This window comes from Desulfosporosinus paludis (assembly GCF_045689965.1).
GTDB classification, from domain to species: domain Bacteria; phylum Bacillota; class Desulfitobacteriia; order Desulfitobacteriales; family Desulfitobacteriaceae; genus Desulfosporosinus; species Desulfosporosinus paludis.
In genome coordinates this window covers 4,432,501-4,490,171 of record NZ_CP144211.1, presented here as the reverse complement: position 1 = coordinate 4,490,171, position 57,671 = coordinate 4,432,501, and the positions used below count along the sequence as shown (strand labels likewise).

Annotated in this window: 56 protein-coding genes, 2 rRNA genes and 2 pseudogenes (2 of these 60 only partly in view); 2 read left to right on the top strand and 58 right to left on the bottom strand. The window is 43.7% G+C overall.

Features of this window, described 5'->3' with window-relative positions:
• From VZF35_RS22285 to pstS, 13 genes are all read right to left on the bottom strand, one after another.
• On the bottom strand, positions 1-114 hold the 5' end (the start) of the coding sequence (locus VZF35_RS22285; RefSeq protein ID WP_407308578.1) for a regulatory protein RecX. The gene continues 432 nt to the left of window position 1, outside the view; 114 of the gene's 546 nt are visible here — the first part of the coding sequence; it begins with the start codon at positions 112-114; its stop codon lies off the left edge, out of view.
• Positions 92-1,129, bottom strand: a complete 1,038-nt coding sequence (gene recA, locus VZF35_RS22280) for a recombinase RecA (RefSeq protein WP_407308577.1) — start codon at positions 1,127-1,129, stop codon at positions 92-94. Before recA ends, VZF35_RS22285 begins: the two co-directional genes overlap by 23 nt.
• A 221-nt stretch (positions 1,130-1,350) precedes the next feature.
• Positions 1,351-2,970 carry a DEAD/DEAH box helicase gene (locus VZF35_RS22275; RefSeq protein ID WP_407308576.1) on the bottom strand — a complete coding sequence of 540 codons (1,620 nt, stop codon included), beginning with the start codon at positions 2,968-2,970 and terminating at the stop codon, positions 1,351-1,353.
• Positions 2,960-4,234, bottom strand: coding sequence for a competence/damage-inducible protein A (locus tag VZF35_RS22270; protein WP_407308575.1), 1,275 nt, complete (start codon positions 4,232-4,234; stop codon positions 2,960-2,962). Before VZF35_RS22270 ends, VZF35_RS22275 begins: the two co-directional genes overlap by 11 nt.
• Before the next feature lie 133 nt (positions 4,235-4,367).
• A complete protein-coding gene (locus VZF35_RS22265) occupies positions 4,368-5,837 on the bottom strand; it encodes an AAA family ATPase (RefSeq protein ID WP_407308574.1) in 1,470 nt (489 codons plus the stop codon).
• A 58-nt stretch (positions 5,838-5,895) separates the two neighbouring features.
• Positions 5,896-6,414: a hypothetical protein gene (locus VZF35_RS22260; RefSeq protein WP_407308573.1), complete on the bottom strand. Its 519-nt coding sequence runs from the start codon at positions 6,412-6,414 to the stop codon at positions 5,896-5,898.
• Positions 6,415-6,619: 205 nt separating this feature from the next.
• Positions 6,620-7,177, bottom strand: coding sequence for a CDP-diacylglycerol--glycerol-3-phosphate 3-phosphatidyltransferase (gene pgsA, locus VZF35_RS22255; protein WP_407308572.1), 558 nt, complete (start codon positions 7,175-7,177; stop codon positions 6,620-6,622).
• Positions 7,174-8,511: a 30S ribosomal protein S12 methylthiotransferase RimO gene (rimO, locus tag VZF35_RS22250; protein ID WP_407308571.1), complete on the bottom strand. Its 1,338-nt coding sequence runs from the start codon at positions 8,509-8,511 to the stop codon at positions 7,174-7,176. The genes pgsA and rimO overlap by 4 nt, the downstream gene beginning before the upstream one ends.
• 137 nt (positions 8,512-8,648) lie before the next feature.
• A complete protein-coding gene (phoU, locus tag VZF35_RS22245; protein WP_407308570.1) occupies positions 8,649-9,299 on the bottom strand; it encodes a phosphate signaling complex protein PhoU in 651 nt (216 codons plus the stop codon).
• Between the two features lie 17 nt (positions 9,300-9,316).
• Positions 9,317-10,069, bottom strand: a complete 753-nt coding sequence (gene pstB / locus VZF35_RS22240) for a phosphate ABC transporter ATP-binding protein PstB (protein WP_407308569.1) — start codon at positions 10,067-10,069, stop codon at positions 9,317-9,319.
• A 20-nt stretch (positions 10,070-10,089) separates the two neighbouring features.
• Positions 10,090-10,926: a phosphate ABC transporter permease PstA gene (gene pstA, locus VZF35_RS22235; protein ID WP_407308567.1), complete on the bottom strand. Its 837-nt coding sequence runs from the start codon at positions 10,924-10,926 to the stop codon at positions 10,090-10,092.
• Positions 10,923-11,867, bottom strand: coding sequence for a phosphate ABC transporter permease subunit PstC (gene pstC / locus VZF35_RS22230; protein WP_407308566.1), 945 nt, complete (start codon positions 11,865-11,867; stop codon positions 10,923-10,925). The genes pstA and pstC overlap by 4 nt, the downstream gene beginning before the upstream one ends.
• 111 nt (positions 11,868-11,978) lie before the next feature.
• Complete coding sequence (pstS, locus tag VZF35_RS22225) at positions 11,979-13,085, bottom strand: phosphate ABC transporter substrate-binding protein PstS (protein WP_407308565.1); 1,107 nt, start codon at positions 13,083-13,085, stop codon at positions 11,979-11,981.
• Between the two features lie 184 nt (positions 13,086-13,269).
• Between pstS and VZF35_RS22220 the strand changes: the two genes are divergently transcribed.
• Positions 13,270-13,884: a hypothetical protein gene (locus tag VZF35_RS22220; RefSeq protein ID WP_407308564.1), complete on the top strand. Its 615-nt coding sequence runs from the start codon at positions 13,270-13,272 to the stop codon at positions 13,882-13,884.
• A gap of 93 nt (positions 13,885-13,977) precedes the next feature.
• Here the strand turns inward: VZF35_RS22220 and ltrA are convergent, their stop codons facing one another.
• The 43 genes and pseudogenes from ltrA to VZF35_RS22005 form a co-directional block, all read right to left on the bottom strand.
• The gene (gene ltrA / locus VZF35_RS22215) at positions 13,978-15,387 is read right to left on the bottom strand and encodes a group II intron reverse transcriptase/maturase (RefSeq protein WP_407305724.1); all 1,410 of its coding nucleotides are present in this window, start codon (positions 15,385-15,387) and stop codon (positions 13,978-13,980) included.
• A 179-nt stretch (positions 15,388-15,566) separates the two neighbouring features.
• Complete coding sequence (locus VZF35_RS22210; protein WP_407305726.1) at positions 15,567-15,698, bottom strand: hypothetical protein; 132 nt, start codon at positions 15,696-15,698, stop codon at positions 15,567-15,569.
• A 208-nt stretch (positions 15,699-15,906) separates the two neighbouring features.
• The gene (locus VZF35_RS22205) at positions 15,907-17,850 is read right to left on the bottom strand and encodes a YgiQ family radical SAM protein (protein ID WP_407308563.1); all 1,944 of its coding nucleotides are present in this window, start codon (positions 17,848-17,850) and stop codon (positions 15,907-15,909) included.
• A 247-nt stretch (positions 17,851-18,097) separates the two neighbouring features.
• Positions 18,098-18,589 (bottom strand): YajQ family cyclic di-GMP-binding protein, encoded by a 492-nt coding sequence (locus VZF35_RS22200; RefSeq protein ID WP_407308561.1) that lies wholly within the window; start codon positions 18,587-18,589, stop codon positions 18,098-18,100.
• Positions 18,590-18,611: 22 nt separating this feature from the next.
• Positions 18,612-19,388 carry a helix-turn-helix domain-containing protein gene (locus VZF35_RS22195; RefSeq protein ID WP_407308560.1) on the bottom strand — a complete coding sequence of 259 codons (777 nt, stop codon included), beginning with the start codon at positions 19,386-19,388 and terminating at the stop codon, positions 18,612-18,614.
• Between the two features lie 23 nt (positions 19,389-19,411).
• Positions 19,412-20,194 (bottom strand): DUF3388 domain-containing protein, encoded by a 783-nt coding sequence (locus VZF35_RS22190; protein WP_407308559.1) that lies wholly within the window; start codon positions 20,192-20,194, stop codon positions 19,412-19,414.
• Positions 20,133-21,212, bottom strand: a complete 1,080-nt coding sequence (gene mnmH, locus VZF35_RS22185; RefSeq protein WP_407308558.1) for a tRNA 2-selenouridine(34) synthase MnmH — start codon at positions 21,210-21,212, stop codon at positions 20,133-20,135. The genes VZF35_RS22190 and mnmH overlap by 62 nt, the downstream gene beginning before the upstream one ends.
• A 64-nt stretch (positions 21,213-21,276) precedes the next feature.
• Positions 21,277-23,652 (bottom strand): DNA translocase FtsK 4TM domain-containing protein, encoded by a 2,376-nt coding sequence (locus tag VZF35_RS22180; protein ID WP_407308557.1) that lies wholly within the window; start codon positions 23,650-23,652, stop codon positions 21,277-21,279.
• 132 nt (positions 23,653-23,784) lie between these two features.
• Entirely contained in the window at positions 23,785-24,471 is a 687-nt protein-coding gene (locus VZF35_RS22175; protein WP_407308556.1) for a ClpP family protease, read from the bottom strand.
• A gap of 380 nt (positions 24,472-24,851) precedes the next feature.
• Positions 24,852-26,165: an MFS transporter gene (locus tag VZF35_RS22170; protein ID WP_407308554.1), complete on the bottom strand. Its 1,314-nt coding sequence runs from the start codon at positions 26,163-26,165 to the stop codon at positions 24,852-24,854.
• A gap of 253 nt (positions 26,166-26,418) precedes the next feature.
• The gene (locus VZF35_RS22165; protein WP_407308552.1) at positions 26,419-27,216 is read right to left on the bottom strand and encodes a methyltetrahydrofolate cobalamin methyltransferase; all 798 of its coding nucleotides are present in this window, start codon (positions 27,214-27,216) and stop codon (positions 26,419-26,421) included.
• Between the two features lie 39 nt (positions 27,217-27,255).
• Positions 27,256-27,893, bottom strand: a pseudogene (locus VZF35_RS22160) (B12-binding domain-containing protein).
• A 41-nt stretch (positions 27,894-27,934) separates the two neighbouring features.
• A complete protein-coding gene (locus VZF35_RS22155) occupies positions 27,935-29,353 on the bottom strand; it encodes a trimethylamine methyltransferase family protein (protein ID WP_407308551.1) in 1,419 nt (472 codons plus the stop codon).
• A 34-nt stretch (positions 29,354-29,387) separates the two neighbouring features.
• Positions 29,388-30,041, bottom strand: a complete 654-nt coding sequence (locus tag VZF35_RS22150) for a corrinoid protein (RefSeq protein WP_407308550.1) — start codon at positions 30,039-30,041, stop codon at positions 29,388-29,390.
• Positions 30,042-30,076: 35 nt separating this feature from the next.
• Positions 30,077-31,528, bottom strand: a pseudogene (gene mttB / locus VZF35_RS22145) ([trimethylamine--corrinoid protein] Co-methyltransferase).
• 323 nt (positions 31,529-31,851) lie between these two features.
• Complete coding sequence (locus tag VZF35_RS22140; protein ID WP_407308549.1) at positions 31,852-33,591, bottom strand: sigma-54 interaction domain-containing protein; 1,740 nt, start codon at positions 33,589-33,591, stop codon at positions 31,852-31,854.
• Between the two features lie 367 nt (positions 33,592-33,958).
• On the bottom strand, positions 33,959-34,192 hold the full coding sequence (locus VZF35_RS22135) for a hypothetical protein (protein WP_407308548.1): 234 nt from the start codon (positions 34,190-34,192) through the stop codon (positions 33,959-33,961).
• Positions 34,189-35,436, bottom strand: coding sequence for a trimethylamine methyltransferase family protein (locus tag VZF35_RS22130; RefSeq protein ID WP_407314781.1), 1,248 nt, complete (start codon positions 35,434-35,436; stop codon positions 34,189-34,191). Before VZF35_RS22130 ends, VZF35_RS22135 begins: the two co-directional genes overlap by 4 nt.
• A 19-nt stretch (positions 35,437-35,455) precedes the next feature.
• Complete coding sequence (gene caiT / locus VZF35_RS22125) at positions 35,456-37,072, bottom strand: L-carnitine/gamma-butyrobetaine antiporter (RefSeq protein WP_407308547.1); 1,617 nt, start codon at positions 37,070-37,072, stop codon at positions 35,456-35,458.
• 630 nt (positions 37,073-37,702) lie between these two features.
• On the bottom strand, positions 37,703-38,134 hold the full coding sequence (locus VZF35_RS22120; RefSeq protein ID WP_407308546.1) for a GNAT family N-acetyltransferase: 432 nt from the start codon (positions 38,132-38,134) through the stop codon (positions 37,703-37,705).
• Between the two features lie 48 nt (positions 38,135-38,182).
• A complete protein-coding gene (locus tag VZF35_RS22115; protein WP_407308545.1) occupies positions 38,183-38,440 on the bottom strand; it encodes a hypothetical protein in 258 nt (85 codons plus the stop codon).
• 1,140 nt (positions 38,441-39,580) lie between these two features.
• Positions 39,581-40,012, bottom strand: a complete 432-nt coding sequence (locus VZF35_RS22110) for a hypothetical protein (RefSeq protein ID WP_407308544.1) — start codon at positions 40,010-40,012, stop codon at positions 39,581-39,583.
• Positions 40,013-40,048: 36 nt separating this feature from the next.
• On the bottom strand, positions 40,049-40,882 hold the full coding sequence (locus tag VZF35_RS22105) for an N-acetylmuramoyl-L-alanine amidase (RefSeq protein ID WP_407308543.1): 834 nt from the start codon (positions 40,880-40,882) through the stop codon (positions 40,049-40,051).
• Positions 40,883-40,895: 13 nt separating this feature from the next.
• On the bottom strand, positions 40,896-41,261 hold the full coding sequence (locus tag VZF35_RS22100) for a hypothetical protein (RefSeq protein WP_407308542.1): 366 nt from the start codon (positions 41,259-41,261) through the stop codon (positions 40,896-40,898).
• 288 nt (positions 41,262-41,549) lie between these two features.
• Positions 41,550-41,891 (bottom strand): hypothetical protein, encoded by a 342-nt coding sequence (locus VZF35_RS22095; RefSeq protein WP_407308541.1) that lies wholly within the window; start codon positions 41,889-41,891, stop codon positions 41,550-41,552.
• Between the two features lie 17 nt (positions 41,892-41,908).
• On the bottom strand, positions 41,909-43,402 hold the full coding sequence (locus VZF35_RS22090) for a hypothetical protein (RefSeq protein WP_407308540.1): 1,494 nt from the start codon (positions 43,400-43,402) through the stop codon (positions 41,909-41,911).
• The gene (locus VZF35_RS22085) at positions 43,403-43,939 is read right to left on the bottom strand and encodes a YmfQ family protein (protein WP_407308539.1); all 537 of its coding nucleotides are present in this window, start codon (positions 43,937-43,939) and stop codon (positions 43,403-43,405) included. It lies immediately after the preceding gene.
• On the bottom strand, positions 43,929-44,990 hold the full coding sequence (locus tag VZF35_RS22080; RefSeq protein ID WP_407308538.1) for a baseplate J/gp47 family protein: 1,062 nt from the start codon (positions 44,988-44,990) through the stop codon (positions 43,929-43,931). The genes VZF35_RS22085 and VZF35_RS22080 overlap by 11 nt, the downstream gene beginning before the upstream one ends.
• Positions 44,983-45,420 (bottom strand): DUF2634 domain-containing protein, encoded by a 438-nt coding sequence (locus VZF35_RS22075; protein ID WP_407308536.1) that lies wholly within the window; start codon positions 45,418-45,420, stop codon positions 44,983-44,985. Before VZF35_RS22075 ends, VZF35_RS22080 begins: the two co-directional genes overlap by 8 nt.
• Positions 45,417-45,782 (bottom strand): DUF2577 domain-containing protein, encoded by a 366-nt coding sequence (locus tag VZF35_RS22070; protein ID WP_407308535.1) that lies wholly within the window; start codon positions 45,780-45,782, stop codon positions 45,417-45,419. The genes VZF35_RS22075 and VZF35_RS22070 overlap by 4 nt, the downstream gene beginning before the upstream one ends.
• A gap of 3 nt (positions 45,783-45,785) precedes the next feature.
• On the bottom strand, positions 45,786-46,775 hold the full coding sequence (locus tag VZF35_RS22065; protein WP_407308534.1) for a terminase: 990 nt from the start codon (positions 46,773-46,775) through the stop codon (positions 45,786-45,788).
• A gap of 21 nt (positions 46,776-46,796) precedes the next feature.
• On the bottom strand, positions 46,797-47,201 hold the full coding sequence (locus VZF35_RS22060) for a hypothetical protein (RefSeq protein WP_407308533.1): 405 nt from the start codon (positions 47,199-47,201) through the stop codon (positions 46,797-46,799).
• A 17-nt stretch (positions 47,202-47,218) separates the two neighbouring features.
• Positions 47,219-49,279 carry a hypothetical protein gene (locus tag VZF35_RS22055; RefSeq protein ID WP_407308532.1) on the bottom strand — a complete coding sequence of 687 codons (2,061 nt, stop codon included), beginning with the start codon at positions 49,277-49,279 and terminating at the stop codon, positions 47,219-47,221.
• A gap of 25 nt (positions 49,280-49,304) precedes the next feature.
• Positions 49,305-49,445, bottom strand: a complete 141-nt coding sequence (locus VZF35_RS22050; RefSeq protein WP_407308531.1) for a hypothetical protein — start codon at positions 49,443-49,445, stop codon at positions 49,305-49,307.
• Positions 49,446-49,483: 38 nt separating this feature from the next.
• Entirely contained in the window at positions 49,484-49,861 is a 378-nt protein-coding gene (locus VZF35_RS22045) for a phage tail assembly chaperone (protein WP_407308529.1), read from the bottom strand.
• 20 nt (positions 49,862-49,881) lie between these two features.
• Positions 49,882-50,325: a phage tail tube protein gene (locus VZF35_RS22040; protein ID WP_407308528.1), complete on the bottom strand. Its 444-nt coding sequence runs from the start codon at positions 50,323-50,325 to the stop codon at positions 49,882-49,884.
• 12 nt (positions 50,326-50,337) lie between these two features.
• Complete coding sequence (locus VZF35_RS22035; RefSeq protein ID WP_407308526.1) at positions 50,338-51,402, bottom strand: phage tail sheath C-terminal domain-containing protein; 1,065 nt, start codon at positions 51,400-51,402, stop codon at positions 50,338-50,340.
• A gap of 5 nt (positions 51,403-51,407) precedes the next feature.
• Positions 51,408-51,887 (bottom strand): DUF6838 family protein, encoded by a 480-nt coding sequence (locus VZF35_RS22030; RefSeq protein ID WP_407308524.1) that lies wholly within the window; start codon positions 51,885-51,887, stop codon positions 51,408-51,410.
• Positions 51,884-52,291, bottom strand: a complete 408-nt coding sequence (locus tag VZF35_RS22025; RefSeq protein WP_407308523.1) for a hypothetical protein — start codon at positions 52,289-52,291, stop codon at positions 51,884-51,886. The genes VZF35_RS22030 and VZF35_RS22025 overlap by 4 nt, the downstream gene beginning before the upstream one ends.
• A complete protein-coding gene (locus tag VZF35_RS22020) occupies positions 52,284-52,625 on the bottom strand; it encodes a phage head closure protein (RefSeq protein WP_407308522.1) in 342 nt (113 codons plus the stop codon). The genes VZF35_RS22025 and VZF35_RS22020 overlap by 8 nt, the downstream gene beginning before the upstream one ends.
• Positions 52,622-53,191 (bottom strand): head-tail connector protein, encoded by a 570-nt coding sequence (locus VZF35_RS22015; RefSeq protein WP_407308521.1) that lies wholly within the window; start codon positions 53,189-53,191, stop codon positions 52,622-52,624. Before VZF35_RS22015 ends, VZF35_RS22020 begins: the two co-directional genes overlap by 4 nt.
• A gap of 620 nt (positions 53,192-53,811) precedes the next feature.
• A complete protein-coding gene (locus tag VZF35_RS22010; protein ID WP_407308520.1) occupies positions 53,812-53,940 on the bottom strand; it encodes a hypothetical protein in 129 nt (42 codons plus the stop codon).
• Positions 53,941-54,679: 739 nt separating this feature from the next.
• Positions 54,680-55,222 (bottom strand): hypothetical protein, encoded by a 543-nt coding sequence (locus VZF35_RS22005; protein WP_407308519.1) that lies wholly within the window; start codon positions 55,220-55,222, stop codon positions 54,680-54,682.
• Between the two features lie 733 nt (positions 55,223-55,955).
• Here VZF35_RS22005 and VZF35_RS22000 point away from each other — a divergent pair.
• Positions 55,956-56,588, top strand: a complete 633-nt coding sequence (locus VZF35_RS22000) for a S24 family peptidase (RefSeq protein WP_407308518.1) — start codon at positions 55,956-55,958, stop codon at positions 56,586-56,588.
• Between the two features lie 486 nt (positions 56,589-57,074).
• Here VZF35_RS22000 and rrf read toward each other — a convergent pair.
• Both rrf and VZF35_RS21990 read right to left on the bottom strand, forming a co-directional pair.
• Positions 57,075-57,191 (bottom strand): 5S ribosomal RNA (rrf, locus tag VZF35_RS21995).
• A 123-nt stretch (positions 57,192-57,314) separates the two neighbouring features.
• Positions 57,315-57,671 (bottom strand): 23S ribosomal RNA (locus tag VZF35_RS21990) (it continues 2,555 nt past the right edge of the window).

Below are 57,671 nucleotides of genomic sequence, written 5' to 3'. Positions count from 1 at the left end.
TTTATCACTGAGACGGGTCTCCAGTTCGTGATTCGTCAATGCCCTTCTCGATAAACAATCCAAAGCGGTGTCCCAAGCACTTTTCTGAAGTTTATAATTCGTCAAGCGAACCATCTTCTGCCGTAGTGGATGTGACAGAGGCGTTCATATTAGAACGGATCAACGTTTCAAGGGTAAGGGCAATATCTGGATGCTGCTTGAGATATTCCTTGACATTTTCCCGGCCTTGCCCTAAACGTTCACCATTAAATGAGTACCAGGCACCTGATTTGGATATTATCTCCATTTCCGTGCCGATATCTACAATACTTCCTTCCTTAGAAATCCCTTCACCATACATTATGTCAAAATCAGCAGATTTAAAAGGAGGAGCAACTTTATTCTTCACTACTTTAATCCGAGTTTTATTGCCGATAATGTCTTGCCCTTGCTTGAGTGCTTCTTGGCGACGAATGTCAATTCGGATCGTGGCATAAAATTTCAAGGCCCGCCCCCCTGTTGTGGTTTCTGGACTGCCAAACATTACGCCAATCTTTTCACGAATTTGATTAATAAACACAACGCAGGTGTTACTCTTACTGATTGACCCGGTTAGCTTGCGCAGGGCCTGAGACATAAGGCGGGCATGCAAACCGACATGGTTATCGCCCATTTCTCCCTCTATTTCCGCCCGAGGTACTAAAGCCGCCACCGAATCAAGAACAATAACATCAACGGCAGCACTTCGTACCAACGCTTCGCAAATTTCCAACCCTTGCTCGCCAGTATCTGGCTGTGAAACTAACAGTTCCTCAATATTAACTCCCAGAGCTTTAGCGTATACAGGGTCAAGGGCATGTTCTGCATCGATAAAAGCAGCCACTCCACCCAGTTTTTGGGCCTCAGCAATAATATGTAAGGCGACCGTTGTTTTGCCGGAAGACTCAGGTCCAAATATTTCTATGACTCGACCACGCGGCACTCCACCGACCCCTAATGCCAGATCTAAGGCCAGAGAACCCGTAGGTATAACATCTATCGCCATTCCAGTTGAAGATTCTCCTAGTTTCATAATGGAACCTTTGCCAAACTGCTTTTCAATCTGTGCTAACGCAACATCCAGCGCCTTTAGCTTATTTGTTTCAGCCATTTGCCGTCCTCCTCAACTTAATTAAAACGCGTTTTCGCGCTTGCAAAACATCTGTTCGATTATCATTATAGAGGTTAGCCTCGATACTTGTCAATTTGTTTATCATTCTATTCGACAGTAAGGCTAGGCTATTATTCTAATCAAAAATCCATAACCCTGACAATAATAGAAAAAGCTAAGTCTTAACAGACTAGCTTTTTCCTTCGATGTTTTCGTCAGGCCTAATATTCAGTGTTTTCACGAGCTTTAGCCGGTTCAACGCTAACTCTTCGCCCTTTAATCATCGCTTGATGCATACAGCTTAACACCCTTGAAGCATATTCTTCAGGAACCTCTACAAAGGTAAATTTATCATAGATATTGATCATCCCAATAATCTTTCCTGGAATCCCACTTTCTTCAGCAATCCAGCGAATAATATCCTGCGGGCGAATTTGTTGAACTCTGCCGATATTCATGAAGAACCGAACCATACCTGGTGCAGCTCCAGTATTTCCGAAAGAATTAATATCCTGATCATTGTCGTCAATTCGTTCTTCAGCATTGGCTCCCTCGACCGCAAATTTTAAGGCAGCCGCAGCAACATCGGTAGAATCATATTCTTCGAGCAGATCTCCAACAATCGCACGATAGTTTCCTAAGCGATTGTTTTGAATAAATTTAACGAGTTGGTTCTTCAGACTCTCTGCTTGGCGCTCACTAATATCGGCTAACGAAGGAAGCTCTTGGCGTCGTATTCGTGTCTTGATTAAGTTTTCGATCAAACGGAGCTGACGGTATTCCTTTGGGGAAATCAAGGTTATCGCTTGTCCACGTCGGCCAACACGTCCCGTACGCCCAATTCTATGCACATACGAAACAGGGTCCTGAGGTATATCAAAGTTTATGACATGCGTCAAATTATTAATATCCAACCCCCGAGCTGCAACATCCGTGGCGACAAGCAGTTCCGTCTTTCCATCTCTGAAACGTTTCATAACACGGTCCCGCTGTTGCTGGCTTAAGTCTCCATGCAAAGCATCTGCCACATATCCGCGGGCTTCAAGAGCTACAACAAGCTCATCCACGCCTCGTTTCGTTCGACAAAATGTAATCCCCTGCCCAATATCCTCCATGTCAATGATTCGACAGAGAGCGTCAACTTTAATGCTCTCTCTTGTCTCATAAAATACTTGGTCAATGAGCGGAACCGTTAATTCATCTCTGCTTACAGTCACGGAACGGGGATCTTTCATATAAGTCTGGGCTAACTTGCGAATCGCCTGGGGCATCGTCGCGGAAAAAAGCATAACCTGGCGGCCTTCTTCAGGAACTGCCTTTAAAAGGCTCTCGATATCTTCAACAAATCCCATATCCAGCATTTCATCTGCTTCATCTAAAACGACCATCTTGACATGCTGCAATCGTAATGTACCTCTATTTAGGTGATCTAACAACCTTCCCGGGGTTCCAACGACAACTTGGTACCCCATCCGCAAGGCACGTATTTGCCGATCAATTGGTTGTCCACCATAGATTGGCAAAGGTTTTACATGCTTGTACTTTCCGATTTTAGCAATTTCCTCTGCGACTTGTATGGCAAGTTCGCGAGTAGGCGTGACAATGAGGGCTTGTACAGCTTGAAACTTTGAATTCACCTTTTCCGTTATTGGAATTCCAAAAGCAGCTGTTTTACCTGTACCAGTCTGAGCTTGACCGATAACGTCGACATTTTCGAGGGCAACAGGAATTGCCTGTTGCTGAATTGGGGAAGGCTCCTCAAATCCCATTTCCGACAAAGCCTGTACGATATGCTTACTTAACTGAATATCTCCAAACGATTGTAAACGTTCAACCATCACCTAATAATAATCCCCTTTCCTTGTTCAACATGTACTGCCTTATCCCATTCAGGGCGGCTTGAACGGTTAATTGACGCACAGACTCCCGTTCTCCATAAAACTGAAACTTTTGCGCATAAACTCCCTCCGGTGAAGCAATCCCAATATAAACCAACCCCACCGGTTTTAAGTCACTGCCTCCACCCGGACCAGCAATACCTGTCGTTGAGATAGCGAGATCTGATCCCGATTTAAGCCGAATACCCTCAGCCATTTCTCTCGCCACCTCTTCGCTTACGGCACCAAACTGATTAAGGGTCTTTTCTTGGACCCCTAGAAGTTGTTGTTTTAAAGAATTCGAATAACTTACAACCCCTCCAAGATAAAACTCTGAACTGCCCGATTCTTGAGTTAGGGTCGCACCAAGTAAGCCTCCAGTGCAAGACTCGGCTGTAGCAATCGTCCAATGATTCTTTTTAAGAGTTTGCCCTACAATGCCCAGCATTGTCTCCTGGTCACGGCCAAAAACTTTGTCTCCAAGACGTTGTCGGATTTCATCCTCCGCATGATTTAAAGAATCCTCTGCAATTCTCGATGTCGTTTCCGTCCCTCTCGCCACTAAACGAATATGCATTTCCGCTCGTTTCGCTAATAATGCAATTGATACATCTGGAAGATGCATGAGGTCATCCAGTACTTCCTCAATAGCAGATTCTCCGATACCAAAAACCTTTACGACGCGTTCATTCATGCGTTCAGAATCTGGCCCAATCATTCGTTGCAACTCGGACCAGACATAATCATCGAACATCGGTTTCATTTCAAATGGAGGACCTGGCAATATAATAGCTGTCTTACCATTCTTTTCAATGATTGCGCCAGGTGCTGTACCAATAGGATTGGGCAATATCTTAGAGCCTTTGGGGAAATAGGCTTGTTTCTCATTACTAGAAGGCATTGGAGCTTTCCGTCGACCAAAGAACTGAACAATCTGTTGCAAACTGGCTTGGTCTAACTCCATTTGCAAATCCAAAACCTTAGCAACAAGTTCCTTCGTCAGATCATCTGCCGTCGGTCCCAACCCTCCGGTTGTAATTAAAAGGTCTGAACGATCTATCGCTTGGCGTAAAACTTGCTCTAAGCGTTCTGAATTATCTCCAACTGTAGTATGATAGTCTACCTCGATGCCTAAAGAGGAAAGTTTTCCAGTTAAGTAGTGAGCACTTGTATTAAGTGTTTCTCCAAGTAACAACTCCGTCCCAGTAGCTACAATTTCAGCTTTCATTTTATTCTATCACTCTCCTAGTATCAACGCAAATATATCCACGTTAGTTATGCTTGCTTAGTTATTTCTCACCTCTTATTAAGTTATCCTTCAAAAAGAAAAAAAAAGAACCTCAAAATGAGATTCTAAACCATTAGGCAGCATTTTGTAAATAAATTCGCAAAGTATCCCCGCTTAAACTTTCCTCTTCTTGCAAAATCCCGGTAATCCGCAGCAAGGTATCCCTGTTCTGCTGTATAATAAACATTGTACGTTTTTCCAGTTCAGCTAAGATATCTTTTGTTACGGGTTGACGTTGTTCAGCACTTAATAGAGAGACATCGGTTACTCCTAAAGAAGACATGCCCGCTAGAAGCATTTTTTCTACCAGATTTAGAGCTTGCTCATAATCTCCTGCTGCACCTGTACTCCGAGTTCCTAGAATTTCCTCTTCCGCTAAAGCTCCCGCTAGGGCAACCATGATCTGTTCTTCTAACATGGCTTGGGTATAGAGATATAGATCATCTTTCGGGTAATGACGGACATACCCTAAAGCGTTTCCCCTTGAACGTATCGAAACTTGAGAAACTGAGTTTGGTCTTACTGTTTCCGCAAGCATGGCATGTCCACTTTCGTGAATGGCAATACGACGTAATTCCTCTGCAGTCGGTTTTCGATCAAGTTTCTCTCCGAGCATTACCTTTTCAACGGCCTCATGTAAATGACGTCCTGTAATCTCATTGACTTGATCTCTCAAAGCAAAAATGGCCGCTTCATTCGTAACGCTCTCCAAATGTGCACCTGAAAAACCGAACGTTTCATGGGCAATTGCTTCTAAGTCCACATCAGAAGCTAAGGGTTTGTTTTTAGTATGAATTTTCAAGATAGCTACTCTTCCCTCTTTATCGGGAAGATCAACTTTAACTTGACGATCAAAACGTCCTGGGCGAAGTATCGCAGGATCCAGCGCTTCCGGGCGGTTTGTTGCAGCCATTACCAAAATATGAGGGCCTTGATCGGTTTTAAGACCATCCATTTCAATCAACAACTGATTAAGGGTCTGGTCGTATTCGTGATGGGAAACATTGCTGCCACGCTTTGCCCCCAGAATATCCATTTCATCGATGAAGATAATGGCACTTGATTTTTTTTCTCTCTTGACCATTTCCCGTGCTCTTCTGAATAAACTTCGTACCCGCTCAGCGCCAACACCTGCGTACATTTCCACAAACTCACTTCCCGAAACTGACAAGAACGAAGAATCGGTATATTTAGCAGCTGCTTTAGCTAACAATGTTTTTCCCGTTCCCGTAGGCCCCGATAATAAAATCCCTTTCAAAGGACGAATTCCTAACGCCTTCATCCGATCAGAGTAACGCAGAAAATCCAAGGCCTCCTGAAGTTCCTTTTTGGCAATACTTTGTCCGCCAATATCCTCGAAATTAACCATTGTCGATGTGATAGCCACGCCTTGGCCATTTTTAATGACTTGACGTGAAATCCCAAAAGTCCATAGAAAATATCCTCCGAAACCCAACAACACGATAGGTAAAACATTATAGCCGATGACTAGCATAAAGGCCAATATACCTATACCTAAACCGATAAGGATGTCTCGTCTCACATAGTCTCCTCCTCACAGCATACTAATTGGTTTGCTAACTTACACAAACAACTTAAGTTTATTCTTTTTTACTTTCCAGAAACTGCCCTTGACCATGACGTTCGACGACTTCGATCAATTGAGCATTTCCTTGATTCAGCAAAATATAAATTGCGTCACTATCCATTTCCAATTCAAGCTGGACACCTGACTTTTCCGCCATTGTTTGAATGCTTTGAGCCATTTCAGTAAAATTTCCGCGAGAAATTCCTTCTTGGATAGCGAACTGCATTTGTTCAAATAATGTACTGAGGGAATCATTTCTCTGATCCAAATATCGTATAGGTTCTTTGCCAGCAATTGTCTCTAAGTCCAAACTTACTTGACGTAAATTAACGATATGTTGGGTAGTAACGTCCATCTCATCTTGACCATTGACTTGGATTGTTTTAGCCGAGACTACTCCAGTAATTTTTTGACTTCGAGTTAAAATGGATGAATCGACCCATTTTTTCTGATAAAGAAGCTTTCCTCCTAATAATAAGCCGAATATGATTAGTCCAACAAAGCTAATGACTAATATTCGCTGTTTTGTCATACGCATTTTCCTCCGTCTGCAATACTTTATGCTATATCAACATTATAGCACGCAGTATATCGTATAGAAATTTAAGATTTATCCTTGAAAGGTAATTTATGCTAAATCTATGAAATTGTTTAAGGGAGAGCTTTCTGCCGGAAAGCTCTCCCTTATTTCTAAAGTTTTCAATGTAAAAAAGAAGCATTTAGAAGTTTAAAAACCTTTATTTATGTAATAATTTTCGGGATTTGAGCAAATAATCGAGGCCTGAAATTACAGTAAAGAATAAAGCCAAATACAAAAGTGGTTGTCCTATGTGCAGACCAACGAGGGAAAAAGGCCAATCATGGAGCAAAATGGCGGAAATAGCAGTGACCTGGGTAATGGTTTTGATTTTACCAAGTTTACTTGCGCTAATTACGACCCGGTCTACTGCAGCTATGGCCCGAAGTCCTGTCACAGCAAACTCTCTTGCTAAAACTATCCAAGCCACCCAAGCATTTACTTCCCCCAGTTCGACAAGGGAAATCAAAGCAGCAGAAACTAAAAGTTTATCTGCTAACGGATCCATAAATTTACCGAGATTTGTAACTTGATGACGCTTACGGGCGATATAGCCGTCTAATCCATCGGTGGCGGAAGCTAAAATAAAAATGATAGCTGCGACCACTTCTTGATGAGGGAATAGAGTTTGGCCTTTAGGCACTTGGAGAAGCAAGAAGGCCATAAACACTGGTATTAAGATAATGCGCGCTAGAGTTAAACGATTGGGTAAATTCACGAGACAACCTCTCCTATTAAATCGTAACTATCCGCCTCAAGAATGCGAACTTTGATCATATCCCCAACATGAAGAGGGAATTGCCCACTTGTTTGGGTGATGTAGACCTGCCCATCAATTTCCGGAGCATCTCCTTCTGTTCGTCCCATCCACTGTCCATCCGGAAGCCTTTGTTCCAGCAGCACCGTAACGATCTGGTTAACCCAGCGTTGTTGCCTCTGCCACGATATATCTTGCTGCAGTTGCATCATCTGATCCCGCCGCCGCTCCCGTACCTCAATCGGAACCTGATCCTCACGTTTGCCAGCAGGGGTATTCTCTTCTTGAGAATAGGCAAAAACTCCGAGACGATCAAATTGAACACGTTGGATAAACTTAACCATTGTCTCAAATTCTTGTTCTGTTTCTCCGGGAAACCCGGTGATCATGGTCGTACGAAGAGTCAACTCCGGCATTGCTGCGCGTAATTTCCTGATTAACTCCTCAGCCTGTTCAATTGTTCCCTGGCGATTCATCTCTTTAAGGATTTTATTATCCGCGTGCTGCAACGGCAAGTCAATGTATTTACATACCTTAGGTTCCTGACGCATGGTTTCTATGAGCTCGTCTGTAAAACGCTCAGGGTAACAATACATCAAACGAATCCATTCAATTCCCTCAATTTGAGCAAGCCGCCTAATGAGCCGTGGGAGGAGGAGTTTTCCTTCCAGGTCTTGCCCGAAGCGGGTAGTATCCTGCGCCATGACCATAATTTCCTTAACTCCCTGAGCTGCCATCTCCTGCACTTCATGAATCACAGATTCTTCTGAGCGGCTGCGAAAATGCCCGCGCACATAGGGTATAACACAATACGTACAGTAATTGTCGCAGCCTTCCGCAACCTTCACATAGGCTAAATAGTCAGGCGTAGATCGTTTCCTGGGCATTAGCTCATGATGCAAGAAATTCGGAGCCCCTGCTTTTATGAGATTCGTTCGTTTTTTTTCCGCAGCTTGAACAATCGCTGCGATTTCATCTATGTTTCCCGTCCCTAAAACACCGTCAAGCTCGGGAATTTCTTGCATTAATTCAGACCCATAACGTTGAGCTAAGCAACCAGTCGCTATTAAAGTATGACACTTTGACGATCCCTTATAACCTGCCATCTCAAAAATTGTTTCTATGGACTCTTCCTTAGCCGATTGAATAAAAGTACATGTATTCACAACTATGATATCTGCCTGTTCAGGAGAATCCGTCAGCGAGTAATTCTGAGCTAAAAACCCTGCCATGACTTCACTATCAACTTGATTTTTCGGACATCCTAAAGTGACAACTGCTACTTTTTTTGCCAAGGTTACACCTCAAATCACCGTTTTACCTATCTTAGTATAAACCAACACTTCAACAAGGTCAAAATTATTCCTATAAAAAGGATAGCTTTTGAGGCATAGCAAATGGGTATTAACCTAATGCGGTTAATACCCATTTGCTATTTATTAAGATCTTTTCGTTCAGCTGTGGCAATATAAATGACATTTTCTCCAATATTCGTGGCGTGATCAGCAATTCTTTCGAGATAGCGAGCAACAAACGTCAGGTGTAACCCTTGATCTAAATATTCGGACTGACGAGACATAATCTCTAATAAATCGCGAACCACTCGATTGTATTGATGATCAATTTCATCATCTAGATTGGCCAACCCTTGAGCTAGCTCCATATCTTCACGCTCATAGGCCTCTAATCCCTGGTCCATCATCACAAGAGCCTTTTGGGCCATCAATGGGATATCAACAAGCGGTTTACAAAGGGGGCCATCAATTCTGCGAACAACTTTTGCTATATCAATCCCCAAATCTGCCATGCGCTCCAGGTCTGTAGAAATCTTCATTGCTGAAATAATTTTCCGCAAATCTTTGGCTACGGGTTGCTGAGTAGCAATTAGCAATACACCTATATCATCAACTTGTCTCTCATAATCATTGACTTTCTGGTCCTCTCCTATCCAGAATTCCGCTTGAGTACGGTCCAGAGAGATTAAGGCCTGCATACTCCCTTGGATGATTCTTTCAACCTCTTCGCCCATTTCCTTTAATAACTTTATTAACTCCAGTTGGCCCTCATTTAATGACTGCCGCATAGCTGTCCCCTCCTTAATTATCCAAACCGTCCTGTAATGTAATCTTCAGTCCGTTTATCTGTGGGATTAGTGAAAATCTCCGAAGTTGGCCCATGTTCTACCAGCTCGCCACTCAGGAAAAATGCCGTAGAGTCAGCAATTCTGGCTGCCTGCTGCATATTATGTGTCACAATCACGATCGTATAATCTTTTTTGAGCTGTCGGACTAATTCTTCGATATGCATCGTTGCAATGGGATCCAAGGCAGAAGCAGGTTCGTCCATTAAGAGGACCGAAGGTTCTACCGCTAAAGCACGTGCGATACAAAGACGCTGTTGTTGACCGCCCGACAGACTCATACCTGAATAATTTAACCGATCCTTGACTTCATCCCATAATGCAGCCATACGCAAGCTTTTTTCGGCAATATCTTGGAGGTTTTGCTTATTCCTCATGCCATTAAGCTTAACTCCGGCTATCACATTTTCAAAAATGCTCATGGATGGAAATGGATTTGGTTTTTGAAAGACCATTCCTACCATTTTTCGTAGAGAAACAGGATCCTGGTCATAAATACTTTTTCCATTTAAAATAATATCCCCTTTTACTTTCGAACCTGGCAGAGTCTCGTGCATTCGGTTTATACATCGGACAAAGGTTGATTTGCCGCAACCTGACGGTCCAATAATTGCTGTTACTTGATTCGACGTTATTTCGATATTTATTCCTTTAAGAGTTCTATTTGATCCGTACCACGCTTCAAGCTCACGAACACTTAAATTTCGTTCCATGATTAAAAGCCCCCTTTATCCTAGTTATTCTTAGATCTGAATGCCAAGCGCGCGATTAAGTTTAAAATCAGCACCATGGCAATCAAAACCAATGATCCTGCCCAAGCTTGTTGATGCCATTCTTTGTAGGGAGATGTGGCATACTGATAAATTTGAACAGGCAAGGCAGCTATGGGCTCGTTTAAGGAATGGGCCCAGTATTGATTCCCTAAGGCTGTAAACAATAGCGGTGCAGTTTCTCCTGATACACGGGCGACTGCCAGCATCGCTCCAGTGATGATTCCCTTGGCAGCCGTAGGAAGAACAATGTGTAAGATAGTCCTCCATTTTGGAATTCCCAACGCGTACCCCGCTTCACGAATTGTGTGCGAGACGAGCTTTAACATTTCCTCAGTGGAACGGATAATCAACGGAATCATAATTATCGCTAAAGAAAGCCCTCCAGCGATGGCCGAAAAATGCTTCATTTTAAGCACAAGTGCCGTGTAAATAACAATTCCAATAATGATGGATGGAATTCCGGTTAAAACATCGGTCGTAAATCGAACTCCTGTACTAAGCCAGCTATCTCTATCGTACTCCGTGAGATAAATCGCGGCCAAAATACCTACTGGAATCCCAATGATACTAGCGATTGCTACCATGACTAACGTACCAACGATTGCGTTGGCCATTCCGCCTCCTGCCATGCCCATCGCCTTAGGAAGGCTTGTGAAAAATTCTAGATTTAACGACCCAATGCCATTTTTTATAACATATCCTAACACACCAAACAATGGAATCAAAGCGATCACCGTTGTCAGGATAAAAATGCCCAACATCAAATAGTTGCGATATTTTCGGAGAGTATAATTCATACCAAATGTCCCCCTTTAGGGCCACGAGCAACGGACCAAACCAGCAAGCGGGCTAAAATATTAAGAATAAGCGTAATTCCAAAAAGAATGAGTCCGATTTCAACTAGAGCGCTAAGGTAAAGGCTATAGGTCGCTTCTGTAAATTCATTGGCAATCACCGCTGCCATCGAATAAGCCGGAGCAAAAAGCGAGGGAAGGATGTCCGGACGATTTCCGATAACCATCGTGACCGCCATCGTCTCACCGAGGGCACGCCCTAAGCCCAACATAACTCCGCCAAGAATACCTGATCTCGCATAGGCGAGAACGGAAATACGAATCATTTCCCACTTTGTCGCGCCTAAAGCCAGCGCAGCTTCACGTTGTGAATCCGGTACTGCAGCCATAACTTCTCTGGAAATCGCGGCGATGGTCGGAAGTATCATCACAGCCAGAATCAAGCCACCTGCGAGCATACCCAGACCTAGAGGAGGACCTTGAAAGAGGGGCGAGAATCCAAACCATTTAGCTAAGCCAGGTTCTACAGTCTCCCTCAGCCAGGGGGCTAATACAAAAATTCCCCATAGGCCATAAACCACACTAGGAATCGCAGCAAGCAAATCGACTAAAAAAGCTATGATCTTTCGAATCCTGGATGGAGCCATTTCGTTTAAGAAAATGGCCACACCCACACCGACGGGACCCGCAATAAGCAAGGCCAAAAGTGAGGTAACCAAAGTTCCGTAAATAAAGGGAAATGCTCCAAACTCTTCTTTCACCGGGTCCCATACACGATTCGTAATGAAGCCAAAACCAAACTTTTGGATGCTTGGACGCGCAGAGTCGAACATTTGCCACCCGATCCAAACCATAAGCACGAGAACACCAAGGGCCATTAACAGGGTTAACAGCCGCATGGCCTGATCCCCAATTGAAGTTGTGAGTTTATTTGTCTTACTCATATCTTCAGATCCTTTCCCCTTCCCCATTTGCCTTTTTGTATTAAACAGCGGAAAGAGCCCAGCCGCTGCTGAGCTTTTCCACTATATAAGAATTCATTCTCCAAGCCATGTCTATTTTAGTAAGGGTTGACCTTGATAAGTGACCGACTTAAGCATAGCCTCTTCTCGGCTAATTAGGTTCGCGGGCAACTTAGCGTATTGCAGTCCCTCAGAAAGGTTCTGTCCGTCATGAATCTCCCAGTTCAGAAAATTAACCAATGCTGTTCCTTTCGATTTATCTGTTTGATCCTGATAAATCAATCCCCAACTGAACCCTGAAATGGGATACGCATCGGCCCCCGAGGCATTGACGATGGATACGCGCATATCATCTGGTATTGTCGATGCTGCTGCCGCTGCCGACGCTCCTTGCAGTGATGGCGCCAACCATTTTCCATCCTTATTCTGCATCATCGCATAAGGCAAATTATTTTGAACTGCATAAGCGAGTTCCACATAGCCAATGGAACCTGGGGTTTGCTGAACAACACCGGCTACACCGGCACTTCCTTTACCGCCAACTCCAACGGGCCAATTGACCGATGTGCCTTTGCCCACTTTTGCAGACCAGTCTGGACTCACATTACTTAGATAGTCTGTGAAAATATAGGTTGTTCCGCTTCCATCCGAACGATGAGCGACTGTAATTTTCAGATCCGGCAACGTCACACCCGGATTATCGGCAACTATTCGGGGATCATTCCAGTTCGTAATTTTTCCGAGGAAAATATCAGCAAGCACTGTAGGAGCAATCTTAAGATCTTTAGGCGCATTAGGGAAACTATAAGTAACGGCTGTTGCGCCAAGTGTCAAAGGAATATGAAGGATTTTTCCACCTTTGGCATCCTTAAGCTGAGCATCTGTCATCGGACCATCAGTTCCACCAAAGTCAATAGTCTGTCCAGAAATCTGCTGAATTCCTGCGCCACTGCCAACGCCCTGATAGTTAATCGTTACAGTCGGATTATTTTTTCGATACTCTTCGATTTGTTGATTTAATAATGGGTAGACAAAGGTGCTTCCCGCTCCGGTAAGCGTCACTGGCTCGGCCTTCTCTTGGGCTGACGAAGTACCACTACTGGAACTTGGACTCGGACTCTGAGTTCCGCACCCTGCGAGAGAAATGGCTAAAACACCTGCTAGTATACCTGTTAGAAGTTTACCTCTTTTACCAAACATTTAATTTTTTCCTCCTGTCGGATATTTTCTTGATCTAAGAGTAATGTAACACACCATGTTTAAGGCTAAATTATCGTTGTGTAAAGTTTGTGTTAAATGGCAATATTTAATGTGGAAAAGTTTTAAAGGTTTTTATGATTTTCTGTCGAATCAGCATTTGGATAATAGATGTGAGGTGTTCTATGTGTTTGATTCAATTGACCCGATCGATACCTGCGGTTGTGGAGATATAGGCTATTTGACAACTCGAACCATCCCTATAGATTTAGCTCACGGAGTAGGGCACATTGATAATGTCCCAGTCTATCATTGTCAGGCCGCATCTTGTGAAGAGTATACCCTCCCTCCCCTGGTTTCACGCCGCCTAGAAGATATTGCTGAAGAAATGGAAAAAACACTCGCTTTAAAAGCCGTCTATGCCTGGGCGTCCAGCCAAGAAGAATCGAAGGGCTTACAAAACCATCAGCAGACCATCTTAGAAGCCTTCACGTTCAAATTTACAAATCGCGTGTATGAAGATGCTCAAGTTATTTTTGTCGTCCCTGGTGAAGCAATCTTTTTACAAAGCACACTCGAAAACACGGAATTTTACATCATACGTTATGAAGACGATAACTCCGAGAATAACGGATTATGGTTCTCTTTTTTAAAGTTTTATTTTGAAGAACCAAACTTGACCTATGAGGATTTCTTAGATTGGTCGGAAAGCGGCTATGTTAAAGAAATTGGTCGAGTCGTACTCGATGACGTTGAAGACATTCTGATTGATGAATTTGGAGAGTGGACAACGAATCGTTGAAAATCGGGTAGGAGGCTGATCATTAATTGATCAGCCGACCTCCCACAGCACCGTACGTACCGTTCGGTATACGGCGCTTCCAAAGTTTATACATTATTTCGCAGAATAACATTCACTAAAACTAAGGTATCCGATTCGTCTGAAACGCTCATTGGATAGAGCTTTTGTCAGAATAGGGCTATGGGCAACGCGCCAATAGCCTTTTCTTGTGTTTGCCCACATCCATGCTTGTTCCTTGGTAATGCCCGCTTTCTTCAGGTTCTCAAACCTTGTTCGGGTTTTCTTCCATCGCTTCCAAGTTGCCATTCGTATGCGACTTCTCGTCCATTCATCCAGGTCCTTGAGTAGGTTCTTTGCATCGGCAGGTTTGAAGTAATTCGTCCAGCCTCGTACTACTTGATTGAGTTTAGTTCTGCGCTCTTCGATTCCCATCCCATTGCTACGCCCAGTAACTCCTCGGATTTTATCCTTAAGCTTCTGGATGCTTTTTGGGTGGATTCTCAGGCGCCCTTCTCCCCTGTAAATGTAAAAGCTATATCCCAAAAACTTGACATAGTTTACATGAGCGACCTTCGTTTTCTCCCTATTTACCTTCAGAAATAGTTTCCCTTCGATATAAGGGAGAATGTGATCAAGTGTTCGTTTTGCCGCCTTTTTACTTTTGCAGAAGATCATCATATCGTCTGCATAACGTACAAAGTGGTGTTTCCGCTTTCCCAGTTCGTGGTCACATTCGTTAAGCATTATGTTGCCAAGTAATGGGCTCAGGGGGCCTCCTTGTGGTACACCTTCTGGACTTTCTTCAAACATTCCATTGGTCATAACTCCTGCTTTCAGGAATTTGTGAATCAGCGATACGACCCGGCCATCTCTTATCGTCTCCGACAAAATTTGGATAAGCTTACTTTGGTTTACCGTATCGAAATATTGGGCCAAATCCATATCAACTACATATTTGTAACCTACTGTTATATAGGTTTGGCATCTTCTTAATGCCCCATGGGCACTACGATTCGGTCGAAATCCAAAACTATTGTCTGAAAACTGTTTCTCAAAGATGGGACTTAGAACTTGAGTTATCGCTTGTTGAATTAACCTGTCTAAGACGGTGGGTATTCCTAGTTTTCTGGTCTTTCCGTTCTCTTTGGGTATTTCTACCCTCCGTACGGGTTTTGGACGGTATTTACCATCCCGGAGAGATTGCAATAGTTCATCCTTGTGTTCTTTCAAGAAGGGTAGAAGTTCATCTACCTGCATACCATCAATTCCACCTGCGCCCTTGTTTCTTTTAACCTGCCTATAGGCCTGGTTTAGATTTTCAGTGCTAAGGATTTGCTCAAGCAACCCATTCGTCTGCTCATTTGTGTTGGTGTTGTCGGTTTCAGTCATCTTAGGTAGCTCGCACACTTCTGCATACTCTTTCTGTTCCGCAGATACCCTTTGCAGATAGTCTTCAATTCGAAGTTGTCTGTGTTTTAAATTACCACTTTCAGTAACTTTCATTGACCCACACCTCCTTTGGTTCAGCCCTTCCGTCGGTGTCTAGATCACCTCTGTACTATGGCTTCTGCTGACTCCTCACGATAAATCTTGTTTCAACCGGGTTTCTTACTCTGTTTCCACCCGTCCGTGAGGCCTCCCACGGTAAGACGATTCACTTTCATTCCATGTACCCGCAACATTTACGCTGGCGTGTCTGTGTAGCTTTTGGGCTTTAACTTGTCGTGCAGTCTTACCCCACGTTTTGCGCCTGATGCTGTTCGTGTTCCTCGGGTCAGAATTTTGCCGCCGGCTTCCTTCAGATTCCACCTCACGATGGACACCCTTGCCTTAAGCTAATGGTTGGTCGCTACATACCCCCATATCGGACTTTCACCGTCTAGTTAATCGTCATGCGTGGCGCACACGCAAACTAGGGATGGTTCATTTTTGAACCATCCCTAAATTAATCGCAACACAATTACGCAAACTTATCGTCAAAATTGATGAATTTAGTATCCAGTTTTCCTTCAGAGCGCTGCCTTACTTGCCTCCTGCTTTACTTCGCCCTCTTCGCCCCGCTCTTTCTGGGGTGCTTTTATGTTCCGATCGTTTATTCTTCATACCCGATCGTCTCGTAGGCCCTTTCTTTGACTTGATACCCTGCTTATTTCTGTCTTCAGCCACTATTTTTAGGGGACGAATAAGGCATTTAGGGCCATACCCAATTAAATCCTCCCGGTGAGCTAAAAGCAGTGCTTCCCTAACTAACTCATAGTTTTTCGGATTTCTATACTGAATTAACGCTCTCTGCATCGCTTTCTCATGCATACTGCGTGGCACATACACTTTTTCCATAGTATGGGGATCAAGACCCGTATAATACATGCAGGTCGAAAGAGTTCCAGGCGTAGGAATAAAATCCTGGACTTGTTCAGGATTTACACCCATATCACGCACATATTCAGCCAATTCTATAGCCTCTTTCAAAGTGCTGCCTGGATGAGAGGACATCAGATAGGGAACAAGATACTGCTTTTTCCCCAGCTTTTCATTTTCCTCTTTAAAGCGTTGGACAAACTTTTCATAGACCTTTTTACCCGGTTTACCCATATAGCGAAGAACTTCGTCGCTAACATGTTCTGGGGCGACTTTCAATTGACCGGAAACATGATGTTCACAAAGTTCTCGAATGAACTCTGACTTGACATCCGCCAGAACTGCATCATAGCGAATACCTGAGCGAACAAACACCTTTTTGACTTTTGGCAAACTCCGCAAACGTCGTAACAGACTCAAATATTCTTCATGATCGATATCCAGTTTATCACATGGTTTGGGAAATAAACATTGTTTATGGGAACAGGTTCCGCTTTTTAACTGTTTTTGGCATGAGGGGCGACGGAAGTTGGCCGTAGGCCCTCCTACATCATGAATATAGCCTTTAAAACGACTATTCCAAATCATTTGCTCAGCTTCTTGAATAATTGATTCAGCGCTTCGGCTTTGAATGATCCGTCCTTGATGGAAGGTTAAAGCACAAAACGAACAAGCCCCATAACATCCCCGAGCGCTGGTTAGGCTAAATTCGACTTCTTCAATCGCCGGTACTCCGCCCTTCTCTTCATAAGACGGATGATACGATCCCATAAAAGGTAACGCATAGATGGCATCCATCTCAGCCTGATTTAAGGGTAGCGAGGGCCGATTTTGCAGCACGCCTTTGCGGTTATGGACTTGCAGCATTGGTTTGCCTCGGAAAGGATCTTGTTGGTTATATTGAACCCAAAAAGCCTCAGCATACTTTTTCTTATCAGCCACAACTTCCTCAAAGCTCGGAAGAACTAAAACTTCTTTATCAATATTCTCCGGACTATAAGGCACCATAGTACCCCTGACATTGGTGATCTGAGCCATCGTTTCTCCATTCTGGAGTCGCTCTGCTATTTCAACAATTGCTTTTTCACCCATTCCGAAGACCAGCAAATCAGCCTGACTGTCTAAAAGAATAGATCGGCGCACCTCGTTACTCCAATAATCGTAATGAGCAAAACGTCTTAAGGAAGCCTCAATTCCCCCAATAACAACTGGTACTCCAGGAAATGCTTCCCGCACCCTATTAGAATACACGATAGTTGCCCGGTCAGGTCGTAGTCCCGCCTCTCCTCCGGGAGAATAAACATCCTTCTGTCGTTTCTTTTTGGCGGCGGTATAATGATCAACCATGGAATCGAGATTTCCCCCCGTAATTAAACAAGCTAAACGAGGCTTTCCCATAACTCCAAAAGCTTGGAGATCCTTCCAATCAGGCTGAGCCAAAATACCTACACGGAAATTTTGATTCTCTAAGATACGAGCAATGACAGAAATTCCAAAACTCGGATGATCCACATAAGCATCTCCAGTAATTAATAAAAAATCAAGTTCGGACCAACCTCGAGTTTTCATTTCTGTTCGATTCATGGGCAAAAAGCTTCGTATACGCATATTCTCACCTTTCTTGTAAAAGACACGCTAGTGAATTCGTTCAGCTATGCTGAACATCAAGCCTGCAGATGAGGACTCTAGCCACCTGTAGCTAAAAAAGAATCTATCTCTGCATTCAGTATAAAGAAAACTTGGCTGGCGCCAAGCCTCTGGCGAAGGCGGCTGCCTAGTTGCTCTTATGCTTAGAAAGTATATAACGCAAGTTTATACTTTCTGGTTAGTATAAAGAAAAGAGGGGCCAACCCCTCTATCTATAATTAATAAATTGTAATTCGATGCCAAAGTCCTCTTTTCGCAGAAGGGCAATAGCCGCTTGCAAATCATCCTTATTTTTACCGGATACTCTTAGCTCATCACCTTGAATGGAGCTAACCACCTTGATCTTACTATCTTTAAGAGCTTTATTAATTAGTTTAGCCTTGTCCTGAGCAATTCCCTGAACCATTTTTACCTCTTGCCGGACGGTATCACCGGCAGCCGCTTGAGACTTTCCGTATTCCAACGCTCTTAAAGAAATTCCTCGTTTAACAAGTTTGCTTTCTAAAATATCAACAACATTGCGTAACTTAAAATCATCATCTGAAATTAGGATAATCTTTTCATCTTCCAACTTAATTGATGATTTACTGTTCTTAAAATCAAACCTCTGGGCGAGCTCTTTTTGCGCCTGCTGTACCGCATTGGAAACCTCAGGCAAATCCACCTTGGAGACAATGTCAAATGAAGAATCTTTAGCCAACCTAACTTCTCCTCTCAAATTTTTAAAGTGTTTTCAAAGTGTCTGGAGTAAAGATGACGTTACGAAGGACTTGCCCAGAATTCCCTAAACTCGGCAAGGCCTTACCATTTAACGTTACTGTAACTCCACCTGCGTTTCCAACAGTAACGAGTTCAATTTTACTCATCCCTTTAACTTCCTTGGTTGTCCCTGCAGCAAATGTTCCCTGAAACGAAGGCTGACCATCGGCTTGCACCACAATCCAACACGGTTGGGTGAAAACTAATTGAGCGGTTAATCCATCCTGAGTTGCTGCGGCCACTGAAGGAGGAGCGCTTGGAGTCGTTTCTTGAGTATTCTGCTTCGGTGTAACTGTCTCAGTCTGCGGAGGTGCACTCGGCAGCGCCGTAGGCGAATAAGCTGAATTGGAGAGCTTCTCGGGTGTGCGATGGCTCCATTCAGCGATTCCAACAACCAAACCTATCGCCAAAACAGCCGTAACCCCTGCAACCAAGGGTCTAACCCAAAACGGACGTTTTTTTAAAGGGATATGGTGGTCAGGTGTTTCGAGAACTTTTATTGTTTCCGGTACCTCTGAGTCATTATAGCATTGAATAATCTCATCTGGGTTTAAACCTAGATGTTTGGCATAGGTACGTAAATAACCTTTGACATAGGTCGTCCCTGGAAGTATCCCATAATCCTCATCTTCAAGTGCTTGAATATAACGAATGCGAATCTTAGTAGTGTCTTCGGTAAATCTTAGGCTCCATTGTTTCTCCTCACGCGCGGCCCGGAGCATTTGTCCTTCTCCTGCCATTGATACCCCCCCTATTATCATCGTTAGCTTAAATCGAAGGCAGAAAAACTCATTGCAATATCCTCGCATCGAATCACGTCATCATCATGATGGCGTATTTCGATGATAAAATCGAAGTCAATATCCAAACGGCCATCTCTTAAAAGAACATCTGGATGTTCAACAATCTTCAGCGTAGGCATTTCTATCACTTTTTTGAGCAACGACCAATGGGCATCATTTCCTCGTGTGGTGCTAGTGATTCCGTCGATGAGAAAAATGCTGTTATTTGACTCATCGAGTAATAACTCAGTGCGAATGGTTTGCCGAATGATCGTTGAAGATAATAATATCCAACGCTTGTTGGCATAAACACAGGCTGCGATTGCCGCTTCGGTTTTTCCCACACGTGGCATTCCCCGAATTCCAATGATTCGATTTCCACCCTCAAGTAGAGTATCTCCTAAAAAGTCAACTAGCACTCCTAATTCTTCACGAACAAATCGATAAGTTGGCGGATTAATTTCAGCCATGTCCAGACGCTTACCGTGGCGCAAGGCTATCCGGTCTAACAACGTGGGCATACGAAACGCCGTCACTCTTATGGCCTCGACTTCGATCAAGGCATCATGCAGCGCTCTTACCTTAGCATCCGAATGAGTCTCCAAAAGAAGCCCTCGCCGAGTCGGCCCAATGCCAGTGACTGTTAAAATATTAAGGTCCAGCATACCAATCAGAGTCGTCACGGCTCCGAACAATCCCGGTTTATTTTGCTGAATATCGTATTCCAAATACAGCAGATTCTCTACCTGCGCAGGCCATCTCATCAAGATAGCGTTCCAACTCCCTCAACGCTTTAGTAGGCTCTCGATAATCAAAAAAATAATCATACTCTGCACTCGGCTCATTCGGGTAGGCATATAGTTTATCGTAATATTCGACCAGGAGCTGCTCCGTGAATTCCTCTAAACTGTTAGTTTCTAAAAGGGCTTTTAATTCCTGAACTTTAACGCGACCTAAGGTCTTGATCAATTTCTCCAAAGCAAGCCTTATTTCCTCGCGTGCATCGGGTACCGCTGTATACTCTCTTATTAGGCGTTGTACCCGATTTGGCAATGAATCACAATGCAGTATCTGAATGCCCTGCTGCATGGCGCTAAAAAATGTCGCTGGCAAGGTTACTCTTCCAATGCGTTTGCTTTCACATTCTACAATGATATACGGAAATTCCTTTAAAGAATCTAGCTCCTCATACAACAATCCCTCGAATTTCTTCTGAGAAGGTGGATTTCCTAAGCCCATGGCACCAAAAACAGATCCTCGATTATTTGCTAGGTTCTCAAGGTCTATCGCCGGATACCCCTCTCCACGCAGTTTTTTGAGAAGCTCAGTCTTCCCGACTCCGGTATTGCCGCGGAGCACTACAACCTTAAAAGGCAGTTCCTTTTGAAAGTATTCAACCACTTGATTACGGTAAGCTTTATATCCTCCTTGCAGTCGATAAATGGGGATACCCATTAATTCTGCAACCGCAGCGAGCGACTTGCTGCGCATCCCACCCCGCCAGCAAAAAAGTACCAGGGGGCCTTTTTTAGATAGTTCCTCGACCTCTTTAAGGAGATCTGGAAGCTTGGGACTGACAATACTCAAACCAAGTTCGCGGGCCAGACTCGGCGATGACTGCGTGTATACTGTTCCAACCTCAGCCCGTTCTTGATTATTAAAAAGAGGAAGATTGACAGAACCTGGGATTGTCGCCTCCGCAAATTCTCCCTCAGAGCGCACATCAACCAATACCGCGTGATCTAACATTTTAAGATCACTCACCTGAATTTCCTTAATCATTAATAATTCCCTCAGTTCGGATATTCTCTACATCTATCATAAATCCTAACAAAATTTTATGCAACTAATATGCAATCTCGTCTTTCCACGGGCCAAACTTCAGTTCAAATTGTCCTCTCGTCATCAAGACTTCACGCGGCTTTGAGCCTTCATACCCTCCAACAACCCCTTTTCCCTCTAAGAAATCCATCAAACGTGCTGCACGTGTATAGCCGATTCTTAATCGACGCTGCAAGAGAGAAACTGAAGCAGTTCCACTTTCGATGAAAAGTTGGGCGGCTTGATAAAATAATTCATCTTCTAAATCATCCTTAGGAGCGTTGCCAATATCTATATTGGGTATGTCTTGGTATTCCGGTTTGGCCTGATTTTGGAGAAACTCCACGACATTCTCCACCTCTTTATCACCCAAATAACATCCCTGTACACGTACAGGTTTACTAGCGCCCATTGGATAATACAACATATCCCCACGTCCCATCAATTTCTCCGCACCATTCAGATCCAAGATCGTTCTTGAATCTGTTTGGGAGGAAACAGAAAAGGCAATTCGAGACGGGATATTTGCTTTAATAAGTCCAGTAATAACATCAACTGAGGGTCTTTGAGTCGCTACAATCAAGTGAATTCCGGCAGCGCGCGCCATTTGTGCTAAGCGACAAATGGCATCTTCAACATCACCCGGCGCGACCATCATCAAATCTGCCAACTCATCGATGATGACCACAACATAGGGTAAAGGCGGATGCTCGCTCTTCTTTTCCTGTGAACGCAGAAAATTGTAACGCACAATATCTCTAACACCTGAGCTTGCAAAAAGCTCATAACGAGTCTCCATTTCTGTCACAATCCATTTCAAAGCGCCAGCTGCCTTACGGGAATCAGTAACAACGGGTGCGATCAGATGTGGAATTCCGTTATAATTGGCCAATTCAACCATTTTGGGATCAACAAGCAAAAACTTAACTTCGTCAGGGCGAGCCTTAAAAAGAATACTATGAATCAACGTATTTATACACACAGATTTACCAGAACCAGTTGCTCCTGCAATTAACAGATGAGGCATTCTTGTTAAATCAGCTATCACCGGTGCTCCTGTTATGTCTTTGCCTAAACACAAGATCAACTTATTGGTCTGTCCCTGAAATTCAGGCGTCTCTAAAACTTCGCGAAAATGTACCATGGCAATTTCTTTATTGGGAACTTCAATCCCTACCACGGATTTTCCGGGAATGGGTGCCTCAATACGCACATCAGCAGAAGCTAAGCTTAAGGCAATATCATCGGCTAAGTTCGTTATTTTACTCACTTTAACACCTGGGGCAGGTTGGGCTTCATATCGGGTAATCGCTGGTCCTTGAGTCACTTGAGTCACTTTAACTTTAACCCCGAAACTAGCCAATGTTTCCTCAAGTATTCGCACATTATCCGCTAAGTCTTTATTTAGCCTGGGGTTTTTGACTTTTAAGGATTTATGGAGTAATGAAACTTGTGGAAGCTGATAGTTCCCATCCTCACGAGTCTGACGAGAAATAGGGGTACTGGTCACTTTACCCGGTACCATTGGACTCGGAGGAGTTGGGACTGGGGTTTTCTCAAAATCCAATTGTCCTTTTGGAAGGGTTTCAGGGACAGCTGCCTCTATGGTTACCTCAGCAGGGCTTTCATTTTGATCTTCAAGCGTTTTAATAACTAAAGGACGTTCGACAATATCCGGATCGAGTATGGGTTTTGTAAACGATGATTTCTTAGGCATTTTAGCATCTTTGACTGGTTTGGAATGTTCTTCTTCATTCCCTAAATTATTGGATTTCTCATCATCAGCATTTTTCAACGCTTCTCTAAAATCCTCAACATGGTGTTTCATCCATACTCCAGATTCTTTTCCCATTTGTTTTGCTTCTCGTACCCCTTCTATCAGGGAGCGATTCGTAATCAATAAAGCGCCAATGATAGCACATGTAATTAAAATAACATAGCATCCTGAAATACCAAGCATTGATTTCAAGATAAAAACAATGGCTGCACCAACAAGGCCGCCGCCGTGACCAAGTTGCCCTTCATGAAACATATCATATTGAGAATAAGCTTCGATACCAGGTAACTGAAGGTGAAGGATTCCGATGAAGACGAGCCAAAGGAGAACGATCCCCACAGCCTTTGACCCAAGGCGCGGAGTTTGCTTATTCATGAAAGCAATACCCCAGATACCCAGCATTATGGGTATCCCGACCCTGCCACCACCAGCTAACATGGTCAAAAGTCGACTAATTTCTCCTCCAACCACGCCGCTTCTCTCCGAGTACAAAGCCACAAGCCCTAAACAGGCCAGACCAACCACGAAGACTCCAATGACTTCATTGCGTATAGTCTCTCCCAAAGTAACCGCTCTCATATCGACCTTTTTATTTAATTTGCGGCGTTTTGTCTTTTTCGCCACGCACCAATCCCCCAAACCTTATATTTTTTTCATCCTGCCTATGTTAAGTTCCACATTGGCAGGAGTTTTCCTTCATCCCATAAATACATCTAAAAAAGCGACTTTCGCCGCTTATAATCCAAAGAACCCGCATTATGTAGGAGTAATTAAGCTATTTAGTTCTTTGAAGGCGTCCCGAAGTCCTCCAACTGCTTGGATTAAACCAGCCTCGACAGCTTCTTGGCCAATTAGGATGGTTCCGATATCCTGTGCCAATTCTCCGGTCTGGAACATAAGCCGTTCTAATTTCTCTTTACCTATTTGCGAATGGGAATAGATAAATTGATCGATTCGTTCTTGCATTTTCCTCAAATAATCAAATTGCTGATGACCGTTAATGACTAATCCCGTATATCGAATCGGATGAACCGTCATTGTGCCCGTCGGAGCGATAAGGCTTTTGGTACAACTTACGGCAATTGGAATCCCAATACTATGTCCGCCGCCAAGAACTAAGGAAACAGAGGGTTTGCTCAAACTACTCAACATCTCAGCGATTGCCAATCCAGCCTCTACATCACCACCGGCTGTGTTTAAAATGACTAATACTCCTTCAACCTTGGGGTTCTGTTCAACCGCAAGCAATTGGGGAATAAGATGCTCATATTTTGTTGTCTTTGTTTGAGCGGGCAACATTTGATGCCCTTCGATTTGCCCAATAATCGGCAAACAAAAAATTCTCTCAGTAGCTTCTGGAATTTGAACTTGACCTAGTTCTTTAATGGTATCTGTTGGTTCATTCGTCTCTTCCTCTGTTAAGCTAGTTTTATTTGAAAACACTGATCGTTTTACCTCCTTCACATTCGAGAACATCGCTCGCTAATATTCCATTTCTGATTATCAGCGTTTAAAGGTTTCTCGTTTAGTATGGAGGATTCAGTCATAAATAATACTTCTTTGCTCTACTATAAACGATGAATGCAAACCCGTCCAGTGAAGTATCTGAACAAACAACATTTTAAAGCTATTGCTTGACATTATATTCCAAGAAAGCTAAAAACTTATCATTATAATGATACCACTCACCGGACAATTTTCCTAGAATATGACAACAAAGCCCATTGGGGAATCCGCATGGACACATGGCGCCCCAAACACATTCATTCAGGCCATTTGTTTTTGAGTCTTTCAAATCTCCTCATTGGCGAGATAAAGCTTGGCTATTTGGAAATTAACTTTGAGGATTGGGTTAAGGTCATGCCCTTAGTTTCAGGAGCCCAGGCTATTGATGCGGCCAGACCGATAATCGTTATTACGGCACCAATAAGCATTGTTGTTCCGATTCCGTACTCCTTTAAACTATAAGGCAGAGCAAACATAGCGATAAACGTACAAATTTTACTGAAAGCTACTGCGATGCCTATCGCCGTGGCCCGAACCTCCGTTGGGAAAAGCTCATTGGGATAAAGCCATTCCAAAATACCGGGGCCACCCGAGAAGAATGCATAAAGCGAAAAGGAGCCAATGATGATAATCAGGGAAGTAGTTGGGAACAAGCCTAGAGCCAGCATTGCCAAGGACATGATGACAAAGCTTATAAGGCACAGCGAGCGTCGACCGACTGATTCCAGCCAAAACATTGCCGGAATACAGCCAATCAAGAAAACAGCGCTGATTACTACGTCGCCTAATACGGCCATATTTCCCGATCCCAGGCCAAAAGCATCCAATATCTGAGGGCCAAAGGTATAAAGGGCATACATAGGCAGAACCTGAGCTGTATATAAGATGACAATAAATAGCAATTTTTTAAAATAGCCTGCTTCAAATAGTTTACGAAACTGTGTCCTGGCGATCTGTTCATCCAGGATAGGCTCCGCACCAGGGCCAAATATCCTTTTCACAATGACACGCGCCTCATCATGTCGTCCTTTACTCACCAACCACCGAGGAGATTCCGGTGTTCCTAAACGACCTATTACAAGTATTAACGCGGGTATAGCGGCACTCCCCAGCATCCATCGCCAGCCGCCACTCACATCAAGTAAGAAGTACCCTACGATATCCGCCACGGTTGCCCCTACATACCAGACCGCTGCGATAAATCCCATAGACATAGCCCGATACTTGCGGGGTGTAAATTCCACGATTAGGGAGGTTGCTATCGGATAGTCGGCCCCTACGACAATCCCAACTGCAAATCTTAATATGAACAGCTCCAGTTGAGTAGTAATAAATATCTGCATAATTGAAAGGATTATTATCGCGATTAAATCAATGGTGAACATAAGCTGGCGCCCTACTAAATCAGTGACATATCCGAAAACTAACCCGCCAACAAACAAGCCTGCAAGGGCAGATGCCCCAATTAAACCCGTCCAGAAAACATCCAAATGAAGTCGGGGGCCCAATTGAGTGAGTGCCAGCCCGATAATAACCATAATATACCCATCCAGAAAAGGACCGCCGCTCGACATGATGATCAGTTTTTTAAGAAAAGGATTAAATTCTAGATCCTCCAACGTCGTTTCCATATTTCCATCACCTTCCCCTAATCTAGATAACGATCGACCCTTATAAGATTCGGCTAAACACTAAATATAATAGGTGTTTGATGTCCAATAAGAATTCGTATTGTTATACTGACGATTTTCATTACATAATCATGTAACTCTGCAAACGTTGAAAATGGTGAACCAACATGCACAGTGGTACACCATTTTCAAGCATTCCTCAAAGCGGCTGTGATTACGGTTTGACCGCCGTTGCACACCCTCGGGTCTGTTTCTACAGCTCGAATTGTTTGTTGCGATAAGCCTTGAGATATTTGCCACAATAGTCGTCACGGCCGGCCAGTGTCTCCGCCGTGATCAAACTTGCCATCATCATCTTGTCCAAGGGGTTAATAATCAGACCATCTAAGCCTTTGGCAATGGCCATAATCGCAAAGGCATGATTCATGAATTTTCTTCCCGGAAGACCGTAGGATATATTCGACAAACCGCACATCGTATGAACCCCTGTGAATCTCGTCATAATGGCTTCTACGGAATTCATGAATTCTACAGCGAAAGTGCTGTTTACGGAGATCGGTTGTACCAGCGGATCTACATAAATATGATCAAGCGGCAAATTGTTTTGGACGAGCCCATTTATGAGCTTATCAGCAATTCTTAGCCGATCATCCATCGTCTCAGGCATTCCTTCATCACTCATGCATAAGGCCACAACCTTTAAATCTGTGCCGGCAATGACGGGAATCAAGGCATTATAACGATCCTTTTCTAAAGATATGGAATTAATCATCGCAATGCCTTTATGAACGGACAAGGCGGCCTCAATCGCCTTTGGGTCGGGGCTGTCTATACAACAAGGTGCGTCAACAACCTCTTGAACCTTTTTGACAAGCCATTCTAAGTATTCCAGTTCCTTACCGACAAAGATACCTGCGTTAACATCAATGTAATTTGCCCCAGCAGCGAACTCATCCATCGCTACCTTTTGGATGCATTCAGCATCTTGGGCTTTGATGGCCTCTCCCATGGCTTTGCGACTGGCATTAATCAATTCGCCTACAATGATCATTTCGTTTCCTCCCCGTATTAGATCAATCCCTAATTCTCTCTACCTCAATGCCAGAAGCCGCTTACAAAGCTCTACCGCTGAACCGGCGTCCGGAGCATAACCGTCAGCTCCAATAGTGTCGGCGTACTCTTGAGAAACCGGTGCTCCCCCGATAATCACCTTAACTTTATCTCTTAAGTCCTCTTCTTGTAACAACTCAATGATCTCTCTCATAGCCGGCATAGTCGTGGTTAACAGCGCCGACAAGGCAATAATATCCGGTTCGTGCTCAACAATAGCGTCAATGAAGTCTTCAGCAGAGACATCTACCCCCATATTTATCACCGCAAAACCACCACTTTCGATCAGCATGCCGACAAGATTCTTTCCGATATCGTGGAGATCCCCTTTACCGTCCCAATCAGAATCTTCCCATTGTTTTTCTGGTCGGCCGCAGCAATTAACGGTTTAACAATCTCCAGCCCTCCACTCATACTTTTCGCGGACATGAGCACCTCCGGCACATACATATCCCCAGCCTTAAAGCGAACGCCCACCACGTCCATTCCGGCAATCAAACCCTCACTCACAATCTCCAAAGGGTTATTTCCTGCCGCGATAAGACTCTCAACCTGGTCTTTAACCTGATCTCTCTGTCCGGCAATAACACTTTGGGCAAGCTGCGCATAGGTTGCCATGATAAGATTCCTCCTCTTTCCTAAGAATACTAAAACACGCTTTACATCAAGGCCTTTTGGGCAGCGGCTATTATCTGGGTGAATTCTTTTTCAACCTGGTCGCCCAAAGGCGCCGGTTGATGGCTGGCCACCAGATCCTTGGCTTTTTCCTTGGCTACATCCTCAATTTTCTGACTCTTAACAGCCCATTGTTCGAATGTCTGTCTCTGGCTGATGGTCGGTACCCACAGTTCCCCGGAGCGCAGATATTTTCTGGTATGTTTATGACCGAGAAAATTATCGTGGTTTTCTACTATTTCAGCCACAACATCCACTGCCAGGTTATCTTCGTTAACTTCAAATTCCCTTATGGTTCTTTGCACCACTGAAGAAATCTCGTTATCCATGACCAGCATGGTAAAACACTCCACTAAGGCATTATCCAGCGAACCGGCCGAACCAATGATGTCACTGCCGGCCAGCGCCTCCATTAAGGCATTGTAAAGATGTTCATATCCGCTCTGCATATCCGCAGTCTTGGAACTTCCACAATATCCGCCGGGGGCAACGGGGATATGATAGTAACGTCCCAATTGATTCAACCCGGCGGACATCATACCCATTTCCGGCATCGCCCATAATCCGAGACCCGTCCTCATATCCATAAATGTCGCACGGGAGGACATTGTTAAAGGACAGCCGGGCTTGAAAAGTTGGGCCGCGATCACGCCGGCAAGGATTTCCGCATTGTGCATAGCCACAAGACCATTCATGCTCATCGGACCGGTAGCCCCCATTTGTGGACAAGGCTCCACACCTAAAGGCAAACCTGCCTCCACCACATCCAACAGTGCTTCCGCAGGACCAAAGCCATACTCCAAAGGACTGACCGGCGAAACAGGTAAGGTAGCCAAAGGTTTTTCCCTGAGAGCCTTCTCGCTGCCTGCCGCCGCCACCAACAATTCTTTAATAAATTTTAATTCCCGGGAGGACTCCACGCAGATACTCAGGGGTTTGGAAGTACTGCGCAAACAGGTGGCCGTCTCAACCGTCAGAATGATTTCCTGGGGCACATCCCTGGGAAAGAGAGGCGAGATAATATGAACATGGTCCAGAGCATCCGCCAGGCGGGTTATATCCTCCAAATCTTTGAGCAGAGCATCCCTGCGCTTCCCGCTCTCCATATCAATCACGGAGGGAGCACCGACCAAGGTCTGACAGTAAGCTTTTTTACTGCCGATTTCCAATTGATGCAGCCCGTTTCGGCCATAGAGATTGAAAACAGCCGGTACAGTCTTCATCCCTTTGTCAATAACATCCTGAGTGAAAAGAATCCTCTTCCCCTTTTCCAGGCAGCCATGATCTAAAAGCAGAGTCCGAAACCTTTCTGAACTGGTGCTAATTCCCACTTTTTTCAGGAGATCGAGGCTTGCCTCATGAACCTTCAAAAGTTGCTCTTCAGAATAATAATCAAATCTCATCGTTCTACCTCCATTTTCTATGACTTTCCGCCAATTACCCGACTGACATTCCTAAAAGACGTTTTGCAACCTCGACAGCTACCGAAGCATCCTCGGCATATCCGTCGGCTCCAATAGTATCGGCCCAGTTCTGGTTGATCGGCGCACCGCCAATCATCACTTTAACCTTTTCTCTGAGCCCTTCTTCTTGCAGAAGTTCAACAATTTCCTTCTGCCGTCCGACAGTCGTTGTCAAAAGCGCGGAAATTCCAATGATATCCGGCTTAAACTCCAGAGTTTGTTCAATAAATCGTTGGGCCGGTACGTCGACCCCTAAGTCCAAGACCTCAAATCCCGCCGTCTTAAGCATCATAATTACGATGTTTTTGCCGATTTCATGCAGATCGCCCTGAACGGTTCCCATCAGCACCCGGCCTAGAAATTCTCTTTTCTTACCGGCCATCAGCGGCTCGATTACTTTGATTCCGGCATCCATGGCTTTAGCCCCTAACAATAGATCCGGCAAGAAATAGGTTCCGTTGCCAAACAAGGTACCTACAGCCTGTATTCCTTTAGTAAGGCCGTCATTGATCACAACAAGGGGTTCGAGCCCCGCCGTAATTGCTTTTCCGGTCCATTCTGTTACCAGAGTCTCGTCGCCTTCTCGAACACCCTCCATGATTCTTTGCAAAATCTCTTCGTCAGCCATGATAATTCCTCCCGTTATTCTTTTTTTATAGCGTGTCAACCATCACTTTTTTCCACCGCATATTCTTTTTCCGCTTCCTCCACGATACTTCTAATGGTTTGCAGGATACTAGCTGCCAAGGGCAAGGGAGTGTGATTGTTCAGGATAAAATTGGCCTCGGCGTAGGCCCGTTCGGTCAAATTCGTCTCCCCATCAAGCACCCAGGTTTCCCGCATAGACCTGTCAAACAGTTTGGTATGGGACTGTTCCGCCTTAAAATGATCGAAGGTATGCTGATGACTGACAAACTCACCGCCGGGACCAATCTCCTTGATTATGTCCACAGCCATGTTCCGGTCAGATACCTCAATACCGCCAATAACCTTCCTGATCATCTTGAATATTTCATTGTCCATGACAAACTGGGCGAAGTCGAAGGTCATCCCCATGTCGAGCATGCCCGCTCCGTAGATCAGATTCGCGCCACCCTGGGCAGCGAGGAGACCTGTCAGAGTTTTTTCATGAGCAGCTTGCGCATCGGGTATTTTACTGTCTGCCTACCCACCGGCAACAAAGCTGGGCAGATTATAGTATTGGGCCATTCTGGCTACCGAGGCGCTGATCATCCCCAACTCAGGGGACCCCACCGGCGCCGTGGTGTGCCGCATATCCATGATCGTCGTTGAACAGCCGTAAATGCAGGGCGCTCCTTTGCAGGCCAATTGACTGAGAACGATGGCGCTCAACACTTCTGCGTTGTGTGTGATCAACGTCCCCGCTAAGGTCACAGGTGACGTCGCGCCCGCCAAAGCCATAGAGATAATATTTACCGGGATTCCCGCCCGGGCAGCTTCAATCACCACGTCCGTGCATTCCGGAATCAGCTTGAGCAGACTGGTCGGGCAAACGTTAAAACTAATTAAAGGTCTTTCCTTTAATTGTTCGCGGCCACCGGCTACCGCCGCCGCCATGTCAATCAATTTCCGCGCGTTTCTCACCCCGTCAGCGCCGATGAAAAAGTGCTTGCTGGTATTAGGGAAAATTGCTTCCGCATTATGCAAGGCCTGAACCGGTCCCGGGTACTCCTGGGCCACCACCGCTCGGTAGCTGATATCCATTTCCGAAAGGTAATCGCTCATTTTGGCCGCATTGGCGACATCTTGCTTATTGCTGCGGCGATATTTCCTGGTAACCGGATCGATAACATTAACTCCTTCACCGAAATTAACAAAGCCCACCCGGTTGCTTTCCAAAATATAATCCTTCTTGGGGTCCCTGGCTGCAAGCAAAATAGTACTCGGTGCTGAGCGGACCGCCTCCTCAACAATATGGGGAGGAATTTTCACGATGTCTGACTTGGGGTCCACCTTGGCCCCCGCGGAGCCAAATATTTCCTGAGCTTCCCGGCTGTCCACTCGCACGCCCACATGCTGCAACACATCGAGGGTCGCACAATGAATAGCATAAAGCTCGTCCTCTGAAAAGACATTGACCCCAAAACCGCCCATCCTGGTAAAGGTGGCATGTGCATTTCTGGACATTTTCTCAACCTCCGTTCGAATTTCTTTTTCGATCAGCAACAACTGCCATCTGGCTCTAAAGCTATTGCAAAAGTTATACCAACCCAATACCTTCAAACCCATTGGATTAACTTCTGGCAGCAGCTCTTAAACAGCGGATTTTGCTCATCTTTTTCCCTTAAATTGTTTCCTTTCACTTGATCTCATCTGTCTTATACGCCTTTTATACCGTCAAAAATAGAAAGCAGTGTAGAATTACGTAGCATTTTTTTGCTACAGATTTCTACACTGCTTTCATTCAAAATAGTTTTCTATTTGATGCCCAGTTTGCGTATCCGATAATAGAGGACCTGCCGGCTGATATTCAATTCGTTGGCCGCCTTGGTGATATTACCGCCATGCCGTTTCAAAGCGTTGATCAGCCTGGCACATTCCTGCTCCCTAATCTCCGTAAACACTTCGCCCTGCTTTATTTTTTCATTGCTTATGGACATAGTACCCATAAAGGACTTAAAATTTCGGGGGATATATTTCAGGCTAAAAACAGGTTCGTCCTCCGGAATCATGTTCATCGCCGCTTCAATCCAGTGTTTTAACTGTCTGACATTGCCCGGCCAATCGTGGCTTTCCACTAACGTAAAAATATCCGGAGAAACTTCGCAAATGTTTTTTTTCATTTTGACATTAAAACCTTTCACAAAAAAACGGACCAGGAGATTAATGTCCTCTTTCCGCGTACGCAAAGGCGGGATTTCCAAATTAATTACCGCCAGCCGGTAATATAAATCGCTGCGCAAAAGGTTCTGACGGATGACTTCCATGGGCTCAATATTGCAGGTACTAATGATGCGTACATCGACGGGAATCTCGTTCTTTCCCCCCAGCCGCCTAATTTTTCTTTCTTCCAAGGCGCGGAGCAATTTGCACTGCAGGCCGAGGGGCATGGAATTGATCTCATCTAAAAACAGGGTGCCACCGTCCGCTTCCTCAAATAAACCTTTCCGGTCAATTGCGCCGGTAAACACACCTTTGACCGTACCAAAAATAATGCCCTCCAGCAATGTTTCAGGGATGGCAGCACAGTTAATGGACACCAGGGGTTTGGGGCTGCGACTGCTGCCGCTGTGAATGCTCTGGGCGAACATCTCTTTGCCGGTCCCGGTTTCCCCGTAAATAAAAACCGGTGAATCCGATTTTGCCGCACTTTTAGCCCAAGAAATGCTGTCACGAATACGAACACTGTCACCAAGAATGTGGTCAAAGGTAAAATTCCGTTCTTTTGCCGACGTACCACTGACCAGGACACTTAATAAATCTTGCTGCTCAAGTTTCAAGCTCTTTTGCAAGTCAACGACTTTGCCAACCATTTCTTCGCTCTCCTGCAAATTTCTGTAGACAGCCACTGCTCCTGTAGTTTTTTCACCTTGTTTGACGGGAAAATTATTTCCGGTGACCCGAACATGCTGTCCGTAATTTGAGCAATAGTATTGCACATAATTACCTAAGGACTCTTCCCTTTTTAAACATTTCCCCAGCGTACTGATTTCCGGATCGAAGTTATATACTTCCGGGGTATGTCGGCCCATAATATTCTCGAGTTTTAGTCCGTCAAATTCCAACTGGACCTTATTACAGTAAACGATTCTATTGTCAGAATCAACTACCATCACCCCTTCGTCAATATTATCCAGAATGGTTCTGAATGCCTCATCCAGAAATAACGTCCTTTCCATGCCCTGGTTCTCAGACAGAATAAGCAAAAAATATGTACCGATGATTTCATTGCCGATAGGCAGTGTTTTAAGGCCAATGTTTTTATATGGGTGAAGATTGACAAATGTCTCAGTCCCATAACAATGCTCCTGAAATCCGGGGATGATTTCCGAAATTTTTCTATTCGTTAAAAATGACCGGTCTTTCTGCAATATTTCAGCAAAACGCGGATTGCAAATTTCCACTATCCCTCTTGAATCAATGACAGCTAATCCCTGATGTATGTCTGGAATGAATGCTCCAAACACATCTTTAATCATAGAGCAATTCTTTACCATTAGGCCACCTGCTTTACATCAATTTTCGCTCGCATCAATACATGATTTGCTTTTACCTATTCAGATTCCCCTGCACTTCCTGCCAAAATCGTGGAACAGAGCCGCTGCTACAAGGCATTAAAGAATCTTTATTGGCTTTAAGCCAACATCATACAAGATTATTATATACTAAAAAATAGTGGTTGTAGATAATTTTTAGAATTATCTAATTAGTATTTTTAACTTTGCTTCTTATAAGGAGATTCGTTAAAGCAACACCCTTGATTTTTGTTGAAGCTGAACAAAAACACATTATAAAAACAGACGGTTTAACATAGGCATGTTAAAACCGTCTGCTTTACTGCTAAAGCCCTAAGAATTTGTGTTCTTATTTCTCTAATTGAGATTCAAACTCTTTTATGACTCCATCCATGATACTGATGGCAGCTTCTGATAACGGCGCTACTTTATGCTCCTTTATAATTCTCTCGGCTTCAACATAAGCACGTTCAGTGACATCTTGGCCGCCGGTCAAATCCATCCAGACTTCACGATTGCGCCGGTCAAAGATGTTGGCTATGGACATTTCTCTCATGTGTTTAAAGGTATGAGGATGGGTCATGAATTCTCCCCCGGACCAACTTCTTTTATAATATCCAGGGCTAAGGACTCGTCGCTTAAATCGATCCCGGCAATCACTTTGCGCACCCGGGTAAAGTTTTCGATATCCAGAACAAATTTGGCAAAATCAAAGGTTAGACCGGATTCCAGACAGCCTGCCCCATAAGTTATATTCGCGCCGGACAAGGTGGTCAACAGCATCGTAAGTGAAGATTCGTAGCCGGCTTGAGCATCAACCAATTTGCTATCGGTCTGTCCGCCGTTCCCCCAGAAAGGCAGCTTGTAATACTGGGCTACTCTGGCCAAAGCAGCGCTCAGTATGCCCCATTCCGGCGCCCCTACCGCAGCCATGGTAAAACGCAAGTCCATAATCGTACTGCAGGTGCAGTACATAGTGGGCGTGCCCTTCCTGGTCAATTGAGCCAAAACCAACGTGCTTAGAACCTCGGCATTATGCTGCACCAAGGTTCCGCCTAGGGTTGCCGGCGCGGTTGCACCGCTCAGCGCCATGGGGATGATTGCCACACCCGCGCCGCCTCTCGCCGCAGTGATCGTGCCTTCACAGCACTGTCTGACTAAAACTAAAGGACTGGTAGGACAAACGAAGGCGGTGACAAATGGGCGTTTCTCAAAAGCTTCCCTGCTTCCAGCCACCGCATAGGCCATTTCCAGGACTTTTTCGGCGCTAGTTCCCATACCAAAGGAGAGGAGAATATGCTTGGAGGTATTAGTGACCATAGCTTCAAAATTATGCAGGGTTTGAGCTCTGGGGATTTGATCGCCGGAACACAGTGCCCGCTCCACCATAGGCACCTGGTCATAGTAATCGCACAACAAGGTAGCCTGGGCCAAATCCTGCTTGACCGATCTCCGCACCCTCCTGCTTTTCCGGTCGATCACCTGGACATTCTCGCCAAAAGGACTAACGCCAGTTCGTTTGCCATCCACAGCATAATCATCCTTCTGGTCACGGCCATAAAAAACGATACTGCTTGGCGCCCAACGCAGGCAATCTTCAACCACATAGGAAGGAATCTTCACAATAGAATAATCACCATGTTTCTCCTCCATACAGCCGGCGGCGGCAAAGATTTGCGTCGCTTCTTCCAGCTCAACCTTGACCCCCACATCCCGTAAAATTTCCAAACTAGCGAAATGAATCAATTCCAATTGCTCTTCGGTAAACGTATTTAAACTAAAACCAGACATCATAGGAATACCCGATCTTAATGTTCTCACACCCATCACAATTCTCCCTCTTTACTTAACAGGATTTGACATCGGAGTTCTTCACAGCGCTGCCTTCAATGACCGGCGGTGCAGCTTTTAGGGCACCCCGGTGGAAATCTCCCCAATCATCTGCCTTAATCACCTTAAAGAAACCAACGATGATGATCATAAAGATAAACAGCATGGGTAATGATACCAGAACGCTGGAGGTTTGCACCGCTTTCAATCCGCCGATGGCCATGAGAACCAAGGCCAGGATTCCCAAAACGAAAACCCAGGAAATCCGGTTCCAGCCAGCCGGCTCCTGCTCACCCGTTATTTTCTTGGTGCTCAGGATGGCTAAGGTGTATGCAGTGCCGTTTAATAAGGTAATCGTTGCTAACAGGGTCATTAAGAGCATAGCAAAAAGGAACATCTTAGGAATAGGCAGCGTTGCCCACACTTGAACTACCGCAGGTGCATTACCCAAATTGTTCAAAGTATCTGCCAACTGCGGCAGCCGCTCACTGATAAAAGTGTGCAAGGTGTAATTGCCAAAAACGGCGAAGAAAATCCAGACACCAAACCCTGTTGCGGTTAAAATAGCAATACAAAATTCCCTAACCGTACGCCCTTTGGAAATCCGGGCAAAATAAATACCCATTTGTGAGGCATAGCTGGCCCACCAAGCCCAGTAGAAAATAGTCCACCATTGAGGAAAACCGTTAAAACTTTTGTTGGCAAAAGGTTCGGTGTAAAAGCTCATTTTAAAGAAGCCTTGCATCATATTACCCAAGCCTTCGCAGAAATTATTCAGCATGAAGACTTTAGGTCCGACAAGGAATACAAAAGCCAAAACCGCAAAGATCAACCACATCCGAATGTTGCTGATCCATTTAATCCCTTTATGTAGTCCGCTGTAAACGCAAAGAGAGATGGCGATGATCCAGAAAATGATTAAGCTGACATCCATGGCCATCGTCCGCGGAATGCCGAAAACAGAAACAATCAGTTCGCTGGCCAATGGTGTCGCCAAACCCAAGGTTGTGGCAATCCCGCCCACAATAGAAAGGATCAGCAGAACGTCAATCACCTTGCCCACCCAACCGCGAGTAATTTTTTCGCCCAAGAGCATGGAGGCGGCACTGCTGGCTCTATTCACATCTTTCTTTTTAACCCAGAACATATAAGCGAAGGCCGCGCCCAAGGCACAATACATGGAGTTGCCGGTAAAACCCCAGTGAAACAAGGGATAAGCGGTTGCCCATTGGAAGGCTTCGTAAGAATATGGTTTTACGTTAAAGGGAGGTCCTATAAGATAATAAAATGGTTCAATGGTCGCCCACAAAACTACCGATCCGCCTAAAGCAGCAGTGAAAATCATAGAAAGCCAGCTAAACGTGGAGAATTCAGGTTTTTCACTGCCAAATCTAAGATTCCTGTATTTGCCAAAGATCAAATATAAACAAACTAACAAACAGCCAAAGGTAAAAAACTGATATAACCAGCTAAAATTACCAGTGACAAAGGCAAAAGATTTATCGATTATTTCGCTAGCCCTTTTTAGATTCATACCTAGATAAGCGCAAACCGCCATGATCAAAATAATTGGTGTGAGATACAAGACTTTATCAATCTCCAGCTTTTCCGCGGTTTTCTGGGTATCACTCATCGCCTTTCTCCTTCCATGTTCACGAATTTTCCCTGGCATATTTCTCTTGACCTTGACCTTACCTCCTTTTCCTTTTGAATTTCACTGTCCATCAACAGTACCTGTCATCTGCCTGTAATTTATCGCAAGATTCATGCCACGGAAGATAATCTTTAACATAGACTTTAATAAAATTTCCCAACCTGAAAGAATTGCCGTATCAGGCCATTTTCTTTTATAGATTATCTACTTGATTAATTTCATCACCCTTAGATGCTAGGGTAGTGTAATATAACGAAAAAAAGCGTAGGATATTGTATATTTATCTACAATATCCTACGCTGTGCACCTGATGGCGCCTTTCCCTACGCCTGATTAACCTCTATTTAAATTTTAGTAATTATATTTAAAGTTTTGCCTCCATTAACGCCAGAATTTCAGCCTTTAGCCCACTTGTTTATCATAACTAGCTTCTTCTCAAACACTACTTTCTAATCCGTGCCATGACGACGCGGTCCTTGCAACCAATTGCACATAACATTCTGAGGGGGTGCTACGTGGGTCGAACTTGGTTTAACAGTATCACTTGACTTTTGTAAGGCAGAAACAGTTACATGAGTCAAGTGAACCATAGATAAACCAATATGGGAATTAGGCATTCATTTCATTAATACTGAGATTTCTATAAATCAAATCATTTCGTTTAATAAAGCCAATAGATTCCCAAAATTTGTTTCCTAAATCATTTGAAGCAAATGCAACAAGTGCAACTTTATTTATTTCTTCCAATCTCAATGCACTTAGTGTGGCATTAACCAAAGCTTTTCCAATTCCCTTTCCACGAAAATCAGGGCTAACTGCTGTATGATAAATATATCCTCTTCTTCCATCGTGTCCACATAATATTACACCTATAATCCGATTTTCAATTTGTGCGATATAATTTGTGGTAGGATTTCTTTTCAGAAATTTTTCTATACCTTCGAGTGAGTCATCTAAACTACGCATGCCCATACCTTCTGTATTTGTCCAAAGTTGATATACTTTGTCATAGTCTTCAATTGACATTACCCTTATTTTCATATTGTTTACTCCTTTGAAACAAGTTTAGATATTGAAGCCTCAATATTTTTAAATCTGTTTAAGAGTGGTTCCCTTTGATTGTGCTAATCCATCTTCTACTCCGAGTTGGTAAACGATTTCTAGCCGAATACCTTTCGCTAAATTAGCTGATATCTCATACTCAAGCATGAGTGAAGATGATGGTCCGAGTCGCTCCATTATTTTACGTCCTAATTCAATCATTCTTTCTACGTGTTTCCTATAGGTAGCGTTCTTTAAAACCAACTTGTAAGCGTCCACAAAAATACGTTCTTCAGTCTCAACCATCATTATTCCTCCTTAAATTCGCTTGCCGAAGGAGGTTATTATTGGATATAATTGCAGCATCAGGAATCTCTTCTTCGGAAGCGGTTTTTGGGAAGGAAGTCCGAAAACTCTTGCTGGGGTGTTGGGCTTCCTTGTGAATTTTCTATTACGTCTAGTGGGTGCCTCTTACTAATTGACTTCTTGCAGTTCTATTCTTAGGCCACCAGGTCACCAGGCCATCATGCCTTGGTAACTAAAATATTTCTTCATCCAGAAACCATATTTAATTACTCTCCGCTCCATATCATATCTCACGCCCATTACAAAAAAACTTACCTGTATATTTACCTATCACTTCCATATCCATTCATTTAAAGATCTTTATTTCCAAGACGGACGTCACCTCAAATGAGAACGTTTTATCTATCCATTAGAACACATGTTCTTGTGGCTTGCAAGGGGTATTTTGTCGCTGCATATTGCTTCCGGTGTGTCGAATTACGCATTATTCTTTCTGGGCTATCCTTTTGCAAAGCTTCTAATCTATTTCAAGACTTTCCACTGTCATACCCACTAACTATATTTTCTGGCGCCCTCTGCCCTTTTCTATGGACGCGAGATAATCCTTGCTGATCCCTGATTTAATTGCCCCCCAAGCTCTCTTCCCCTTTTGCGCCATATTCGATGTTGCCGCCTATCCCCACAATTTAACTCGTCCTTATTGTTAGGTACTTTTGGAATATGAACCTATTGCTTTGTCGAATACGCACGATGCGTATCGTACGATGCACATGTCTCACTGCTAAATATCTTTGGGACATTCAGTCGAAACATTGTCTGGAATAGTTATGAGCTTTAAATTACGTGCTAAGTCAATTGAAGTGAGCTAGAATTTTCCGGGTAATTAATTACTGGGAATATTTGATGAGAAGTGCCAAAGAGCGATGCCTCCCGGTCCAGATGTCCCTCGTAATTGAGGTGATCTGAACCTGCATTTCTCTAACTTAATAAATAGATAAACCACAAACAATAGACAAAGGCCCCAGCATTAAGCTGAGGCATTTGTCTATTGTCTATATTGATTTTGGGCCGGACTTTCAACGAGCTAAGGCTTAATTGCCGTCTAGTTATCGAAGCTTGTCTCCTGTATTAGTACCGATACTATTGGACCAGCCTCTGTTCGCTCTGCTTCATAATATATACTGCAGCTTCTGCCGTGTCCCGGATGGATTGTTCCAGCGCAGGGGTTAATTCACGGCCACTTAATTTAATCATATCCACCGCGTATTGAGTAGCCTGTTCCTTTCTTAAATCCGGAGGAAGTTGACCACTATTATAAAGTTGTTGCGCTGAGTGTACGCCGGCCTGTGTTACTTTTAGGACCATATCAATGATATTCTCAACAGGTGAAGGAATGAACGTTTTAAGCGCGGTGTTAGTTTTCTCCGCCGTATCCACGATGGCATCAGCAATCTGCATCTCTTTGCTTGGATCCTTACCTTGTTTAACTAAAACCTGTATTCCGAACATCATCCCAAAGAAACACATTAAACTCAGAATACCAATTAACAAGGTTATCGTTTGAGTATTCATGACTCGTTTCCCCCATTCAAGTATTTGACAGAAGTATTACGCACCAGTTGCACTCACTGCAACTGAGGTATCTCCCCACGTTTTTCCTGACAGAATTGTTTCATTGTGATGCCCGACTGTCCCGCCGCCGATAATGGTCAGATGCTCTGCCTTAAAAACGTCTGCAGGAGGTTTTTGATCATCCAACCTAATAAAAACGGCACAGTTTCCTAATTTGATGGATTCTTTGCGTGCCGCTAAAAGATAATCATCAATTCCAAAGGCCAAAACAGCTTCCTTCACGTCATATTCCTCCTTTTTCTGTGCGTTGACACTTACTCCGAAGTAATCTCCAATTCCCTGGGCAATTGCTAGTGCAGCCTGATCCATCTTGGCCAAGATCGTGGCTTCTTCAGAATTGATAAAGCCGTACTCAACCAACGATGCTGGCATATCCGTCTCTTTACACACATACCACCCAGCAAATCTCAGGCCACGGTCTACCATCCCAAGCTGAGATGCCATTCGGCCACAAATAGCCCTGGCCAGCTTCTCTCCTTCCCCTCCAGGGGCTGAAGCATACACTTCATTGCCAAAAGCGTTTACGACGGCGGAGTTGTTGTGAAAGGCGATGAATACTTTTCCTCCCAAAGTATTAGCCACATTCACCCGATTCTTTAGATCTAGCGTTTCACTGTATGAATCTGAACAGAAGTCTTTGTCCGTTTCCCTAGTGAACCTTACCTGGAACCTGCCAGTTGGCACTAGATACGCCGCTGTTTTTTGGGCTAACATTAGAACGTTATTTTTTTCTTGTGTTGTCAAACCTACAGCTCCCGGATCTGCACCACCGTGGCCGGGATCGAAGATTAAATCAATTAAATCACTCACGTTAACACCTTCTTCATTTTCCAAATAGATTCGGTAGAAATTCAGGGTTTACGTTATGGCCTATCGCTGCAAGTGTAACGATAACCGCCAAAGTCACTGTTCCCTTAATAACCCACTGTCCGCCTGGGGAATTCCAGAACCCGTTAGCCTTTTCCGCATTTTCCTGGGCTATCTCCAGAGAAGAAACTCGTTTTTCCATTGTTTCCAAAGCCTTTGTTGAGTTCTCTAACAATTGCGTCAGTTGGCCTACAATAATCTTTAAGTCTGTAATAGTCTCGGAATGAGCGTTTATCCTCTGCTCTGCTGTCTCCATCTGCTTGTCCAGCCCTTTGTGCGTTCTTTCGCAGGCTTGCTCTGTTACTGAGTTTTCCGCTGTCATAGCCCCGTCTCACTCCTTTTTGGGCATAAAAAAATGGCCAAAAAAACAGCCCTAATTCAAAGGCGTTTGCTTCATTTAATGCGTCTACTGTACATTTGAATGTTACATTTTTGCCTTCATCTGGCTCAATTGCTTTAACACAATGATCCTTGTTAATTAGATTCAACAGATCACAAAGAAAATTACAAGTGGACAATCTTTCTTGGCAAGATGTTCCCCCATCCACGAAGCCATAGTCTCGTCAGGATCGCCGTCTAAAATCGTATTATAATCGGTCTATAGATGTTATTAACTATATAAGGTATACCCTACTCTGCAGGTAGCATCACCAGTAGGTGAATTGTTTTTATAAAGATTGATATAGAAGCCTGTTTTAAAATTGATTCTAGTCGTCACTGGTACAGTAGACGAGACCCCAGCACAATAATATTTCTCAACTAAAGCAGAAGAGTAAATAGAACCATATAGAACGCCATCCACATATATATCACATACTCCGGACACTACAGCATTTACGTTAAGATAAACTCGTGCCCAGTCAATAGTACCTTTACCTGTGACAGAAAGCACTGTAGTGGGTATTGTACCACTATTGGTATATACAGGACTGATATAAGATTTCACAGACATTAAGACTCCCCCTATGATTAATTGGAATAACCCACCTGCCCAGATGCAGTACCAGCAGTCGAGTTGTTTTTATATAGATTTACAACGAGGCTAGTTGTGAATCTAATGTTTACTGTTGTAGGAGTTGAGCCACCACCCTCTCCATACAAGTAAGAATAAATACCAGCACCATTAGCACCGAAGGTGGTAAATAGAGTACCATCAATGTATATATCCATTACACTTGAAATTGCACCACTTACACTAAAGTAAGTGTTGGCCCAGTCAAGTGTTCCAGGACCAGCAACGCTTATTACCTGAATCGGAGTGATCGTTGCATTTTGAACAAGAGCACTCACTTTAGAGCTATAAAAATTTTGTGGTATTGCCGATCCTGCTATCCCAAGAATACTTGTTCCAAAAACAATGTTATAGGGCTGAAAATTACCATCATCTACATAAGAGGCAACCGAACCATCATAATACCCAGCTTGTGGCCTAACATATATCCTTCCAGCCCCAGTGCCTGCGATACTATTAGCAGGGCTATCTGCACTAGAATGGTTAGGCATTGAACCTGCATATTTATTTCCATCGCTGCCATAAAAATTTAATCCATTAAGAACATGTCCTACCGTATCAACAGTAGTGTCAGACACATCTACAACTGTAGACTTACCTGACACTCCAAAAATACTTATCCCTTTTTTAATATTCGAAGTTACTAAGTTCGCATCACCAGCTATTGTTTGCGCACCAGAGAGATACTCCCCTGCGGCAATTGTTTGCGCTGCTGTCCCAGGCGTATATGTCTGTGCAGACTTACTAGGCATGGTTCCTGTAATCTGTCCAATATCTACTGTAGCTGTTGCGCCATTTAATAGTTGCGCTGCTGTTGCATTTCCTCCACCTCCTTTACCCTGTACAATAAAATTTCCTGTGGTGGAGTTGTAGCGCATAGAGTAAATGATTCCTGCCTTTAAACCTCCGGAAGTAATTGCGTTGCCAAGGGAATCTAAAATTGTTTTTGCACCCAATCCATTTACATTCAGGGTTGATGCTCCCGTAGAATTGACATTAATCTTTATGGCCACGGCGATCCCGTCAACATAAGACGTAGGGGCAGGATTCAATGCTACAATATAGGTATTAGCGGCACCGGTAGCTGCCGAATAAGGTACGTGGTTCACATTATCCGCCAAATGTGCAGTAACGGTAGTTTGATCGGCCTTACTTGCTATTAGGTTAGTCATTGTGGTTGCAAAATTCGGGTCATCGCCAAGGGCATCGGATAATTCTTTCAAGGTGTCTAAAGCCCCAGGAGCAGCCGCAACAAGTGCAGCTATTTTTGTATCGGTATATCCTTTTGAATTCGTTTCAGCAGTGTTCGCCTTGGCCTGTGCACCTATCGGTGTTTCTTTAGTGGCTATAGCTGCATCAATTAAATCCATGTTCGTATTGATAACCGTTATATCAGCATTATCTGTTAAAGCAGGCTTAACTAAGTTCAAATTTGTTGTTAAGGTTGACAATTATATCACCCTCCCATTTATTATTCCGTCCCATGTACCGGTCTTTACGGTTGCCCAGGTTGTGGTTTTCACCTTGCTCCACTGGGTGTACAAAAAAGTGTAAGTAACTGCTAAATGAGCCGGCTTAATTTGGTTTATAACATCCTGTAAATCGGATAAATTTGGCGGAATACCTATAGTCCCTACGAACATGACTTCAAAGGAATAGATACTTGGATGCTCGATGACAGCCACCTTACCGTTGCTGAAACTGCCGGCAACATTTTGAATCAGATTTACCGTTACGCTCCCTGAACCCCTTAGCTTGGCAGTGACAACAGTCCTCCGGTAATTTATATCCTTGCTGTGATCCGTGCTAATTCCGAGTAAACTCTCCCAATTGTCCAAGCCCCATGTTGCTGTATTTACGAAGCATTGATTTACGATATCTTGAATGGAATTATCCAAAGTATCTATTTCCAATTGTTCTGCATTTAGGAGAGTTGAAAAAATCCTGGTATTGGCTATGGCTGGTGGTAAATAATCCTTAAGGAGCATTTACTGTTACAGTTCCTATCGTTGCTATTTGCTCGCTCCCGATTGTTACATTAGCTGTGCCACCATTCACGGTTAATGTGTTGTAATCGGTCACTCCTGGCGTGGCTAAAATTAAGGAGCCTATGACTGCGAAGCTTACATAGTTCTGTTTGAAGGCAATCTCTTTTAAATAATTCCAGATCTCAGTGATCACCGCTGTTTGAATCTGCGCCTGTGTATAGGCGGTATTTCTCACAACATTAACACTTATGTTTATCGGCAGGGCAGCTGCACTTTCATAGGTTACTATTACCCCTATAGGCCGTTGGGATTCTACATAACCACTTAGCTTAGTTAGTAATGGATCTGAAAGAGGCTGCATGTTGCTGTCAATGGCACAGACTTTGACAGTACCGGCACCGTTCCACAAGGGAAATACTTGCGCTCCTCCTATACCCGGAACTTGCAATGCCCACTGACTATAATGGGCAACATTGCCGCTGGTCGGGGGGGATTGAACTTGAATTAAAAGTCTTTGAAGTAGCGCTTCATCTGTTTCAACATCGTTCCCCCCGATAATAGGACTTAAGTTATTGACCCCTGTGATTCCACTTATGACTGTTGGGATCTGCGTTATTGTTGCAGCGGGTACATTGTAAGCAATGCCAACATTGACGGCTTGAATATTTATAGTTGCTAGGCCCCCAACAATGACTCCCGGCGCTGTCGTAGTGTACCTCAATCCCCCTGGCGTTTGAACTGTTGTACCCAGAGGAATAGGCGTTGCCTCCGTGCCGGTAAAGGTTGCTTCACCAGTCGCGGCGGTACCGGGTTTTCTAGTTAGTCCAAATTCACCACACCTTAAATCCAGCTGTGTTGAATATCCATTGGCAGCCGCGCTTTGAGCGAAGACCATATTAAGGACTTCGTCAAGTTGCATTTCACTTTGAGCAACCTCTTGGCTTGCTGGAGAAAGTGCGTCATAAATCAAAGAACCTTCTGATTTGTCTATATCAGAAGGAACATTACCCAGCATCCTATTTAATATCGTCGAACTTGTCTCGCTAAACATTGATGTTTTCCTCCCCATAGGTCGTTGTTACGGTAAAGCCAACATCCATCTTACTGCCATCGATACTTATGTCGATATTTTTAACACCTGTAATGTATGTGTTAATGAGCAATGATTCTTTCAGATACCGTTCCAGCTCGGATCTTAAAGCACTAACTGAAAGTCCCTGGCCGATTAAAGATCCTAGTTCATTGCCGTAACTTGAGCTATAAGCTCGATACCTGTTTTTCGGAGTGTGCAGGGCTTTCCATATCCACACCTTAACTGCTTCCTTACCCATGACAATCACATTTTTCCCATTAACCAGCAAAAAATCATTCCTATCAAAATCCCATGCGTATTCCTTAGCAAGTGGTAAATCAGCCGAAGCAATCACTGTCGCCTGAATGAGGTCGCTCACATTGATAGTTTCCGTTGGAAATATACTCATGGACTCACCACCTTTGCCAATATGATGTAGGTCTGCTCGTCCAACGTTGGGATTAAGGCCACAAGATCATCAACCCTCAAACCATCCGTAAATTTGATTTCTCCATCAGGCACCCCCACGCTGGTGACACTTCCCTCCGTTGTGCTTCCGCTGGCCGGAGTCGTTGGAATATTGATTTTCCGTTCATAGTTCGGCAGTACATAATCCGCAGCCAAGAGATTCTCCTTTCCGATTTGCAAGTCTCCCAGCTTAAGAGTTAGCGGATTAAGAGAAACAACCAAACCTATCTGGACATAGGGTGTGTTATTTTTACTCCCTTGAGTTCTCATGTGGTTAAGGAGTGCGCTGTATGGGTTTCTCACTTGCTAATCCCCCTTACTGTCCATCTGATTTTTAAAGCTCAGGTTTAAAGACATCGTGTATTTGCCCGTGGCAGGTTCCCAAGTGTGTGTATCTCCCTCAATGTACATCACCGTGTTTTGTAACGTGCTGACATAAAATATTTTACTGTTTACGGCATAACCGGTTCGGCAATCCCAATTTCCTAAGGCAGAAATGGTTACATCAGTCTGTAGGTCTGTCAACATTCCATTGGCAACTGAATCACTGTCTTTGTCGGCCTCTTTGATGTAATTTTCTTGGATTAAGCCATATTCATTGATCCAACTACTGTTGCAGACTTCTCCGACATAATTATTTTCACTGTCGTAGATTTTCACCTTGTTAACCATGCCATCCAACGTATCCTTGTAACTGGTGCTTAAGACGTTATTATTCGTGTCGTCAAATTGGGACCTTAGAGTGTAGTTGGTCACCACTTTACCCTTTTCGATGACACACAGCTTTGCGCCGTCCATCACAGGAATATACTTTTTACCATTTGTTTTAGAGGCTTGAGTGTACATTTCCATGATAGCTTCATAACCTGTTTTTTGAGCTAAGAGTCTATTTACCTTAATTCCGGTGCTCGCAATATCCCCAGTCTCCACTCCTAGTTCAAAACATATCTGGCGAGTTGCATCTTCTGGCGTAATGTTAACGAAATTATAGGTCACCTTGGATTTGGTTAGGTAGATTAAATAATCATAAGCAGGAAAGGTTAGTTCCTCGGAATCAGAATTGATTTCTCTGTCCCAAGCTAAACCTCTGAATATTTCTTTGCCATCCATTAGCAGCCAAACCTTTGTGCCTGGTCTGATTTGTGCTCTCGGCTGACTCCTATCCCAAATAGGATAAGCGAGAGCGATGTCTAATTTTCTCGCAACCTGTGCTTTGTCCCCGGTGCTGCTTATGCTCTTAATGGCATTGGTTATATCTCTTACGACCCCGTTGTAAAGACTGTAAAGTTTAATCATAGTTCTATCCCACCCTGCCTATCAAGTTAGGGTTATTGTCCTGTACTCCTTTAGGTTTAGACTAAAATATACATCTCCTGTTCCGTCATGCTCACCATATTCAAAGTCTTCTATGGTACATTCTGTATTGATTGCTCCGGTTACCAGGTACCTAATTGGTTTCCCACTTAACATCCATTTTTCGATCAGATCTGTACACTCCTTCGGTGTCGGTAAAGGGCTATATTGGCAAAAGCTATACGCATGGTTAGGGAAGAAGGATTCTATTGTTGGGATCTCGGACAATTTCGCTTTTCCTATAAAACTCACTTCACCGATACCTTCTACGATAGCAGTGCTGTTATTTTGAGACCTTTTAATCGAATATGTCGGTGGAGGAACGGGAAGTTGTAATTTTTCATCACCCTGGATTAGCCAAAATTCCATTGCCATATCCCCCTTATCTAAGCCATATTCAGTGCTGTTTCGTTGATCTTTAGCAGCAGCGCATTGGCGATCTTATCAATGTCCGCTTCTTCGCGAACTATAATCGTATCTGCAAGCTTTGCGATAGAGAGACTTTTCCCGTTTGACTTGCTGCTCGCACTCGATGAACTTCGGGTGCCGTTGTAAGGGTTTTCGCTGGCTCTTTGCACTCTCTCGCCTTTGTGCAGCTCGGCAATATATCCGTCAAAGGGAACGTAATCAAGGCCGTTCGCATGGCTACCCCTTACTGCTTGCATCCCATCAGCCGTGCTATTGCCTGAAGTGTCTAAGGCAATCTTGCCTATCAAAGGTATATTACCGAAGCCTGGGATATTTTTAAGAGCTCCAATTAAACCATTAATTAAATCGATGGCTCCGTTTACACCCATAATAAATCCATTTTTAATTGCTACCCCGACTTCGCTAACCTTTGTCTTGACTGTGTCAAAGTTATTGTAGAGCAAGATTAATCCACCAATTAGTAGACCGATACTTAATATAATAAGACCGATCGGATTTAGATTCATTGCAAAGTTTAAGGCTGATTGTGCGGCAGTTACTGCAATTGTTTTCAATTCTATTGCCCCCATCACGACTTTATAAGCCCCAAAAGCAATAGCTATCCCTTCAATAAAGGGCTTTAATGTTGACCAGTTTGTTTTGAAAAAGTTATAAGCAAGTGCAGCCTTATCCATTACACCGCCAAGTATATCCACGATAGCGGGTAGGCCAACCGTGCCCATCCACACAAGACCAGGCTTTAGGAATTCAAAGGTATTTTTTAATCCTGTCCCAACTTTTACAAGGAGTTCGCTTATCTTTGGAAATCCTACGTTAGTAATCCATGCAATAGTTGGTTTTGACGCTTCAAACGCATCTATTAAGTGCTGCTTCAAAGCCGGCAACTTACTTACTGCAAATCCTATCCCATCGGCTATCTTAAGACCAAGCTTTTCAATTTGAGGGCTGTATTGGTCAATAAGAGCAATAACACTCTTCATGGCTGGTTTAAGTCTTTCCAACATTTTAAGACCTGTATCCTGAATCAATGAGCCTGTTTTTCCCACGACTGCACTCACAAGACCTGTGCCAGTGTCTGCTTGCTCCGTCGCTCCACCTTTAAAGGAGGGGCTTAATTTTTTATCGACAAGCATACCGAAAGCCGTCTTGGTATCCGACTCCGACATGTTGTCATCCTTACCTTTACCAGCATAACTTTTAAATTCATCCTCGCTTACCTTAACGCCAAATTCCTGCAGGCCATCCATTGATCCATTTTTGGCGCTAGCTAAGGCCTCCATAGCCTCGCTGATCGTTTTCCCAGGATTTAGGGCAGCCATATCCTCAGAGAGCTTTACTAGCTCCATTGCTCCTTTGGTATCTCCACCCGTGACGCTTACGGCACTGGCTCCGGCGCCAACAACGTCTGAGGTTAGAATATGTGTGTCATTGGAGTTATTTCTTAAATCCTTCATGAAATCGGCACTTATGCCCGCTACATCAGCAGCACTCTTACCAGGATTATTTACACCTATAGAATGTTGTACGGCTAATTGCTGATCTTCCAGTGTCGCACCACTCTTCATGACAGTTGAAACTCCGTCCCAGACCGCTGAGCCTACTGTCATAATCCCTGACGCCAGAGGTTTAAGCGCTTCAAATTTGCTTTTTATGCCCTTTACGGCATTGCTTGCTTCATCCTTAACACGAACTACAGGAGCTACGGCTTGGTTGCCCAGTTCAGCTGCCTCATCTCGGATTCTTCGTATTTCTCCGGTAGCGTCGTCCTGTACCGCTGCCCGAATCACAATTCTATCCTTCAAAGGCTCAATTGAAGAGCGGATCCTCGATATACTTTTGATAGCGGACGCCGTATCTATCCTAACCTCATTGCGTTGCCGGGCCATTCTTTCCAGCGCCTTGCGCGTTGTTTCTACATTTCGGCTAAAGACTGACAGCTCACTTCTTACCCCTTTTAGCGTGGCGCTCATATTATCTCTAAGTGTTAATGTAGCTCCAATAACGATATTTCCTGCCATGCTCTCACCCCCTTAAAGACAAGGGTCACTTGGCTAAATAAACCAAATGACCTTGCTTCCATTCCTCTGCCTTTTCTTCAAACGCTAACTTCATGCTCGCTAAAAGGAAGAACTTTCCTTGATTGGATAAATTCAAAAGGTAATCCAGCGTGAATCCTTTCTGCAAATAATAGTGCATAAAGTACAACTCTGAATTACCTTTTATCAGTTTTTTACATCTTCGACAACACTTACGGAATCAGTGCCATATCCAGCGAATCCAATGATTTCTTTGGCAATGGAATCGATTTCGCCAGAGTCTAAGATTTGATCCAGTACCTCGTATCCGGTAGCATTGTAGGCGGCTTGTAAAGCTGTGTCCTTAAAACTTGGTTCAGTCACGCACTCATACACTAGGTAGGAGTTTCCAGCGCCTTCTCCGATCTCATAGCTGTCAAGAACCGCTGCCCGGCTTGGTTTAACAATCGTTACAGTTGCATTTAGGGATTTAACATATAACTCTCGAGTTTCAGCCTTTCTGGCCTTAATTTTATCCGCATTTGCGATTAAATCAGCAATGCTTAATTTTTTCTTAACTTCCATAGTAACATTCCTCTTCTTCTTTATTGCACGTCAATCGTGTCAATGAAGTCGGCATCATCGGCAGTGAATCCGAATTTGTATTCATCTTCGCCCTTCTTACCGTTTTCGAATTGCATTAAGGTTAATTCGTCAAACCATACGTTTCCTATAGAAATACGCTCGGATTGTTTCCCAACCGTATCCGGATCTTTTAGTTTTCCTACAAGCGTACTGCGCGGATCTTCACCTTTTTTCCAAGCTTCCAGCAGATTCTTCTTTCCTCTGCTAAATACCTTCTTGACCTTCATAGACCCTTCACCCTTTAGGCCCACAAGTTTCGAATCCTTGTTCATGCCGATGACGACATCTTCCCTTTCGGCAGTTACCTTGGCCTCAAAGCTTTCTAATTCAAATACTAACTCACCGTCCCACCAAACCTGACCCCAGGAACCATTGATTTGATTATTGCCTCTAATTTTTGCCATGAGTTATCCCTCCTATACAATTAACATCGAGAAATCCAGGTCTTCCATAGCGTCAAGCGGGCTGCCGCTTGCTTTAATAAAGACTTTACTTCCCGTGTTGTATTCCTTGATTTGCGCAGTCTGCAAATTTGTGACATCAACGCCAATTGACTGCAGGTATTCAGTTTGAGCATCAACATCGATTTCGGCTACAGCGTCAAAATCCGGGTCCAAAACCTCATCTTTTTGCAATCCTTTGAAATAGAGATTGATATAGGCAATAAACAGGACCTTGTTATCGTAGAAATTGTTAACTTTACCAACATATTCGTTTTCAAATGCATCCCGAATATCGTCGCGGATCAGATCAATGGCTTCCATGATTTTGATCTTCTTAAACTTGGCTCCTTTTGTTGCCGTTGTAGTGGTTAGACTGTTTACACCTCTGCCTATCTTGATATGCTCACCGTCATTGACCAAGATAAGCTTTCCGGCGTCGATGTCATCATCTGGAGTGGCTGTTTCAGTGATGCTGTCAACTTCAGGCAAAACGTAATAGGTCGAGCTTTGGATGAAGGGCAGACCGGCTAATATCCCTGCGATTCTGGCGCAATAAGCCGCTGTTGTATAAGTTGCTTCACCGACTTTAATGCCTGTTCCGGCAAAGTTTATGACCCCCTCATGGTCCGAAATACTGTTCGGCAATACCGCTTTAAACGTCTTTTTGTCGGTATCTCTCTGCGACTTGATCCAAGTCGATACCGTAGCAACGTCACCTTCAGCTATTTCGGGAACCGCGAGATAATTCCATTTCTTATTGATTAATCTTGCTAGCACATCGCTGTAATCCACAACTGCCGCATCGATTCGTTCAACGATAACCTTTGTCGGAGCACCCAGAAAGGTCTTATTGATATAATCCAGGTTTGCAGCTGTCCAATCCAAAGGATCGATCTGGGTGGCATCCGTATAGATTTTCGTGTCGAATGTGCTCCTTGTTGAGTCCTTCAAGATTAGGGCGACAATACCTCTCGCGCTTCTGGCGATTGCAGTTGCAGCTAAGGTCTGAAACTGGATATTTATTTCAGGCAATCCCATAGTTTTTATTCCTCCTTGATTTCTAATTCTTGCATCAGTTCTATTTCTCCCTCGGTATAACCCAAGCTTTCGTCAATCTCGGTCATCATTACCCACTGGCTATTGACTTCTTCCTCATCGACGTCATTTAAAAATTCCAGGTCAAACTTGAATTGTAAGACGTTGTCGATGATTTGATGCCTCTTATTCTTCAAAGTAATGGTCCGATCTCCTATTTTCAGGTTATTAAAAAAAGCCATGTTTAACTGGTCAAGCATTTTTAGGTTAGCCAGATCTGTCTTTTCTGCTGAAAAGTAATGGATATTGACCGTTAGAAGTTTTTCTTCGTAGTCGATATAAGGTGTATCGCTAATGGGTATCATTTGGACAAAAAATGCAGGTGGTTTGAACCCACTCATTTCCTCATTGGCGACTACCTTCACAGTACCGACATTTAGCTTCAGGACATCAATTACAGATTTCTTAATATCAACGTATCCGATCATAGTTCTAATTCCTCCAAGGTCCGGCTGATGAAGACGTTCAACTCACCGCTAAATTCAGTCTCCTTCTTTATCATCGCCTTCTCAAGCATATGGACACCAGGAGAAAAACCATATTCCCCGTCCTGATTTACAATTCTGTGCCCATTTTCGTTTACGTAGGAAAGAGGGGCATGATTCGTCACTGTCGATTCAATGAAATCTGCAGACGCTCCTCTTTTGCTTTGCGTCGCTGTTTTCCAGTGTGCCTTTGTAACGTCATCTGGAGTGTCATGCATGGCTTGAGTTTTGACGTCATTGGCTTGTTTCTGCATGAACCTTTTTGCTTCAGCAGGGTATGTCTCACCAATGACCCTGGTAAGATATCTCTCAAACTCGGTTAATCCTCTGATTTCAAAACTACTCATTATAAACACCTTCTTCTATCAGGGTGCAAAATAAATGAGTTTCGATGTTCTGCTCTTTGTCGTTGACGACGTGGTCTATGCTGTAGGATTTCTCTTGGTAAACTACACGCATAGCCGTATCAATATCTTCACGATACCTGATTACGATCTCGCAATAGATATTTTCAACGTTTTTTTCTGCTTTTAGTGGTTCATCGATCTTTATATAACTCTTGAGAAAATGAGCCCAAACCTTAGCAAAAGATTGCCATTGCTTCATCTCTTCGCCGACTTCATTTTCCACTCTGGCATAGTTCTGAATATCAATCTTTTTGTTAAATTTTACAGACTTCATACCGGCACCACACTATTCAAATAGAGAAAGGCATCCCGGACATTTTCAATCTTTGTGCGTTCATCCGGCGAATAGTCGTCGTAGGCTAATCTCATTTGCATGACCATCGCCCACTTGACTGACTCTGGAACTTCTGAAGCATCGCCGTAGCCGGCGACAAACCGAATTCTCACGGCATTGATCGGTTGAAGGGCGGTTGAGGGCCATTGTTTGTTATAGCCCAGGGCAATTCGATTCACAAGGCTATCCGTGTCTACGATGTAGTTTTCAGCATCGAAGATGTATTCCGCTCCGTCTGTTCCATAGTATTTAACGCTTACAACGCTTTGAATGGGAGAGAAGCTCGTGAATTCGATATAGTTTTCACTCGGAAAACTATCCAACACCAACTCGATCGTTTGAGTGATATACCTGCGTTTCTGATAACCTTCGCAATACTCACGGGCTTGGGTTATCAGGCTGGTTATAATCGCATCATCATCATCCCCACTAATTCGCAGATGGTGTTTCGCTTCCTCTAGGCTCAGGGGTTCCATTGCTGGCGGTGTAATTACCTTCAGTCCCATTTACTTCACCTTCTACCTTTGCTAACTGAATAAAATTTACAACTTCTTGTGGGTTCCCTGGCCAACCTTTTCCAATGCCATAACCGTTTGGGGTATAGGCCTTTTATCCACCCACTGGGCGATAAGATTAAATATAAAGCTGTTCGCCTCATGTGCTTATGATGATAAATAGTAAAAACAGCCACAAACTGCATGGCTGTTTTTACGCTGAGTATGGAGCTCGCCTTAGATGCACTGCCTCCTTCAAACCAATCTATTAGTTTTTGGCTTGAGCTTGATAATGTTCTTAAAAAGCATCTTTCGATGGTGTTTGTTATGATTCCCATTTTTCACCTCCTTTCCAGAGAGCCGAACCATATGAGAACGATTCATTGGCAATCCACGCTGAGGCAGGATTGGTTTGCTTTTTCCCAGATGACATCTTTTATGTCATGCTTTCGGCAAGTGCGTTGATCATTAAGAAGTTATTTTTGCTCTCATACAGATTGTCAGTGTCGGAATATGTGAAACAAGTTTATATCTGACACAATTGAAATCTTAGTACCTGGGTATCATTAACGATTGCCTTAAGCAGCTATAAACTAATTTCTCCTTTTGGAGCTGAAACAAGCTCTTTTTCTTTAATCCAGCATTATCCCTTTATTCGTCCTCATCATCCGATCAAAAACTTCAAACCTCTTTGTATCCTCATACTTAATCTTTGGTGGGGGTTTAATCGGTTCTTTTTTAGGATTCGTTTTCTTTATCATTGTTCTCCCTCCTATTCCCCCTAAAAGAGTCGAAACTATAAGACTTTTGATCAATAGAGTTTAGAAAATCTTGATCATCTGATACAAATCAAAAAATTATCTTGAGGCAAATGTCTTTTTATAAAAAGATACATGAGTCCAAGTAATGAGGCTTGTCCATGAAATAATACCTTCCGAAGGTTTCTAACAATAAAATAAAAGCCCCCCTTACGGACGACTTTCTTTATAACATAATACCATGGATTTTAGGTGGAAATCTGCCAACTCACTGCCATGTTACTGCCAGATTTTCTTAAGCACTTAATTCGGATCATCACCAAAAGCATTGAACAATTCACTCCCCTTACCTAATTGATTGTGGAGTCCATACCATGAACTGTCGATAATAGCATAACAAAAGCCGCCCTTTCGGACGACTTTCTTTATAACATAATATCATGGATTTAGGGTGGAAATCTGCCAGCTCACTGCCATGTTACTGCCAGATTTTCTTAAGCACTTAATTCGGATCATCGCCAAAAGCATTGAACAATTCACTCCCCTTACCTAATTGATTGTGGAGTCCATACCATGAACTGTCGATAATAGCATAACAAAAGCCGCCCTTTCGGACGACTTTCTTTATAACATAATATCATGGATTTAGGGTGGAAATCTGCCAACATTTTGCCACATTACTGCCAATGAAATTCTAAGTAATTAATGATAAAATTAAGCAATTCACAAAAATCCCAACTCCTCAAAACTTAATCTGCTCTCTCTTGACGTACCCAAACATCTGCGCTGCCAAAATTATAAGTTCATCCTTCATACGATAATAAGATCTCACTGCCACCATAATTTCTCCAGCTATCCAAAAATCTTTATTAAATCTCTGGAGATACTTAAGTTCAATTAGCTCCCTTTCTCTTGTCCCCAAGGAATTAAGAAAAGTATCGACCTCTTGAATCTTCAATATCAGGTCATTTATTTCAATTTCAAGTTCCAATCGTTTTGTACCATATTCTCCGGTTTGATCACTTGTACTTCCGATGGAGTGACCATTGCTTAAACTAATCTGAGCCGTATTGCTGGGAAATTCCCTCTCAAGCCGGGCTGTAAGGATTTGCAGCCGCAGTTTATCTTGAGTATAAGTGGTAAATCTGCGGACTGTTTTTTGGTACCACACCGGCTTCTCTCGTTTCTTCTTTTCCACTGTAACTATTTTAGTCTCATTAAAAGGCATATCCTTAATTCCTTTGAAATTCCTCCACTCCATTTCAGGGAGTTTTATTTCGTTCATATCTAATCCTCATTTCTCAAATTATTACTAGTGAACGATTCACACGTTCAGGCCCGATCAAAGATTCGAGTTTAGTCAAATTTATAGTATAATCAGGTTAAGATATTTTCTGTAGAGCTTCCGTTGGCGCGGAGGCTTTTTTTGTTCGCGTTTCCATAAGACCTATACTCATCATTGTAAATAATGTTCAAGATATTCATGCCACACCAGCCATCTTGAGATTGATTACCCTAGCCAATATTGCGGTCTGTTTTTTGTCATCTTGATAAATCCCCTCCCATTGTGTAACCATATTTTTAATGGCTTAGGCAGATACTGCTGAGTTTAGCAACGTAAATGGGAAATAGTATTTATCTCATTTCTTCGGCGGTATTACTAAAAATACCGTAATCACCTCTACCTCAGGGATACTTCATAAAACAAATACCATTGATCTTATTGGCAGAGTGACCACTGCTATACCTGTTTATGCTGCAAAACTTTCGATAAGAAGTATTTTGCCCCCTTATTTGGTCTTTCACGGAGTCAAGCTCAGGGTATTTTCTGAGTTTCGGCATTTTAGTGCACCTCCTATTCTACAATGCGTTTCTCAACAATTTCATTATAGCATCCTCTCGAATTGTGTCAATGAGTTTCGCAATAAATTCTATGTATTTTCCTGTGTGGTTATTGCTTTTATATACATTTAGAAATATAATAACATCTGAACAAAGAACACAAGGGGATGATCTTGATGAATGATTATTTCAACAAGGATCTGTTTAGGCAAAGACTTTTAGAAACTATGAAAGACAATAGCGATACTACTTATAGCTTGGCGAAATACTTACATTTGAGTCCTTCGGCAATATCTCGCTACACAACAGGTGACATGGCTCCAAAAATCCCTACAGTCCAAGCGATAGCTGATAAGTATGGAATAAGACCTTCTTGGCTAATGGGAATTGATGGCGAAGGCAAGTATCCAGAAGCAACGGAAGCAGCAAAGAGAATTCCTATTTTAGGTGTTATCGCAGCAGGAGTACCCATTCTTGCTCAGGAAAATATTGAGGGTTTCGAATATGTACCCGAGAACCTTGATGTAGATTTTTGCCTGCGAATTAAAGGAGATAGTATGATTGGAGCATACATTTTTGATGGGTCCTTAGTCTTTATTCGCCAACAACCCGATGTTGAGGCAGGAGAGATCGCAGCTGTTTTAATCGACGGACAAGATGCCACTTTGAAGCGTGTTTATAAGATTAACGGGGCAGTTATTCTTAGGGCAGAAAACCCAAACTATCCCGATCAAATATACACCAAAAAAGAAATGAGAGATGTTCGTATCCTTGGTAAAGCAATACGTTATATATCCGAAGTAAGATAAAGATGGCGTGCGTAATTAAAGCGACCCAATGAAACGTTCCGTACAACCATATTTATGGATCAAGATGTAACTTGTTAACAGACCTACTTAAACCAACTCTCACCTTATCTGAACAGGTGAAATCCGCTTTCATTCTTATTATTTTACTTACACGAACACAAAGAGACTATCTCCTTAGAGATAGCCTCTCGCTTGTTACCTGGCGATGACCTACTTTGCCAGGGGCTTGCGCCCCAAGTATCCTTGGCTCTGGAACGAAAAGCGGATGAGCTTTTCGCCACACTGCAACTTGTAACGCGCACTCCTGCAGTGTGGATCCTTAACTTCCGTGTTCGAGATACGAAAAGCGGACGAGCTTTTCGCCACGTTGCGTCCCGTAACGCATACTCCTGCAACGTGGATCGAACGGGTGGAACCCCGGTGCTTTGCTTTCAATTTCTTTCATGAAACACAGAAAGACTGCCTTATGGCAGCCTTTCGCTTGTTACCTGGCGATGACCTACTTTGCCAGGGGCTTGCGCCCCAAGTATCCTTGGCCCTGGAGGTCTTAACTTCCGTGTTCGAGATGGGAACGGGTGGAACCCCTCCGGCATGATCACCAGATCTTTGAGATCGTCTCGTCCTTGCGAACGCTGTTCTCTCAAAACTGCACAGAGTTTCTTTCTAGCTTCGTCATTAGTCCCTTGAGCCACTTTTACCCTAGTCATGTTCATGATGCTGATTCGTTAGGTCAAGCCCTCGACCGATTAGTACCAGTCAGCTCCACACCTCACGGCGCTTCCACATCTGGCCTATCAACCTGATCGTCTTTCAGGGGTCTTACCGAGTTTTCACTCGTGGGAAATCTCATCTTGAGGTCGGTTTCGCGCTTAGATGCTTTCAGCGCTTATCCGCTCCGAATATAGCTACCCAGCGATGCCTCTGGCGAGACAACTGGTACACCAGTGATTCGTCCATCCCGGTCCTCTCGTACTAGGGACAGATCCTCTCAAATTTCCTGCGCCTGCGACGGATAGGGACCGAACTGTCTCACGACGTTCTGAACCCAGCTCACGTACCGCTTTAATGGGCGAACAGCCCAAC

Bases quoted from the DNA above. Each gene is read 5' to 3' on its own strand.
- recA (WP_407308577.1), bottom strand. From the start codon at position 1,129: ATGGCTGAAACAAATAAGCTAAAGGCGCTGGATGTTGCGTTAGCACAG.
- VZF35_RS22270 (WP_407308575.1), bottom strand. From the start codon at position 4,234: ATGAAAGCTGAAATTGTAGCTACTGGGACGGAGTTGTTACTTGGAGAA.
- VZF35_RS22260 (WP_407308573.1), bottom strand. From the start codon at position 6,414: ATGACAAAACAGCGAATATTAGTCATTAGCTTTGTTGGACTAATCATA.
- phoU (WP_407308570.1), bottom strand. From the start codon at position 9,299: ATGCGGCAGTCATTAAATGAGGGCCAACTGGAGTTAATAAAGTTATTA.
- pstB (WP_407308569.1), bottom strand. From the start codon at position 10,069: ATGGAACGAAATTTAAGTGTTCGTGAGCTTGAAGCGTGGTACGGATCA.
- pstA (WP_407308567.1), bottom strand. From the start codon at position 10,926: ATGAATTATACTCTCCGAAAATATCGCAACTATTTGATGTTGGGCATT.
- pstC (WP_407308566.1), bottom strand. From the start codon at position 11,867: ATGAGTAAGACAAATAAACTCACAACTTCAATTGGGGATCAGGCCATG.
- pstS (WP_407308565.1), bottom strand. From the start codon at position 13,085: ATGTTTGGTAAAAGAGGTAAACTTCTAACAGGTATACTAGCAGGTGTT.
- ltrA (WP_407305724.1), bottom strand. From the start codon at position 15,387: ATGAAAGTTACTGAAAGTGGTAATTTAAAACACAGACAACTTCGAATT.
- VZF35_RS22205 (WP_407308563.1), bottom strand. From the start codon at position 17,850: ATGCGTATACGAAGCTTTTTGCCCATGAATCGAACAGAAATGAAAACT.
- VZF35_RS22195 (WP_407308560.1), bottom strand. From the start codon at position 19,388: ATGGCAGGAGAAGGACAAATGCTCCGGGCCGCGCGTGAGGAGAAACAA.
- VZF35_RS22190 (WP_407308559.1), bottom strand. From the start codon at position 20,194: ATGAGATGGCCTGCGCAGGTAGAGAATCTGCTGTATTTGGAATACGAT.
- mnmH (WP_407308558.1), bottom strand. From the start codon at position 21,212: ATGATTAAGGAAATTCAGGTGAGTGATCTTAAAATGTTAGATCACGCG.
- VZF35_RS22170 (WP_407308554.1), bottom strand. From the start codon at position 26,165: ATGGAAACGACGTTGGAGGATCTAGAATTTAATCCTTTTCTTAAAAAA.
- VZF35_RS22165 (WP_407308552.1), bottom strand. From the start codon at position 27,216: ATGATCATTGTAGGCGAATTGATTAATGCCAGTCGCAAAGCCATGGGA.
- VZF35_RS22155 (WP_407308551.1), bottom strand. From the start codon at position 29,353: ATGAGATTTGATTATTATTCTGAAGAGCAACTTTTGAAGGTTCATGAG.
- VZF35_RS22150 (WP_407308550.1), bottom strand. From the start codon at position 30,041: ATGGCTGACGAAGAGATTTTGCAAAGAATCATGGAGGGTGTTCGAGAA.
- VZF35_RS22140 (WP_407308549.1), bottom strand. From the start codon at position 33,591: ATGGTAAAGAATTGCTCTATGATTAAAGATGTGTTTGGAGCATTCATT.
- VZF35_RS22135 (WP_407308548.1), bottom strand. From the start codon at position 34,192: ATGACCCATCCTCATACCTTTAAACACATGAGAGAAATGTCCATAGCC.
- VZF35_RS22130 (WP_407314781.1), bottom strand. From the start codon at position 35,436: ATGGGTGTGAGAACATTAAGATCGGGTATTCCTATGATGTCTGGTTTT.
- caiT (WP_407308547.1), bottom strand. From the start codon at position 37,072: ATGAGTGATACCCAGAAAACCGCGGAAAAGCTGGAGATTGATAAAGTC.
- VZF35_RS22120 (WP_407308546.1), bottom strand. From the start codon at position 38,134: ATGAAAATAAGGGTAATGTCAATTGAAGACTATGACAAAGTATATCAA.
- VZF35_RS22115 (WP_407308545.1), bottom strand. From the start codon at position 38,440: ATGGTTGAGACTGAAGAACGTATTTTTGTGGACGCTTACAAGTTGGTT.
- VZF35_RS22110 (WP_407308544.1), bottom strand. From the start codon at position 40,012: ATGAATACTCAAACGATAACCTTGTTAATTGGTATTCTGAGTTTAATG.
- VZF35_RS22100 (WP_407308542.1), bottom strand. From the start codon at position 41,261: ATGACAGCGGAAAACTCAGTAACAGAGCAAGCCTGCGAAAGAACGCAC.
- VZF35_RS22095 (WP_407308541.1), bottom strand. From the start codon at position 41,891: ATGTCTGTGAAATCTTATATCAGTCCTGTATATACCAATAGTGGTACA.
- VZF35_RS22085 (WP_407308539.1), bottom strand. From the start codon at position 43,939: ATGCTCCTTAAGGATTATTTACCACCAGCCATAGCCAATACCAGGATT.
- VZF35_RS22080 (WP_407308538.1), bottom strand. From the start codon at position 44,990: ATGTTTAGCGAGACAAGTTCGACGATATTAAATAGGATGCTGGGTAAT.
- VZF35_RS22075 (WP_407308536.1), bottom strand. From the start codon at position 45,420: ATGAGTATATTTCCAACGGAAACTATCAATGTGAGCGACCTCATTCAG.
- VZF35_RS22065 (WP_407308534.1), bottom strand. From the start codon at position 46,775: ATGATTAAACTTTACAGTCTTTACAACGGGGTCGTAAGAGATATAACC.
- VZF35_RS22060 (WP_407308533.1), bottom strand. From the start codon at position 47,201: ATGGAATTTTGGCTAATCCAGGGTGATGAAAAATTACAACTTCCCGTT.
- VZF35_RS22055 (WP_407308532.1), bottom strand. From the start codon at position 49,279: ATGGCAGGAAATATCGTTATTGGAGCTACATTAACACTTAGAGATAAT.
- VZF35_RS22045 (WP_407308529.1), bottom strand. From the start codon at position 49,861: ATGGAAGTTAAGAAAAAATTAAGCATTGCTGATTTAATCGCAAATGCG.
- VZF35_RS22040 (WP_407308528.1), bottom strand. From the start codon at position 50,325: ATGGCAAAAATTAGAGGCAATAATCAAATCAATGGTTCCTGGGGTCAG.
- VZF35_RS22035 (WP_407308526.1), bottom strand. From the start codon at position 51,402: ATGGGATTGCCTGAAATAAATATCCAGTTTCAGACCTTAGCTGCAACT.
- VZF35_RS22030 (WP_407308524.1), bottom strand. From the start codon at position 51,887: ATGATCGGATACGTTGATATTAAGAAATCTGTAATTGATGTCCTGAAG.
- VZF35_RS22025 (WP_407308523.1), bottom strand. From the start codon at position 52,291: ATGAGTAGTTTTGAAATCAGAGGATTAACCGAGTTTGAGAGATATCTT.
- VZF35_RS22020 (WP_407308522.1), bottom strand. From the start codon at position 52,625: ATGAAGTCTGTAAAATTTAACAAAAAGATTGATATTCAGAACTATGCC.
- VZF35_RS22015 (WP_407308521.1), bottom strand. From the start codon at position 53,191: ATGGGACTGAAGGTAATTACACCGCCAGCAATGGAACCCCTGAGCCTA.
- VZF35_RS22010 (WP_407308520.1), bottom strand. From the start codon at position 53,940: ATGATAAAGAAAACGAATCCTAAAAAAGAACCGATTAAACCCCCACCA.
- VZF35_RS22005 (WP_407308519.1), bottom strand. From the start codon at position 55,222: ATGAACGAAATAAAACTCCCTGAAATGGAGTGGAGGAATTTCAAAGGA.
- VZF35_RS22000 (WP_407308518.1), top strand. From the start codon at position 55,956: ATGAATGATTATTTCAACAAGGATCTGTTTAGGCAAAGACTTTTAGAA.